The organism is Pseudomonas sp. NBRC 111139, from assembly GCF_001753955.1.
Lineage (GTDB): Bacteria > Pseudomonadota > Gammaproteobacteria > Pseudomonadales > Pseudomonadaceae > Aquipseudomonas > Aquipseudomonas alloputida.
In genome coordinates this window covers 1-56096 of record NZ_BCBP01000047.1, presented here as the reverse complement: position 1 = coordinate 56096, position 56096 = coordinate 1, and the positions used below count along the sequence as shown (strand labels likewise).

The 56096-nt window shown below is 61.8% G+C and carries 51 protein-coding genes and 1 pseudogene (1 of these 52 running past the window's edge); 25 read left to right on the top strand and 27 right to left on the bottom strand.

The window, feature by feature from the left end:
- Together fadD2 and fadD1 are read left to right on the top strand one after the other, a co-directional pair.
- On the top strand, nt 1-709 hold the final stretch of the coding sequence (fadD2, locus tag BJQ17_RS18935) for a long-chain-fatty-acid--CoA ligase FadD2 (RefSeq protein ID WP_070096457.1). The gene continues 980 nt to the left of window position 1, outside the view; the window shows 709 of its 1689 coding nt (coding positions 981-1689); its start codon lies off the left edge, out of view; it ends in the stop codon at nt 707-709.
- 331 nt (nt 710-1040) lie between these two features.
- Nucleotides 1041-2738, top strand: a complete 1698-nt coding sequence (gene fadD1 / locus BJQ17_RS18930) for a long-chain-fatty-acid--CoA ligase FadD1 (RefSeq protein WP_003254620.1) — start codon at nt 1041-1043, stop codon at nt 2736-2738.
- 286 nt (nt 2739-3024) lie between these two features.
- On the opposite strand, the gene BJQ17_RS18925 is transcribed toward fadD1, so the two are convergent.
- Nucleotides 3025-4332 (bottom strand): FAD-binding oxidoreductase, encoded by a 1308-nt coding sequence (locus BJQ17_RS18925; RefSeq protein WP_003254619.1) that lies wholly within the window; start codon nt 4330-4332, stop codon nt 3025-3027.
- Between the two features lie 24 nt (nt 4333-4356).
- Complete coding sequence (locus BJQ17_RS18920) at nt 4357-5721, bottom strand: glutamine synthetase family protein (RefSeq protein ID WP_003254618.1); 1365 nt, start codon at nt 5719-5721, stop codon at nt 4357-4359.
- 571 nt (nt 5722-6292) lie between these two features.
- Here BJQ17_RS18920 and hrpA point away from each other — a divergent pair.
- Nucleotides 6293-10198: an ATP-dependent RNA helicase HrpA gene (gene hrpA, locus BJQ17_RS18915; RefSeq protein WP_003254617.1), complete on the top strand. Its 3906-nt coding sequence runs from the start codon at nt 6293-6295 to the stop codon at nt 10196-10198.
- Between the two features lie 174 nt (nt 10199-10372).
- Nucleotides 10373-11494 (top strand): beta-ketoacyl-ACP synthase III, encoded by a 1122-nt coding sequence (locus tag BJQ17_RS18910; protein WP_003254616.1) that lies wholly within the window; start codon nt 10373-10375, stop codon nt 11492-11494.
- Nucleotides 11495-11694: 200 nt separating this feature from the next.
- Here BJQ17_RS18910 and BJQ17_RS18905 read toward each other — a convergent pair whose 3' ends face one another.
- Entirely contained in the window at nt 11695-12939 is a 1245-nt protein-coding gene (locus BJQ17_RS18905) for a putative porin (protein WP_003254615.1), read from the bottom strand.
- Nucleotides 12940-13201: 262 nt separating this feature from the next.
- On the opposite strand from BJQ17_RS18905, the gene BJQ17_RS18900 reads away from it, so the two are divergent.
- Nucleotides 13202-14329: a GNAT family N-acetyltransferase gene (locus BJQ17_RS18900; protein WP_041168339.1), complete on the top strand. Its 1128-nt coding sequence runs from the start codon at nt 13202-13204 to the stop codon at nt 14327-14329.
- Between the two features lie 105 nt (nt 14330-14434).
- Here BJQ17_RS18900 and BJQ17_RS18895 read toward each other — a convergent pair whose 3' ends face one another.
- From BJQ17_RS18895 to BJQ17_RS18880, 4 genes are all read right to left on the bottom strand, one after another.
- Nucleotides 14435-16267 (bottom strand): ABC transporter ATP-binding protein, encoded by a 1833-nt coding sequence (locus BJQ17_RS18895; RefSeq protein WP_012051527.1) that lies wholly within the window; start codon nt 16265-16267, stop codon nt 14435-14437.
- 62 nt (nt 16268-16329) lie between these two features.
- A complete protein-coding gene (locus BJQ17_RS18890) occupies nt 16330-16887 on the bottom strand; it encodes a peptidylprolyl isomerase (RefSeq protein ID WP_070096456.1) in 558 nt (185 codons plus the stop codon).
- Entirely contained in the window at nt 16881-17693 is an 813-nt protein-coding gene (locus tag BJQ17_RS18885; RefSeq protein ID WP_060538492.1) for an alpha/beta fold hydrolase, read from the bottom strand. Before BJQ17_RS18885 ends, BJQ17_RS18890 begins: the two co-directional genes overlap by 7 nt.
- A gap of 13 nt (nt 17694-17706) precedes the next feature.
- Nucleotides 17707-18630, bottom strand: a complete 924-nt coding sequence (locus tag BJQ17_RS18880) for a LysR family transcriptional regulator (protein ID WP_003254610.1) — start codon at nt 18628-18630, stop codon at nt 17707-17709.
- A gap of 48 nt (nt 18631-18678) precedes the next feature.
- On the opposite strand from BJQ17_RS18880, the gene BJQ17_RS18875 reads away from it, so the two are divergent.
- From BJQ17_RS18875 to BJQ17_RS18865, 3 genes are all read left to right on the top strand, one after another.
- Complete coding sequence (locus tag BJQ17_RS18875) at nt 18679-18993, top strand: hypothetical protein (RefSeq protein ID WP_012051530.1); 315 nt, start codon at nt 18679-18681, stop codon at nt 18991-18993.
- A gap of 109 nt (nt 18994-19102) precedes the next feature.
- On the top strand, nt 19103-19702 hold the full coding sequence (locus tag BJQ17_RS18870) for an FMN-dependent NADH-azoreductase (RefSeq protein ID WP_070096455.1): 600 nt from the start codon (nt 19103-19105) through the stop codon (nt 19700-19702).
- A 267-nt stretch (nt 19703-19969) separates the two neighbouring features.
- Complete coding sequence (locus BJQ17_RS18865) at nt 19970-20845, top strand: carboxylate/amino acid/amine transporter (protein WP_003254607.1); 876 nt, start codon at nt 19970-19972, stop codon at nt 20843-20845.
- A gap of 42 nt (nt 20846-20887) precedes the next feature.
- On the opposite strand, the pseudogene BJQ17_RS18860 reads toward BJQ17_RS18865, so the two are convergent.
- The 4 genes and pseudogenes from BJQ17_RS18860 to BJQ17_RS31250 all read right to left on the bottom strand — a co-directional run.
- Nucleotides 20888-21088, bottom strand: a pseudogene (locus BJQ17_RS18860) (mechanosensitive ion channel family protein); the annotation flags it as partial.
- A gap of 83 nt (nt 21089-21171) precedes the next feature.
- The gene (locus BJQ17_RS18855; protein WP_070096454.1) at nt 21172-22497 is read right to left on the bottom strand and encodes an ABC transporter ATP-binding protein; all 1326 of its coding nucleotides are present in this window, start codon (nt 22495-22497) and stop codon (nt 21172-21174) included.
- A 2-nt stretch (nt 22498-22499) separates the two neighbouring features.
- A complete protein-coding gene (locus BJQ17_RS18850; protein ID WP_003254604.1) occupies nt 22500-23216 on the bottom strand; it encodes a DUF6875 domain-containing protein in 717 nt (238 codons plus the stop codon).
- A 123-nt stretch (nt 23217-23339) separates the two neighbouring features.
- The gene (locus BJQ17_RS31250) at nt 23340-23525 is read right to left on the bottom strand and encodes a hypothetical protein (protein ID WP_139139796.1); all 186 of its coding nucleotides are present in this window, start codon (nt 23523-23525) and stop codon (nt 23340-23342) included.
- A 572-nt stretch (nt 23526-24097) separates the two neighbouring features.
- Here BJQ17_RS31250 and BJQ17_RS32155 point away from each other — a divergent pair.
- On the top strand, nt 24098-24304 hold the full coding sequence (locus tag BJQ17_RS32155) for a hypothetical protein (protein ID WP_232732571.1): 207 nt from the start codon (nt 24098-24100) through the stop codon (nt 24302-24304).
- Nucleotides 24305-24421: 117 nt separating this feature from the next.
- On the opposite strand, the gene BJQ17_RS18840 is transcribed toward BJQ17_RS32155, so the two are convergent.
- Nucleotides 24422-25723 carry a mechanosensitive ion channel family protein gene (locus BJQ17_RS18840; protein WP_003254602.1) on the bottom strand — a complete coding sequence of 434 codons (1302 nt, stop codon included), beginning with the start codon at nt 25721-25723 and terminating at the stop codon, nt 24422-24424.
- Nucleotides 25724-25826: 103 nt separating this feature from the next.
- On the opposite strand from BJQ17_RS18840, the gene BJQ17_RS18835 reads away from it, so the two are divergent.
- Nucleotides 25827-27188: a DEAD/DEAH box helicase gene (locus BJQ17_RS18835; RefSeq protein ID WP_012051553.1), complete on the top strand. Its 1362-nt coding sequence runs from the start codon at nt 25827-25829 to the stop codon at nt 27186-27188.
- Between the two features lie 71 nt (nt 27189-27259).
- On the opposite strand, the gene BJQ17_RS18830 is transcribed toward BJQ17_RS18835, so the two are convergent.
- Complete coding sequence (locus BJQ17_RS18830) at nt 27260-27532, bottom strand: hypothetical protein (RefSeq protein WP_003254599.1); 273 nt, start codon at nt 27530-27532, stop codon at nt 27260-27262.
- A gap of 215 nt (nt 27533-27747) precedes the next feature.
- Between BJQ17_RS18830 and BJQ17_RS18825 the strand changes: the two genes are divergently transcribed.
- From BJQ17_RS18825 to BJQ17_RS18810, 4 genes are all read left to right on the top strand, one after another.
- Nucleotides 27748-28026: a BrnT family toxin gene (locus tag BJQ17_RS18825; RefSeq protein WP_070096453.1), complete on the top strand. Its 279-nt coding sequence runs from the start codon at nt 27748-27750 to the stop codon at nt 28024-28026.
- Complete coding sequence (locus BJQ17_RS18820; protein WP_004576871.1) at nt 28004-28258, top strand: BrnA antitoxin family protein; 255 nt, start codon at nt 28004-28006, stop codon at nt 28256-28258. Before BJQ17_RS18825 ends, BJQ17_RS18820 begins: the two co-directional genes overlap by 23 nt.
- Before the next feature lie 76 nt (nt 28259-28334).
- Nucleotides 28335-28730: a hypothetical protein gene (locus tag BJQ17_RS18815; RefSeq protein ID WP_003254595.1), complete on the top strand. Its 396-nt coding sequence runs from the start codon at nt 28335-28337 to the stop codon at nt 28728-28730.
- A gap of 105 nt (nt 28731-28835) precedes the next feature.
- Nucleotides 28836-29762: a DMT family transporter gene (locus tag BJQ17_RS18810; RefSeq protein ID WP_070096452.1), complete on the top strand. Its 927-nt coding sequence runs from the start codon at nt 28836-28838 to the stop codon at nt 29760-29762.
- Between the two features lie 52 nt (nt 29763-29814).
- On the opposite strand, the gene BJQ17_RS18805 is transcribed toward BJQ17_RS18810, so the two are convergent.
- Nucleotides 29815-30987 (bottom strand): MFS transporter, encoded by a 1173-nt coding sequence (locus BJQ17_RS18805; protein WP_054888696.1) that lies wholly within the window; start codon nt 30985-30987, stop codon nt 29815-29817.
- Nucleotides 30988-31093: 106 nt separating this feature from the next.
- Between BJQ17_RS18805 and BJQ17_RS18800 the strand changes: the two genes are divergently transcribed.
- Both BJQ17_RS18800 and BJQ17_RS32150 read left to right on the top strand, forming a co-directional pair.
- Nucleotides 31094-31987 (top strand): LysR family transcriptional regulator, encoded by an 894-nt coding sequence (locus BJQ17_RS18800; RefSeq protein WP_003254589.1) that lies wholly within the window; start codon nt 31094-31096, stop codon nt 31985-31987.
- A gap of 124 nt (nt 31988-32111) precedes the next feature.
- Nucleotides 32112-32240 carry a PA1414 family protein gene (locus tag BJQ17_RS32150; RefSeq protein ID WP_009683677.1) on the top strand — a complete coding sequence of 43 codons (129 nt, stop codon included), beginning with the start codon at nt 32112-32114 and terminating at the stop codon, nt 32238-32240.
- A 127-nt stretch (nt 32241-32367) separates the two neighbouring features.
- Here BJQ17_RS32150 and BJQ17_RS18795 read toward each other — a convergent pair whose 3' ends face one another.
- Together BJQ17_RS18795 and speB are read right to left on the bottom strand one after the other, a co-directional pair.
- On the bottom strand, nt 32368-33747 hold the full coding sequence (locus BJQ17_RS18795) for a sodium:solute symporter (RefSeq protein WP_003254587.1): 1380 nt from the start codon (nt 33745-33747) through the stop codon (nt 32368-32370).
- A gap of 132 nt (nt 33748-33879) precedes the next feature.
- Entirely contained in the window at nt 33880-34830 is a 951-nt protein-coding gene (gene speB, locus BJQ17_RS18790; protein WP_003254586.1) for an agmatinase, read from the bottom strand.
- A 224-nt stretch (nt 34831-35054) separates the two neighbouring features.
- On the opposite strand from speB, the gene BJQ17_RS18785 reads away from it, so the two are divergent.
- The 3 genes from BJQ17_RS18785 (at nt 35055) to BJQ17_RS18775 (ending at nt 38315) form a co-directional block, all read left to right on the top strand.
- A complete protein-coding gene (locus BJQ17_RS18785; RefSeq protein ID WP_003254585.1) occupies nt 35055-35948 on the top strand; it encodes a LysR family transcriptional regulator in 894 nt (297 codons plus the stop codon).
- Between the two features lie 137 nt (nt 35949-36085).
- Nucleotides 36086-37651 carry a PAS domain-containing methyl-accepting chemotaxis protein gene (locus BJQ17_RS18780; protein WP_070096451.1) on the top strand — a complete coding sequence of 522 codons (1566 nt, stop codon included), beginning with the start codon at nt 36086-36088 and terminating at the stop codon, nt 37649-37651.
- A gap of 64 nt (nt 37652-37715) precedes the next feature.
- Nucleotides 37716-38315 carry a tRNA-uridine aminocarboxypropyltransferase gene (locus BJQ17_RS18775; RefSeq protein WP_003254580.1) on the top strand — a complete coding sequence of 200 codons (600 nt, stop codon included), beginning with the start codon at nt 37716-37718 and terminating at the stop codon, nt 38313-38315.
- Nucleotides 38316-38377: 62 nt separating this feature from the next.
- Here BJQ17_RS18775 and BJQ17_RS18770 read toward each other — a convergent pair whose 3' ends face one another.
- From BJQ17_RS18770 to BJQ17_RS18760, 3 genes are all read right to left on the bottom strand, one after another.
- Nucleotides 38378-39736: a TolC family outer membrane protein gene (locus tag BJQ17_RS18770; protein WP_019750698.1), complete on the bottom strand. Its 1359-nt coding sequence runs from the start codon at nt 39734-39736 to the stop codon at nt 38378-38380.
- 311 nt (nt 39737-40047) lie between these two features.
- A complete protein-coding gene (locus tag BJQ17_RS18765) occupies nt 40048-40413 on the bottom strand; it encodes a YbaN family protein (RefSeq protein ID WP_003254578.1) in 366 nt (121 codons plus the stop codon).
- A 7-nt stretch (nt 40414-40420) separates the two neighbouring features.
- Nucleotides 40421-41008: a YecA family protein gene (locus BJQ17_RS18760; RefSeq protein WP_003254577.1), complete on the bottom strand. Its 588-nt coding sequence runs from the start codon at nt 41006-41008 to the stop codon at nt 40421-40423.
- Between the two features lie 243 nt (nt 41009-41251).
- Between BJQ17_RS18760 and recQ the strand changes: the two genes are divergently transcribed.
- Together recQ and BJQ17_RS18750 are read left to right on the top strand one after the other, a co-directional pair.
- A complete protein-coding gene (gene recQ, locus BJQ17_RS18755; RefSeq protein ID WP_003254576.1) occupies nt 41252-43399 on the top strand; it encodes a DNA helicase RecQ in 2148 nt (715 codons plus the stop codon).
- 151 nt (nt 43400-43550) lie between these two features.
- Nucleotides 43551-43988: a MarR family transcriptional regulator gene (locus BJQ17_RS18750; RefSeq protein ID WP_003254575.1), complete on the top strand. Its 438-nt coding sequence runs from the start codon at nt 43551-43553 to the stop codon at nt 43986-43988.
- Between the two features lie 33 nt (nt 43989-44021).
- On the opposite strand, the gene BJQ17_RS18745 is transcribed toward BJQ17_RS18750, so the two are convergent.
- On the bottom strand, nt 44022-46208 hold the full coding sequence (locus tag BJQ17_RS18745) for a patatin-like phospholipase family protein (RefSeq protein WP_070096450.1): 2187 nt from the start codon (nt 46206-46208) through the stop codon (nt 44022-44024).
- A 67-nt stretch (nt 46209-46275) separates the two neighbouring features.
- On the opposite strand from BJQ17_RS18745, the gene BJQ17_RS18740 reads away from it, so the two are divergent.
- On the top strand, nt 46276-46557 hold the full coding sequence (locus BJQ17_RS18740) for a SelT/SelW/SelH family protein (protein WP_003254571.1): 282 nt from the start codon (nt 46276-46278) through the stop codon (nt 46555-46557).
- Here the strand turns inward: BJQ17_RS18740 and BJQ17_RS18735 are convergent, their stop codons facing one another.
- Nucleotides 46558-47448: a DMT family transporter gene (locus BJQ17_RS18735; protein WP_070096449.1), complete on the bottom strand. Its 891-nt coding sequence runs from the start codon at nt 47446-47448 to the stop codon at nt 46558-46560.
- A gap of 220 nt (nt 47449-47668) precedes the next feature.
- Nucleotides 47669-48436 (bottom strand): AraC family transcriptional regulator, encoded by a 768-nt coding sequence (locus tag BJQ17_RS18730; protein ID WP_003254568.1) that lies wholly within the window; start codon nt 48434-48436, stop codon nt 47669-47671.
- A gap of 127 nt (nt 48437-48563) precedes the next feature.
- Here BJQ17_RS18730 and BJQ17_RS18725 point away from each other — a divergent pair, with 127 nt between their 5' ends.
- Nucleotides 48564-49361 (top strand): UDP-2,3-diacylglucosamine diphosphatase, encoded by a 798-nt coding sequence (locus BJQ17_RS18725; protein WP_003254566.1) that lies wholly within the window; start codon nt 48564-48566, stop codon nt 49359-49361.
- 38 nt (nt 49362-49399) lie between these two features.
- Here the strand turns inward: BJQ17_RS18725 and BJQ17_RS18720 are convergent, their stop codons facing one another.
- Complete coding sequence (locus BJQ17_RS18720; RefSeq protein WP_003254563.1) at nt 49400-49711, bottom strand: DUF962 domain-containing protein; 312 nt, start codon at nt 49709-49711, stop codon at nt 49400-49402.
- Between the two features lie 153 nt (nt 49712-49864).
- On the opposite strand from BJQ17_RS18720, the gene BJQ17_RS18715 reads away from it, so the two are divergent.
- Complete coding sequence (locus tag BJQ17_RS18715) at nt 49865-50926, top strand: AraC family transcriptional regulator (RefSeq protein WP_003254561.1); 1062 nt, start codon at nt 49865-49867, stop codon at nt 50924-50926.
- Here the strand turns inward: BJQ17_RS18715 and BJQ17_RS18710 are convergent.
- Complete coding sequence (locus BJQ17_RS18710; RefSeq protein WP_004576878.1) at nt 50883-52337, bottom strand: TrkH family potassium uptake protein; 1455 nt, start codon at nt 52335-52337, stop codon at nt 50883-50885. The two genes, BJQ17_RS18715 and BJQ17_RS18710, sit on opposite strands and share 44 nt — an antisense overlap.
- A gap of 102 nt (nt 52338-52439) precedes the next feature.
- Here BJQ17_RS18710 and BJQ17_RS18705 point away from each other — a divergent pair, with 102 nt between their 5' ends.
- Nucleotides 52440-52997, top strand: coding sequence for an NAD(P)H nitroreductase (locus BJQ17_RS18705; protein ID WP_003254557.1), 558 nt, complete (start codon nt 52440-52442; stop codon nt 52995-52997).
- 130 nt (nt 52998-53127) lie between these two features.
- Here the strand turns inward: BJQ17_RS18705 and BJQ17_RS18700 are convergent, their stop codons facing one another.
- The 3 genes from BJQ17_RS18700 to BJQ17_RS18690 form a co-directional block, all read right to left on the bottom strand.
- A complete protein-coding gene (locus tag BJQ17_RS18700) occupies nt 53128-54468 on the bottom strand; it encodes a HAMP domain-containing sensor histidine kinase (RefSeq protein WP_003254555.1) in 1341 nt (446 codons plus the stop codon).
- Between the two features lie 58 nt (nt 54469-54526).
- Nucleotides 54527-54943 (bottom strand): Spy/CpxP family protein refolding chaperone, encoded by a 417-nt coding sequence (locus BJQ17_RS18695; RefSeq protein WP_003254553.1) that lies wholly within the window; start codon nt 54941-54943, stop codon nt 54527-54529.
- Nucleotides 54944-55103: 160 nt separating this feature from the next.
- Nucleotides 55104-55781: a response regulator transcription factor gene (locus tag BJQ17_RS18690; RefSeq protein WP_020193052.1), complete on the bottom strand. Its 678-nt coding sequence runs from the start codon at nt 55779-55781 to the stop codon at nt 55104-55106.
- Nucleotides 55782-56096: the final 315 nt, after the last annotated feature.

Genomic DNA, 56096 nt, shown 5'->3' with positions numbered 1-56096 from the left:
CCGTCAGCTGGACTTCTCGGCGCTGAAGGTCACCAACTCTGGTGGCACCGCGCTGGTCAAGGCCACCGCCGAGCGCTGGGAAGACCTTACCGGGTGCCGCATCGTTGAAGGCTACGGCCTGACAGAAACCTCGCCGGTGGCCAGCACCAACCCCTACGGCCAGCTGGCGCGTCTGGGTACGGTGGGCATCCCCGTGGCGGGTACTGCGTTCAAGGTCATCGATGATGATGGCAACGAACTGCCGCTGGGCGAGCGGGGCGAGCTTTGCATCAAAGGCCCGCAGGTCATGAAGGGTTACTGGCAGCAGCCCGAGGCAACGGCCCAGGCACTGGATGCAGAAGGCTGGTTCAAGACCGGTGATATCGCGGTGATCGACCCGGACGGCTTCACCCGCATCGTCGACCGCAAGAAGGACATGATCATCGTCTCGGGCTTCAACGTGTACCCCAACGAAATCGAGGATGTGGTGATGGGGCATCCCAAGGTCGCCAACTGTGCGGCTATCGGCGTGCCGGACGAGCGTTCCGGCGAGGCGGTCAAGCTGTTCGTGGTGCCGCGCGAGGGGGGGCTGAGCGTTGATGAGCTGAAGGCCTACTGCAAGGCCAACTTCACCGGCTACAAAGTACCCAAGCACATCGTGCTGCGCGAATCGTTGCCCATGACGCCGGTGGGCAAGATTCTGCGGCGGGAGTTGCGCGATATAGCGTGATACCGGGATGGCTTCTTCGCGGGTAAACCCGCTCCTACACCGCCAATGTAGGAGCGGGTTTACCCGCGAATGCCTCTAAACCGCTCTAACAGGCCATATACAGCCTTATCTGCGACATTTTGGATAATTACTCTAAAAATGACCTGTATTGTTCATTGAGTCATTTTTGTGACCGTAAGGCCTGTTTTGGCCTCTAGGCGACCCCAGACAAAGCTGTTACTCTCGGCCCGCTTCCAGATGATCCGGTTTGCAACGAACCGTCATCTCATATCAATAATAAGCGCATCGACGCGTGAATCGAACTTCGCTGTTGCTGAAGGAGTGGGCTTCCATGATCGAAAATTTTTGGAAGGATAAGTACCCAGCCGGGATTACGGCGGAAATCAATCCTGACGAATTCCCCAATATCCAGGCAGTACTCAAGCAATCCTGCCAACGCTTTGCCGACAAACCGGCCTTTAGCAACCTGGGCAAGACTATCACTTATGGCGAGTTGTATGCGTTGTCGGGGGCGTTTGCCGCCTGGCTGCAGCAGCATACCGACCTCAAGCCGGGTGACCGCATTGCCGTGCAACTGCCCAATGTCCTGCAATACCCGGTCGCGGTCTTCGGTGCCATGCGTGCCGGGCTGATCGTGGTCAATACCAACCCGCTGTACACCGCGCGGGAGATGGAACACCAGTTCAACGACTCGGGTGCCAAGGCCTTGGTGTGCCTGGCCAACATGGCCCACCTGGCCGAAAAAGTGGTGCCCAAAACCCAGGTCAGGCACGTTATCGTCACTGAAGTTGCCGACCTGCTGCCGCCACTCAAGCGCCTGCTGATCAACAGCGTGATCAAGTACGTGAAGAAGATGGTGCCGGCCTACAACCTGCCGCAGGCCGTGCGTTTCAATGACGCCCTGGCGCTGGGCAAGGGCCAGCCAGTGACCGAAGCCAACCCGCAGGCCAACGACGTGGCGGTGCTGCAGTACACCGGCGGTACCACCGGCGTGGCCAAAGGCGCCATGCTGACCCACCGCAACCTGGTGGCCAACATGCTGCAGTGCCGCGCACTGATGGGCGCCAACCTGCACGAAGGCTGCGAAATCCTCATCACCCCCCTGCCGCTGTACCACATCTATGCGTTTACCTTCCATTGCATGGCGATGATGCTGATCGGCAACCACAACGTGCTGATCAGCAACCCGCGAGACTTGCCGGCGATGGTCAAGGAACTGGGCAAGTGGAAGTTCAGCGGCTTTGTGGGCCTCAACACCCTGTTCGTTGCCCTGTGCAATAACGAGGCGTTCCGAGCCCTGGATTTCTCGGCGCTGAAAATCACCCTGTCGGGCGGTATGGCCTTGCAGCTAAGCGTGGCCGAGCGCTGGAAGGCCGTTACCGGTTGCGCCATCTGCGAAGGCTACGGCATGACCGAAACCAGCCCGGTGGCGGCGGTGAACCCGTCGGAAGCGAACCAGGTGGGCACCATCGGTATTCCGGTGCCGTCGACCTTGTGCAAGGTCATCGACGACGCCGGCAATGAGTTGCCGCTTGGCGAAGTGGGCGAGCTGTGTGTCAAGGGCCCGCAGGTGATGAAGGGCTACTGGCAGCGTGAAGATGCCACGGCCGAGATTCTCGACAGCGAAGGCTGGCTGAAGACCGGCGACATCGCCGTGATCCAGGCGGACGGCTACATGCGCATCGTCGACCGCAAGAAAGACATGATCCTGGTCTCGGGCTTCAACGTGTACCCCAACGAGCTGGAAGACGTGTTGGCGGCCTTGCCGGGCGTGCTGCAGTGCGCAGCCATCGGTGTGCCGGACGAGAAGTCGGGTGAAGTGATCAAGGTCTTCATCGTGGTCAAGCCGGGCATGACCGTGACCAAGGAGCAGGTGATGGAGCACATGCGTGCCAACGTTACCGGCTACAAGGTACCGCGCCACATCGAGTTCCGCGATTCGCTGCCGACCACCAACGTGGGCAAGATCCTGCGCCGCGAACTGCGTGATGAAGAGCTCAAGAAGCAAGGCTTGAAGAAGATCGCCTGACCATAAGCCTGCACGCTCAGTGTGAAAGCGGCCTCGTGTCGCGAAAGGGCCGCGAAGCGGCCCTGGGGTTTCGGCGGCGATGCAACAATGGCTGGGGGCGCTATGCGCCCCTTTCGCGACACAAGGCCCCACAATAAGATGCGGCGCCGTCTTCAGACATTGTGAGCCCCTGTAGGAGCGGGTTTACCCGCGAATACGGTAGTGGCGACAACGGTGAACGGCGGGTGGAAATCGGTCAGCAGGGCCGGCCCTTTCGCGGGTAAACCCGCGCCTACATCCGCGCAACTCAGCGCAGCTTCTCGAGCATCTGGTAGTACCACATCCCCGCCGCCAGCAGCGGGTTCCCCAGCAAGTCCCCCATCGGCACTCGCACATGCTTGCACTGGGCAAAGGTGTCGAACTTCTCCAGCGTGCCGGTCAACGCTTCGGCCATGATCTCGCCCATGATGTGGCTGGTGGCAATGCCGTGCCCCGAGTAACCCTGGCAGTACCACACGTTGTCCGACAGCTTGCCCAGCTGCGGGATGCGGTTGACCACGATGCCCATGGCGCAGCTCCACTGGAACTCGATCGGCACCCCCTTCAATGCCGGGAAGGTGCGTTCGATGCAGGGGCGCAATTCGCCTTCGATGTCGCGTGAATCCTTGCCTGAGTAGTTGGCGCCGCCGCCGAACAGCAGGCGCTTGTCGGCCGTCAGGCGGTAGTAGTCGAGGACGAAGCGGCAGTCATACACCGCCAGGTCCTGCGGGTTGATCTGCTCGGCCAGCTCACCCAGCGGCGCGGTGGTGACGATACCGCCCATGGCTGGGAAGATCTTGCCCTTGAGCTGGCGCTTTTCGAGCTTGTGATACACATCGCCGGCCAACATCACCTGGCGTGCCTCCACCCGGCCGTGGGCGGTAACCACCGCCGGGCGCGGGCCATGGACGATGTCCAGCACTTCGGAATTTTCGAATATCAGTGCACCCAGGCCATGCGCGGCACGGGCTTCGCCCAGGCACAGGTTGAGTGGGTGCAGGTGCAGGTTGCGCAGGTTCTTCAACGCACCCAGATAAAGCGGGCTTTGCAGATGCTCCGCCACTGCAGCGCGATCGAGCAGTTGCACCTGCTCGCCCATGCCGCGGCGCTGTGCTTCGGCCTCGAACGCACGCAGTTCGTTCATGTGCGAAGGTTTCATCGCGGCATGCAAATGGCCACGCTTGAGGTCGCAATCGATGCCATAGCGCGCCACGCGCTGCTCGATCACCTGGTGCCCGCGCCAGCGCAAGTGCCAGATGAAATCGTCCACTTCGGCGCCCAGGTGGTTGCGCATCTGCGAGCGCATGGCCTCGTCGCCCGACAGGCTGCCGGTGACCTGGCCGCCGTTGCGACCGCTGGCGCCCCAGCCGATACGGTTGGTTTCGACGATGGCGACCTTCAGGCCGCGCTCGGCCAGTTCAACCGCCGTGGCCACGCCCGTAAAGCCACCGCCGATGATCGCCACATCCACCTGCACCGTGCCTTTGAGTTGCGGGTACTCGCTGTGGTCGTTGAGGGTGGCGCTGTAATAGGACGGCGCGCGCTGCGCCGGGCCGTTGTTCAATGCTGCGTTCATGGGTGTTCCTTGTTTTGTAGGGGCTCAGGCCTGGTGCAGGTACCAGCGCCAGTCCTGTTCGCTGACTTCAGCCATGAACTGGCGGTACTCGGCGCGCTTGACCTTCAGGTACACGCCAAGGAAGTCTTCGCCCAGTGCTTCACGGGCCCATTCGGAATGTTGCAGGGCGTCGAGGGTGGTCAGCCAGTCGGTGGGCAGGTGTTCGGTGGCCTGAGCGTAACCGTTGCCTTCAACGGGGGCACCTGGGTCAAGCTGTTCGCGGATGCCGCGGTGGCTGGCAGCGAGGATCGCCGCTGCAGCCAGGTAAGGGTTGGCATCCGCGCCACAGATGCGGTGCTCCACATGGCGACTGTTGGCAGGGCCTCCTGGCACACGCAGGCTCACGGTGCGGTTGTCCACGCCCCAGGTTGGCGCCAGGGGCGCATAGCTGTTGGCCTGAAAACGTCGGTACGAGTTGGCGTTGGGGCAGAACAGCAGCAGCGAGTCGCGCAGGTGGCGCAGCATGCCGGCCACGGCCTGGCGCAGCAGCGGGGTACCGGCCTTGTCTTCGCTGGCGAACAGGTTGTTGCCGGCGCTGTCGGCCAGGCTCAGGTGCATGTGCATGCCGGTGCCGGCCAGTTGGGCAAATGGCTTGGCCATGAAGCAGGCCTGCATGCCGTGGGCATGGGCCACACCTTTTACCAGGCGCTTGTAGCGCACCGCCTGGTCCATCGCCTGCAGCGCATCGCCATGCTCCAGGGTGATTTCCACCTGGCCGGGGGCGTACTCGGAAATGGCCGTGCGCGCCGGGATGCCTTGGGCCTTGCAGGCAGCGTACAGGTCGGCGAGGAACGGTTCGATCTGCTCCAGTTCGCGCAGGCCATAGACCTGGGTGCTGCGTGGGCGACCGCCATCGTTGTCCAGTGCCGGTTGTGGGCGGCCCTGGGCATCACGCTGCTGGTCAAGCAGGTAGAACTCCAGCTCGCAGGCCATCACCGGGTGGTAACCATCGGCCTTCAACGCTTCGATGGTGCGCAGCAGCACATGGCGTGGGTCAGCGATGCTGGCCGGCAGCCCCTCGCTGGGGTGCATGCTCACCTGCACTGCAGCGGTGGGCACCCGGCGCCAGGGCAGCCGCACCAGGCTGCCGTCAAGCGGGTAGGCACGGCAGTCGATATCGCCTACGTCCCACACCAGGCCGGAGTTTTCCACGTCGTCGCCATTGAGGGTCAGGCCAAGGATGGTGCTGGGCAGTGGCCGGCCTGTCTGGTACACGGCCAGCAGTTCCTCGCGGTGCAACAGCTTGCCGCGTGGCACACCGTTGGCGTCGAGGATGAACAGTTCGAACAGCTCGATATCGGGGTTGTCGGCCAGAAAACGGGTAGCCTGCTCTACAGGGGCAAAGTGCATGATCAATTCGCTCATAGGCGCGCAGGGCCACCGCGCAAGCAGGCGGCCCAGTTGAGTCAAACGGCCAGACGGTGGCCGGGTTTGGTCACAATGGCGTGAGCGAGGTGTCCGGTGGGCGCGCGTGACGGCAGTGCCACAAGGCCCAGAAGGCGAGGATGATGTGGACCAGCGGATTTTCCCCGGCACGGCTCCGGGCCTTCGGCAGCGAAGGGCGGGACGACGGTGGGGCGATAGGCTGGGCGGGAGTCATGCCTTTGATACTCACATGCGGCGTAAGGTTGATTAAAGCAGTGAATGGCAACCTTTACATCGCACTTGGCTAAACATTCTGGTGAAAGCATCACGGTCAAAGTGGGAGCGGGCTTGCGTCGCGAAAGGGCCGCGTAGCGGGCTCCGGCCATCAGCGACCATTCAGAAGTTGCTGGGGCCGCTTTGCAGCCCTATCGCGACACAAGGCGGCTCTCACAGGGCGCGTGCAAGCAGCAGAGAATCCGCAAATCTGCGACAATCGCCCGACTTTCCGAATGCCGATCATGAAAAAGCAGGCTCACCTGCATCACTAAAAAGCCCCATGACTGACCACGCCATCGACAAACTGCTGCAAAACCTCGACCACGCCATGATTGCCGACCGCCATCGCCTGCGCCGGCAACTGCACGAACTGCGCAAGCGCCCCGACGAGGCGAAGCTGGCGCAGTGGGTGGAGAAGGTCCAGGCCTCCTGCGCTCAGGTCACCGCGCGTCAGCAGAGCGTGCCGACCGTACGCTACGACGACAACCTGCCCATCGCCGCCAAGCGTGACGAAATCAAGAAGGCCCTGGCCGAAAACCAGGTGTTGGTGATCGCCGGCGAGACCGGCTCTGGCAAGACGACCCAGTTGCCGAAAATCTGCCTGGAACTTGGCCGTGGCAGCCATGGGTTGATCGCCCATACCCAGCCACGCAGGATCGCAGCGCGTAGCGTGGCCGCGCGAGTCGCCGAAGAGCTGGGCACGCCCTTGGGCGCGCTGGTCGGCTACCAGGTGCGTTTTGAAGACCAGAGCGATTCCAATACCTTGGTCAAGCTGATGACCGACGGCATCCTCCTGGCCGAAACCCAGCACGACCGTTTCCTTGAACGCTACGACACGATCATCGTCGACGAAGCGCACGAGCGCAGCCTGAACATCGACTTCCTGCTCGGCTACCTGAAAACGTTGCTGCATCGTCGACCGGACCTGAAGCTGATCATCACCTCGGCCACCATCGACCTGGAGCGCTTCTCCAGGCACTTCGACGGTGCGCCGATCATCGAGGTGTCCGGGCGCACCTTCCCGGTGGACACCTGGTACCGCCCGCTGACCAGCGAACAGGACGAGGAAGGCAACCAGATCGAGGATGACCTCACCGTCGATCAGGCCATCCTTGCCACCCTCGACGAGCTGGCGCAGCACGAGCGTAGCGAGGGCAAGGGGCCGGGCGATGTGCTGATCTTCCTGCCGGGCGAGCGGGAAATCCGTGATGCCGCCGAGATCCTGCGCAAGGCGCAACTGCGCCATACCGAGATTTTGCCGCTGTACGCGCGCCTGTCGCCGGCCGAGCAGCAGCGTATCTTCCAACCGCACACCGGGCGCCGCGTGGTGCTGGCCACCAACGTCGCCGAAACCTCGCTGACCGTGCCTGGCATCCGCTATGTGATCGACACCGGTACCGCGCGCATCAGCCGCTACAGCTACCGCGCCAAGGTCCAGCGCCTGCCGATCGAGGCGGTGTCACAGGCCAGTGCCAACCAGCGTAAAGGCCGTTGCGGCCGGGTCGAGCCGGGCATTTGCGTGCGTCTCTACAGCGAAGAGGACTTCAACAGCCGGCCAGCGTTTACCGACCCGGAGATTCTGCGCACCAACCTGGCGGCGGTGATCCTGCAGATGTTGCACCTGCGCCTGGGCGCAATCGATGCCTTCCCGTTCATCGAGCCGCCGGATGGCAAAGCCATCAGCGACGGCTTCAACCTGTTGCAGGAGCTTTCGGCGGTTAACCGCGAGAACCAGCTGACGCCAATTGGCCGCCAGCTGGCGCGCTTGCCGATCGACCCGCGGCTGGGCCGCATGCTGCTTGAAGGCGCGCGCCTGGGCAGCCTGCAGGAAGTGCTGATTGTCACCAGTGCGCTGTCGGTGCAGGACCCGCGTGAACGCCCTCCAGAACGCCAGCAGGCCGCCGACCAGGCGCACGCACAGTGGAAGGACGTGGACTCGGACTTCGCTGCGCTGGTCAACCTGTGGCGCGGCTTCGAGGAACAACGCCAGGCGCTGACTGCCAACCCGCTGCGCAACTGGTGCCGCAAGCAGTTCCTGAACTACTTGCGGCTGCGCGAGTGGCGCGATGCTCATCGTCAGTTGGCGCTGATTTGCCGTGACCTGCAGCTGACGGTGAACAAGGAACCGACTGATTACCAGAAGATGCACAAGGCAATCCTCAGCGGGCTGCTCAGCCAGATTGGCCAGAAGACCGAAGAGGGCGACTACCAGGGCGCCCGCCAGCGGCGCTTCTGGGTGCATCCATCGTCGGGCCTGGGACGCAAGCGCCCGCAGTGGGTCATGGCTGCCGAGCTGGTCGAAACCACCAAGCTGTATGCGCGCATGGTGGCCAAGATCGAGCCGGACTGGATCGAGCCGCTGGCCGGCCACCTGATCAAGAAAAACCATTTCGAGCCGCACTGGGAGAAGAAGCGCGGGCAGGTGGTGGCCTACGAGCAGATCACGCTCTACGGGCTGATTCTGGTCGGCCGTCGGCCGGTGCACTACGGCCCGATCGACCCGGCGACCTCGCGCGAGCTGTTCATCCGTGAAGGCCTGGTGGGTGGCGAAATCCAGTCGCGGGCCAAGTGCCTGGCGGCCAACAAACGCCTGCTTGAAGCGCTGGACGAGCTGGAAGCCAAGGCTCGCCGGCGTGACATTCTGGCTGACGAAGAAACGCTGTACGCTTTCTACGAAGCGCGCCTGCCGGCGGAAATCCACCAGACGGCGACCTTCGACAGTTGGTACCGCATGGGCAGCCAGAAGGACGCCAACCTGCTGATCATGCGCGAGGAGGACGTGCTGGCCCGCGAGGCCAGCGAAGTGACCGCCGCACAGTACCCCGACAGTATGCAGGTGGGCGATTTGCGCCTGCCGCTGAGCTACCACTTCGAGCCCGGCCACCCCCGCGATGGTGTGACGGTGCGGGTGCCGGCGCCGCTGTTGCCGAGCCTGCCGGGCGAGCGCCTGGAGTGGCTGGTGCCGGGCCTGCTGGAGGCCAAATGCGTGGCGCTGGTGCGCAACCTGCCCAAGGCCCTGCGCAAGAACTTTGTCCCGGTACCTGACTTCGTCAAGGCTTCGCTGGCGCGCATGACCTTCGGCCAAGGGGCGCTCCCGCAGGCCCTGGGCCAGGAGCTGCTGCGCATGACCGGTGCACGTGTGTCGGACGAGGCCTGGGACGAGTCGGTCAACCAGGTCGAAGGCCACCTGCGCATGAACATCGAAGTGGTCGATGGCCAGGGCAAGTTCCTTGGCGAAGGCCGCGACCTGGCGGAACTGACCGCGCGCTTTGCTGCCGCCAGCCAGGCTGCCCTGGCCGTGCCGCGTGACGCCAAGGGTGAGCAGCCGGTGCAGGCCAAGGCCTTCAGCGAAGTGAAGCAGACCGCCCAGCAGAAGATCGCCGGCCTGTCGATGACCGTGTACCCGGCGCTGGTGGAAGACAACGGCACTGTGCGTGAGGGGCGTTTCTCGACCCAGGCCGAAGCCGAGTTTCAGCACCGCCGCGCCTTGCAACGGCTGTTGCTGCAGCAACTGGCCGAGCCGGCCAAGTTCCTGCGCGGCAAGCTGCCGGGGCTGACCGAGCTGGGCCTGCTGTACCGTGAAATGGGGCGGGTCGAGGCGCTGGTCGAAGACATTCTGCTGGCCAGCCTGGACAGTTGCATCCTTGAAGGCGAACAACCGTTGCCACGTGATGGCGCGGCCTTGGCCGCGCTGGCTGAACGCAAGCGCGGCAGCTGGGCCGAGCATGCCGAGCGCCTGGCAAGGCAGACCCTGGAAGTGCTGAAGCTGTGGCATGGGCTGCAGAAGCGCTTCAAGGGCAAGATCGACCTGAGCCAAGCGGTGGCGCTGAACGACATCAAGCAGCAGCTGGGCAACCTGGTGTACCCGGGCTTCGTGCGCGAAACGCCTGGGGTGTGGTTCAAGGAGTTGCCGCGTTACCTCAAGGCGGTTGAGTTGCGCCTCGAGAAACTCGGCTCGCAAGTACAGAAGGACCGGGTGTGGAGCGGCGAGCTGGCCAATTTGTGGGCGCAGTACAAGGCCCGTGCCGACAAGCATGCCCAGGAAGGCAAGCGCGATGAGCAATTGACTGTGTACCGTTGGTGGCTGGAAGAATATCGCGTGTCGCTGTTTGCCCAGCAGTTGGGGACCAAGGTGCCGATTTCTGACAAGCGATTGAGCAAACAATGGAGTCAGGTGGAAGGCTAACCTCTATTATTTGTGGCAAACTTTGGGGCGTTTGGGGCCGCTTTGCGGCCCTTGGCGGGTGAGCCCGCCTTGCGGGGGTAAACGTAGGCCCCTGAATTGGCACTAAAGTGCCATTAACCTGTCATGTTTCCAGCCAGCGCCCTGTGGCGGTGGCCTTTGACCAGAGGAACGACCGTGCATAACGTCGTGATCAGCGGCACCGGCCTGTACACCCCGGCCCAGAGCATTTCCAACGAAGAGCTGGTGGCTTCCTTCAACGCCTGGTCGCAGCAGTTCAACCAGGACAACGCTGCCGCCATCGAGCGCGGTGAAGTCGAGGCGGCGCCGCTCTCCGACGCGGCGTTTATCGAAAAGGCCTCGGGCATCAAGAGCCGCTTTGTCATGGACAAGGCCGGTATCCTCGACCCGCAGCGCATGAAGCCGCGCTTGCCCGAGCGCAGCAACGATGAACCGTCGGTGCTGTGTGAAATGGCCGTGGCCGCTGCCCGCCAGGCCCTGGAGCGCGCAGGCCGAACGGCGGCCGATGTCGACGGGGTGATCGTCGCCTGCTCCAACTTGCAGCGCCCGTACCCGGCCATCGCCATCGAAGTGCAACAGGCACTGGGTGTCCAGGGCTTTGCCTTCGACATGAACGTGGCCTGCTCGTCGGCCACCTTCGGTATCCAGACCGCCGCCAACAGCGTAGCGCTGGGCCAGGCGCGGGCGGTGCTGATGGTCAACCCCGAAGTGTGCACCGGCCACCTCAACTTCCGTGACCGCGACAGCCATTTCATTTTTGGCGATGCCGCCACCGCCGTGTTGCTGGAGCGTGCCGACCAGGCCACTTCGGCGCACCAGTTCGACATCGTCAGCAGCAAGCTCTGGACTGAGTTCTCCAACAACATCCGCAACAACTTCGGCTTCCTCAACCGTGCGGCGGAAGAGGGTGAAGGCGCTGCGGACAAGCTGTTCATCCAGGAAGGCCGCAAGGTGTTCCGCGAGGTGTGCCCGAAGGTGGCCGAGCTGATCGGGGAACACCTGCAGGAGAATGGGCTGCAACCGGGCGACGTGAAGCGCTTCTGGCTGCACCAGGCCAACCTCAGCATGAACCAGTTGATCGTCAAGAAACTGGTGGGGCGTGAAGTGTCCGAGGAAGAGGCACCGGTGATTCTGGACCGTTACGCCAATACCAGCTCGGCGGGGTCGGTGATTGCCTTCCACCTGTACCAGGATGACCTGGCCAAAGGCTCGTTGGGCGTGTTGAGCTCGTTTGGTGCGGGGTATTCGATTGGTAGCGTGATTCTGCGCAAGCGCTGATTCATCAGGCGCCTGTTACGGCCTCTTCGCGGGCTTGCCCGCTCCCACAGGTACAGCACAGTTCTCAAGGTCTGTGGTGATTCTGTGGGAGCGGGCAAGCCCGCGAAGGGGCCGGCGCATTTCACACAGGCAAAAAGAAGCGGGAAACGCCGGATGGGGTCGGCGTTTCCCGCTTCAGGTGAAGCAGAGCAGGGTGTTGCTTAGAACTTGGCTTCCAGGTCTACCTGCAGGGTGTCGACGTCAGCATTGCTGTTCGGCAGCTGCGACAGGTCGGTCTTGGCCATCAGGTAGGCAGCACCCAGGGAGAAGTTCTTGTCGATTTCATAACCGACCTTGAACTTATGACCGCGCGAACCGGTGTAGCCGTTGCCGAAGTCCGAATCGGTGAACAGGCTGACCACCGCGTTACGCTGCACATCGCGGTAGTTGTAGTCCAGGCTCCAGGCACCCATTTTGGTTTTCAGGCCAGCCAGCCAGGCCTGATCTTCGCCGTCGGTGCTGTCGGTGTTCTTCACGTACTGGCCATAGGCCGACAGCGGAATCGCCAACCCAGTGAAGTCGATCTGGCCAAAGCCTTCCACCAGATTGAACTCGTTGGTGGTGTTGCCGAACGACTGCAGGATGGCTGCTTCCTTGTCGTTGTCGTAACCATAGATGCTGGCACCCACGGTGAGCTTGAGCACGTCGGCCGGCGCGAACTTGGCGCCCAACTGGCCGTGGTAGACCTGTGCATCGTGCTTGTACTGGACGCCGTCACCATCGACGTTGTCCTTCAAGGTGTACTGACCGGCGCTGGCAAACACTTCGGCCCCGCCCAGGTCAGCCTTGTAGGTGGCCGCCACACCTTCCGGGTTGATGTCGCTATCCCAGATGATGTCGCCCATGCTCACCCAAGGCTGTTGCATCTTGCCGCCAATCAGGTGCAGGTTAGGGACTGCAGTCGGGTGCCAGTCGAGGTAGGCCAGGTCGACCCACAGCGACTTCTTGTCGAAGTAGTTGTCGAAGCTCTGGTTGGTCGAACGTCGGTCAGCGCTGCTGCCAGTGGCGATACGAACCCCAGCGTCAACCTGCGGGTTGATCTCGCTGTAGAAGCCGACACGGGCACGTACTCGCTGGCGGTCCTGATTGCCGCTGCTGCTGTTCGGATCGTCGACGTTGACGTCTTCGTAACGCAGGCGCACGTCACCCTTGATCTGGGTCTTGGCGGCCCATGCCACTTTTTGTTCAAAGGAGCTCATACGTTCGGACTGAGCTTTCTGGTCGGCCTTTTCCTTGGTTTCTTTTGCCAGGTCGCCCTGCAGTTCGTTGTACTGCGCCTGGTTGATCGAGCCATTGGCGCGGAGCATTTCGAGCAGCTTGGCGTCGACAGCAGCACTGGCCGGGGCACTCAGGGCCAGCATCATGCCGGTGAGGCTTACTCCGGTAAGTGTGGAAACAAGACGCATAAGGTTCTCCCTACTGAAAAAAATGGGGGAGGCTCAAGCGCCTGCCCCTGCGTTGGCATGTCTTCGGAAAGGGCCTGAATAGACAGGTTCTAGGGTTCCGGAAAACAGGCGCAAGTATTGCGGGGGCCAATGACAGATTAATGTCTGATTAGTGGCACTGTTGTTAAGTAATTGAGAATTAAAGGGCCCACCCGGCGTTCGTCATTTGAGCGACGGGCCTTCCTTGGGGATACTGACGGTCTTCAGAGAGCGAGCCGAAAACGTGACCAGCCTGTACAGCCTTGCCCACCTGCGTGATCTGCCGACGGCCACCTGGGATGCCCTTGTGCCAGCCGGCCAACCCTTCCTGCGCCATGCTTTTCTCAGTGCAATGGAGGACAGCGGCAGCGTGGCGCGCAACACTGGCTGGGCCGCCGAGCACCTGGTGCTGGAGCGTGACGGACAGGTACGGGCGCTGTTGCCCGCGTACCGCAAATGGCACTCGTTTGGCGAGTATGTGTTCGATCATGGTTGGGCCGATGCGTGTGAGCGGGCCGGTATCGCCTACTACCCAAAACTGCTTGGCGCTGTGCCGTTCAGTCCGGTCAGCGGCCCACGGCTGCTGGCGGCCGATCCGGCTGACGGCTTGTTGATGCTGCAGGCCCTGCCGGAGTATCTGGGCAAGGGTGGGCTGTCCGGAGCGCACATCAACTTCACCGACCCGGCGCTGGACGCGCAGTTGGCGGGCCTGCCTGGGTGGATGGAACGCCTGGGTTGCCAGTTTCACTGGCAAAACCGGGGGTATCGCGACTTCCAGGACTTTCTCGACAGCCTCAGCTCGCGCAAGCGCAAGCAGATGCGCAAGGAGCGCGAGCAGGTGGCGGGGCAGGGTATCGACTTCCGCTGGTACCGCGGTGATGAACTGGACGAGGCACAGTGGGATTTCGTCTTTCTGTGCTATGCCAACACCTATGCGGTGCGCCGTCGTGCCCCCTACCTGACGCGCGATTTTTTCAGCCTGCTGGCCGAGCGCATGCCCGAGGCGGTGCGCGTGGTGATGGCCCGCCAGGGTGGTCGAGATGTGGCCATGGCCTTGAGCCTGGTGGGGGGCGATAGCCTGTTTGGCCGCTACTGGGGCTGCCTGGATGAGTTCGACCGGCTGCATTTCGAGACGTGTTTCTACCAGGGCATGGACTTTGCCATTGCCGAGGGTTACCAGCGTTTCGATGCCGGGGCACAGGGCGAGCACAAATTGATACGCGGGTTCGAGCCGGTGTTGACGCGGTCGTGGCATTACCTGCTGCACCCAGGGTTGCGGCGGGCGGTGGAGGATTTTCTGCTGCAGGAACGGGAAGGGGTCAAGGGGTATGCCGAGGAGGCGCGGGGGATGTTGCCCTACCGCCGGGACTGAGAGATCTGTGTTGCCTGTGCCGGCCTTTTCGCGGGTAAACCCGCTCCTACAACGATAGCGAACCTGTGTAGGAGCGGGTTTACCCGCGAAAAGGCCGCGCAGGTGTCAATCGACCCCGACAAAACCTCCGGTCTGGTGGTGCCACAACCGGGCATACAGCCCTTGCTGCTCCAGCAACTCACTGTGGCTGCCACTTTCGACAATCCGCCCCTTGTCCAGCACCACCAGCCGGTCCATACGGGCAATGGTGGAAAGCCGGTGGGCAATGGCGATTACCGTCTTGCCCTGCATCAGCGTCTCCAGGCTTTCCTGGATCGCCGCTTCCACTTCCGAATCCAGCGCCGAGGTGGCCTCGTCCATGATCAGGATTGGTGCGTTCTTCAGCAGCACCCGTGCAATGGCGATACGCTGGCGCTGGCCACCCGACAGCTTGACCCCGCGTTCGCCCACATGGGCATCGAAACCGGTGCGGCCCTGGGCATCCGAAAGCTGTGGGATGAACTCGTCAGCCCGCGCGCGGCGCACAGCTTCGTGCAGTTCTGCATCGCTGGCACCGGGCCGGCCGTACAGCAGGTTTTCGCGGATCGAACGGTGCAGCAGCGACGTATCCTGGGTGATCATGCCGATCTGTGCACGCAGGCTGGCCTGGCTCACCTTGGCAATGTCCTGGCCGTCGATGAGGATGCGCCCACCCTGCACGTCGTACAGGCGCAACAGCAGGTTGACCAGGGTCGACTTGCCTGCCCCGGACGGGCCAATCAAACCGATTTTCTCGCCCGGGCGGATGTCCAGGTTGAGCCCTTCTATGACATTGGTGGCCTTGCCGTAATGGAAGTCGACGTCATCGAAACGCACCGCGCCGCGGCTGACCTTCAGTGCCGGCGCATTGGGCAGGTCGGTGACGGTGACTGGCTGGGCGATGGTCTGCAGGCCGTCCTGCACCATGCCGATGTTCTCGAAAATGCCGTTGACCACCCACATGATCCAACCCGACATGTTGACGATGCGGATCACCAGGCCAGTGGCCAGGGCGATGGCACCCACGGTGATCAGCGATTGGCTCCACAGCCACAGAGCAAGGCCGGTGGTGGCGACCACCAGCAAGCCATTGAGGGTGGTGATGACCACGTCCATGCTGGTGATCACCCGGGAGGCCAGCTGGGTTTTCTCGGTCTGCTCGCGGATTGCCTCACGCGCATACTGCTGTTCGTAGTCGGTATGGGCAAACAGCTTCAGCGTTGCGATGTTGGTGTAGCCGTCGACGATACGCCCCATCAGCTTGGAACGTGCGTCCGAAGACACCACCGAGCGCTCCTTGACCCGTGGCACGAAGTAGAACAGCGCGGCAATGTAGCTGACGATCCACGCCAGCAGCGGCAGCATCAGGCGCCAGTCGGCCTCGGCGAACAACACCAGCGAGGTGATGGCGTAGATCAGCACATGCCATAGCGCGTCCACCGCCTGCACGGCGGAATCGCGCAGCGAGTTGCCGGTCTGCATGATGCGCTGGGCAATACGCCCGGCGAAGTCGCTCTGAAAGAAGTTCAGGCTCTGCTTGAGCACATAGGTATGGTTTTGCCAGCGGATCAGGCTGGTCATGCCGGGGTTGATGGTCTGGTGCACCAGCAGGTCGTGCAGGCCGAAGAACAATGGCCGCAGCAGCAGAATCACCACCAGCATCCAGATCAGCTCGCCGCTGTGCTCGCTGAAGAAGTTGGCATTGGGCGTACCCTGGGCCAGGTCGATGATCCGGCTGAGGTAGCTGAACATCGCCACCTCGATCAGCGAGGCGACCAGGCCGACCACCAGCAGGGCCACGAAGCTGGGCCACACCTGGCGCAGGTAATACAGGTAGAACGGCCACACCGTGCTCGGGGGGGCTTCGCTCGGTGCCTCGCGGAAAATATCGATCAGTCTTTCGAAACGGCGGTACAGCATGGGCGACAACACTCCTGTTCGTCCGACCTTCAGGCGGTTTCACATCCTTGTGAAGCCTGCGGTCAGTCGATACGTTTGGCGGACTTGATATAGACCGGATCGGCCGGTACGTCGCGCATGCCTTTTTTGATGGTGGTCGGCGAGTTGACGATCTGATCGACCACTTCCATGCCTTTGGTCACCTTGCCGAATACGGCATAACCGGCGTCGCGGCCTGGGTTGAGGAAGTCGTTGTCGGCGACGTTGATGAAGAACTGGCTGGTGGCCGAGTTCGGGTTGGACGTGCGCGCCATCGACAGGGTGCCGCGGGTGTTCTGCAGGCCGTTGCTGGCCTCGTTCTTGATCGGGGCCTTGGTATCTTTTTGCACCATCTGGTCAGTGAACCCACCGCCCTGGACCATGAACCCCGGGATCACGCGGTGGAAGATGGTGTTGTTGTAGAAGCCGCTGTCGACGTACTCCAGGAAGTTCTTGGTACTGAGCGGTGCCTTCTCGGCGTTCAGCTCGATTTCGACCTGGCCGAAGCTGGTGTCCAGCATGACGTGCGGGGTCTTGTCGGACGCCATGACACTGGTGGCAAAGGCGACCGAGCAGGCGGTGAGCAGGAGTTTTTTCAGCATGGGCTCAAAGATCCTTGAGAGGTGGAAGCGGCTGCGAGGAACTGCAGCAGGGTCTGGTTGAAGACCTCGGGTTGATCGAGGGGTGTAGCGTGCCGGGAATCGTCGACGACGACCAGCCTGGCGTTGGGTATGAGGGCGACGTAGCGCTGTTTCAGTTGTATCGGCGTGTAATCGTGGTCGGCGGCGATCACCAGGGTAGGACAGTGAATCTGCCCGATGCGTTCCTGCACGCCCCAGTCGACGATGGCGTCGAAGCTTTTCAGGTAGGCGCGCTTGTCGTTGCGCGCCCAGCGCTGGGCCATCTTCTGTCGCAGGTCTGCTTGTTGTGGTTTGGGGAACAGCCGCTCGGCCAGCCCCTTGCCGACGGTTTCGACACTGAGGATGCGCGCCAGGCTCCAGCGCTTGAGCCACCACGCCCAGTCACTGCGGGTGCGGCGCTTGACCTCAGGGGCGCTGTTGACGATGCACAGGCTGCGCAACCATTGAGGGTGGTCGACGGCAAACTGGAAGCCGACCATGCCGCCCATGGACAAGCCGACGAAGTGCACCGGGCCTGTGTGCAAGTGTTCGAGCAGGGCCAGCAGGTCGGCACTAAAGGTGGCGATCTGGTAACCGTCAGCGGGTTTGTCGGAGCGACCGTGGCCGCGGATGTCCATGAGTATCACCCGGTAGTGGCGGCTGAGCAGCGGCACCTGCAACTCCCAATCCTGGCAGCTGGAGCCCAGGCCGTGCAGCAACACCAGGGGTTCGCCCTGGCCATATTCCTCGTAATGCAGTGTGCATCCTTCGTGTTCGAAATAGGCCATGGGCGCGGTCCTCTCAGGCTTGTGGGGGGGCTGCGAAGGGCACGTCCAGTGGCGCGGTGTCGAAATTGCGCAGCAGGTCGATGAGAATCTGCGTGGCCGGGCCCAGGGTCTTCTCTTTGCTCGAATAAAGGTAGAACAGTGGATGGCGGCTGCCACCCTGATCCAGCGGCAATGGCTTGAGCACGCCTTCGCGCAGTTCGCGCTCGATCATGTGACGGGGCAGCCAGGCAAAACCCAGGCCGCTGCTGACGAAGGTGGCGGCGGTGCCCAAGCTGCCGACGGTCCAGCGCTGCTCGGCGCCCAGCCAGCCGACGTCGCGCGGTTGGGCGCGGCCAGAGTCGCGGATCACCACCTGCAGCTGGCTTTCCAGGTCCTGGAAGGTCAGTTCGCGTCCCAGGCGGTGCAGGCTGTGCTCGGGGTGGGCGACGGCGATGAACTCCACTGCGCTCAATTCGGCGCCCAGGTAGCCGCCGATGCTGTAGCTGCTGATGGCCAGGTCGGCGATGCCTTCGTGCATCACTTCCTCCACGCCAGACAGCACTTCTTCACGCAGGCGTACCCGGCAGCCGCGGCTTTGTGGCATGAATGCAGCCAGCGCGCGTACCAGACGGGCGCTGGGGTAGGCGGCATCGACCACCAGGCGCACCTCGGCTTCCCAGCCTTGTTCCATGTGGTGGGCCAGGTCTTCGAGCTGGCTGGCCTGCTTGACCAGGTGGCGCGAGCGGCGCAGCAGCACATTGCCGGCCTCGGTCAGCACCGCCTTGCGGCCATCGATGCGCAACAGCGGGACGCCCAGTTGCTCCTGCATGCGGGCCACGGTGTAGCTGACCGATGACTGCGAGCGGTGCAAGGCCTCGGCGGCCTGGGCAAACCCGCCGTGATCGACCACTGCTTGCAGGGTTCGCCACTGGTCAAGGGTTACGCGCGGCGCTTTCATCTTTCGCTCCTGTTGTCCTAAGCTGCGCTCTTTCAAGGAGAGCGGCCCATGAAGAAATGTTGTGCGGCAATACTGATGTGCCTGCCCCTCGGGGCCATGGCTTATCCCATCGATGTGGAGAAGGAGCTGACCGGGGTCAAGCTCGACTACACCGCCTATGACACGGCCTATGACATTGGCGCCATCACCCTCAACAACTATGGGCAGGTCCCGGCGGCGTGCAAGGTGACCTTCCGCAATGGCCCGGAGGCACCGCGGGTACGCCGTGTGAACGTACCGGCAGGTAAAAGCGTCGATGTCACTGCCAAATTCAATCGGCAAATCATCAAACTGCGGATCGCCTTGAACTGCAGTGCGGAATAAACTGATTAATCGATAGATTGGACCCACTTTTTACGCTTTTTTATCGATAGGTCAAGCCTTAATCTCACCTCCATCGAATCGCACCCTTTTTTGCCGATGGAGGCACCCCATGTCCCGCGTACTGATCATCGAAAGCAGCGCCCGCCAGCAGGATTCCGTTTCCCGTCAGCTGACCAAGGACTTCATCCAGCAATGGCAGGCTGCCCACCCGGCCGATCAGATCACTGTGCGCGACCTGGCAGTAAGCCCGGTACCCCACCTGGACACGAACCTGCTGGGCGGCTGGATGAAGCCCGAAGAACAGCGCAGCGCCGCCGAACTGGAGGCCCTGGCCCGTTCCAACGAACTGACGGATGAGTTGTTGGCTGCCGACGTACTGGTGATGGCTGCGCCCATGTACAACTTCACCATCCCCAGCACCCTGAAAGCCTGGCTGGACCATGTGCTGCGTGCCGGCATCACCTTCAAATACACCCCGACCGGCCCGCAAGGCCTGCTGACCGGCAAGCGCGCCATCGTCCTGACTGCCCGCGGCGGCATCCATGCGGGTGCCAGCAGTGACCATCAGGAACCGTACTTGCGCCAGGTCATGGCTTTCATCGGCATCCACGATGTCGACTTCATCCATGCCGAAGGCCTGAACATGAGCGGCGAGTTCCACGAGAAGGGCGTCAACCAGGCCAAGGCCAAGCTGGCGGCGGTGGCCTGAGGGTTCACGAATTCCCAAACCTGACACCTGTTTTTGCTCCTTTGGGTGTACCTGCCCGGCTTGTATGGCCGGGCTTTTTTTATGCCTGGGGTTTTTAGGTCGCCAGTGCCGGCCTTTTCGCGGGTAAACCCGCTCCTACAAAGGCCATTGCAGATAACTGCGCGCAGGCGAGCCGCGAAGAGGCCGGTACAGCCCCTACATTCCTCATGGTTGAACTCATTCGCTGCAACCCGCTAAGGTCGCGGCCTTGATTCACGAGAGGCAACCATGGGCTACCTGATAATCGTCGCGCTGATCCAGGCGTTTTCCTTCAGCTTGATCGGCGAGTACCTGGCCGGGCACGTCGACAGCTATTTCGCAGTGCTCGCCAGGGTGCTGCTGGCCGGCCTGGTGTTCCTGCCGCTGACCCGCTGGCGCCAGGTCGAGCCACGCTTCATGCGTTCCATGCTGCTGATTGGCGCGCTGCAGTACGGCATCACCTATGTCTGCCTGTACCTGAGCTTCCGCGTGCTTACCGTACCGGAGGTGCTGCTGTTCACGATCCTCACGCCGCTACACGTGACCTTGATCGAAGATGCCCTGAACCGGCGCTTCAACGCTTGGGCGCTAGTGGCCGCGCTGGTCGCCGTGGCCGGTGCTGCCGTGATCCGCTTCGACAGCATCAGCGGCGAGTTTTTCATCGGCTTCCTGCTGCTGCAACTGGCCAACTTCACCTACGCTGCCGGCCAGGTGCTGTACCGTCACCTGGTCGCTCGCCACCCCAGCGACCTGCCACACTACGCCCGCTTCGGTTACTTCTACCTCGGTGCCTTGCTGGTGGTGCTGCCGGCCTTCCTGCTGTTCGGCAATACCCAGCACTTGCCGAGCACTGACGTGCAATGGCTGGTGCTGTTGTTCCTGGGGCTGTGTCCGACGGCGCTGGGGCTGTACTGGTGGAACAAAGGTGCATGCCTGGTTTCTGGCGGTACGCTGGCGGTGATGAACAACCTGCATGTGCCGGTGGGGCTGCTGCTGAACCTGTTGATCTGGAACCAGCACGAGCCGCTGGGGCGGCTGTTCATCGGCGGGGGGATCATCCTGGCGTCGGTGTGGCTGAGCCGCCTGGGTGGGCGCGCACAGGCGCCGCTGGCCGGCAAGGCCTGACTCGCCCTTTGATCCGGGGGCTGCAAGGCAGCCCCGGCAATCTCAAGCCTCGCTCATATCTTCAATGCGACGCGGCATCGGCTCTGCCGCCGTGCGCCCGGCCAACCCCACGCGCATGTCATTGCCACTCGGCTGCTGATACAGGCTCAAGCCGAACTCCGGCAACACCGCCAGCAGGTAGTCGAAGATATCCCCCTGGATCCGTTCGTAATCCGCCCATACCGTCGTGGTAGTGAAGCAGTAGAAACATTGCTGTGAACACGCTGAAAAAAGCGCGCTGGCTTTACACATTTGTTTTTGAATGCAATCTCCATGGGAGCTGAAGTTTAGCGTCTATGCCTGGCCTCAATAACCACAATGTTTTTTGCCGCCGAATCTAGAATAGCATTGAAGCGGCTAATGTTATCTAAATCTAAGTTGGCATCCCATTCGTCTAACATTACGATTGGCGGTGGTGCGGACAAAACTTTCTCAATTTGTAACAGCCTTCGCTCACCCGTGGAGAGGTTGTTTTCCAGCTTAATAAATTGCGCCTCGGGCGTCATCAGGAGAGCGTCATGCACAGCAGCTTTAATTCGTTTAAGGTAGGAGGATTTTCCTGATCCATTATTTCCGCTAAGTAGATAACGACCCACTGTTGTTGAACCGTTTTTTAGTTGGTCTAACAGTTCGGAAGGCGTAATGCTCTGAGAGGAGATGCATTCTTCAATCTTGATGTTGCTCAAGTTCATGGAGGAAAGTTTTTCATGCTTTTCAAGTTCGGAAACGAAACGGTAAAGATTTCTCATTTTAGTGCGAATCAAGAGGAGTTGACTAAAATAAATACTCAAGGAGTGAATGTTCCCGAATACCTGCAGGCTTCTTGGTAGCATTGCCACCAAAGCGCCTACGTTTGCAGCAGTAATGATGTTTGGAGTCTGAATGGTCGCGGCTATAATAATGGTTGCAAGAGCAATAGGCAAACATGCAATGAACTGTTCTAGTAAAACGTATCTATTTACTTCGCCAAAATACGAGCGCGCTTTTTTTTCTAAAGACTCAAAGCTATCTGCTTTCATTTTTCGGCTGCCTAAGGTCGCTGAGTCCCAAGTGAGTTCAATGGACAATAGCGCATCAAGTCGCTTTCGCTGCATGTTTCCGGCAGTATGCTTGATTCTGTTTTTTAAGATGCTCACTAATGCGGCAGATATTAAAAGTGAGATCGAAATGGCTATCGTAATCTCTAGGCCGGTCGTGAAATAAAACACAGCTAGCGTCATGATCACATTCAGGCATGTCGATATTAACCCAACGTAAAAACCACAAGCATGTGTAATAGTAGAAGACGCCTCCCCGCTGATCCACTGCGCTAGACTTTTTTTGTTTTTATCTGATGCGTATCGCATGTCACTAGAGGCTTCACGTAGCACAGACTTCGTGTATTTAAGCCATGTGGCGTTTGCCGCTTTAGTAACATAGATTGAAGACATGGAGCTCACAATATACGCAGCAAGCGCAAATCCAAAAAAAAGAGAAATGTAGCGTAAAATCAGCGTTAAATTACCATCGGCTAGCGTAGCCCCGGCCTTGGCAATGAAGTACGTGGAAAACGCAAGTAAGGTTTGCTGTGCAACAGCAAAAAAAATAGCAAGAACAAAGCTTCTATCTTTCATGCTCAATTAATTCCTAATGCGAGCAAGGCACATAAAGCAACCGAGGCGCTCAACATGACTAAGGCTACAGTATTTTTCATTCTGGTTTTTGCGTAAGCGTTCCTCAAAGCTTTTGCTTGAGCGAGCTGCTTGCCTGTGAAGCCCTTGCCATCATGGGGGCTGAATTTATTTATGAACGAGTCCAAAAACCCTATCTTTTGTTTGATGTTATAGTGATCAGGATTGAGAAATAATAAATCCTGGGACGTGAGATCTCTAAGCACCAACGTGGGGGTGGTAGTTCTAAGGGGGAAATAGCTATTGGAATGCAAGCTTGGAGCTGGGCTGTCTTTGTATAGTGCGCCTATCATTAACTCGCTTTTTATACAAATCGGCTTCGCCTCGATGTGTATGCGAAGAAGGCGGCTAATATCTAGATCTGGCTCAAAGAGAATTATAATGGCGCCCGGGGTTTTTCTTGCTCGCGCCTTATAGAATGTGATGCAGTTCTCAATCAGTGAGATAATTTCTTGATCTGATCGGCGCTTTTCAATGCAAGAAAAATAAATCTCATTTGACAGTAAAGCCTTTGGCATGAACGGGCACATTACCCCCTTTCTATAAGGATGGCGCCCAGGTAGAAAGGTTTCTAAATAAGGCTTGATATTGTTATAGGCTTCAATTACGAATTCGGGTGCCTCAGCGGGAGGTGGCTGCTGGATCGTCCATAAAAATGTCATATCTTCTTCCTTGAAGCAATGAAACCCCTTTCAACTTGGAAAGGGGTCTACTGTAGCCGATCAGTATCCTGACTCAAATTCAGTGAATTTGAGTTACAGGTAATCTAACTGCTTAGAGCTTGTTTACCAATTCCAGCCACCACTACCGCAGATATGAGCCCAACCTGGGGAGCATGGCGGATTAGCAAGGTTAAAAAGAGCAGATTTGAGTTTCTTGAGTAGGGTCTTTGGGCTTGCGTCGGCAAGCGTCATCCCCTTGTGCTCCGTTGTAAAAGCTTTAGACAAGGGATTTGAATAGTCGATTTTCATAAACACTCCATGTGAATGATAACTGAGTGCATTACGTAATGATGCGCATTCAGCATATAGGTGTTCAATCCGGTTTTTGGATCTTAAATTTCGATATATTTTTAATATTAAACATTTAAAGCATCAGAAAAATCGATATATAGTGGGGTGAGAGGTATTTTCTTGAAGCAAGCACGTTAGGAATAGTTGTAAGAATGCAGATGGATGAGCATCAACATGGGTTGCAATCAAGACGAATACGCCAATGACGTCACGTTCGATTCACGGCACTCAATTTCGGGGCAAGCGCTTGCTGAGAATGGCTGCGCGGGAGGAACTTTTTTATTCCTGGATTTTGTGGGAGCAGCCGAGCCCGCGAACACACCGGCCCAGCCCTGACATTCCTCATGAACCCGCTGGCCATTTCGGTGCTGGCGGGGGCTGGCTGAGCTGTGAGCGGGCTGGGGCTGGCCGAGCCGGTGCTGCATTTTCTTGACATGCTGGTGCTTGCCACCACGCCGTGCGGCCTTGGTATTGCAGGGTGCATTCCTGGCAGAAAGCGTGCGGGTGCGCAAGCCAGCTCGTGACCACTGGTGGGCTTGAAGCTGGTGGGGCAGCCGGCGCTGACCTGGGTGCTGGCATACAAGGTATTCAGCCTGCCGACCGGCACCGGGCCGTTCATGCTGGCGGAGAATTCCAACCTTGAGGCGGGGTTGATTTCGCGGATGATTCTGTTGTCCCCCATGGCCTCGCTGGTGACCTTGACGGGGTTGTTGTACCTGCTGGGTTATGCGGAGTAGCTGCCGGCCCATTCGCGGGTCAACCCGCTCCCACAGGATGGCAGCACGGCTGGTGCTGTAAGGTCCCTGTAGGAGCGGGTTGACCCGCGAACGGGCTGCAGGGCAGCCCCGGCAATCTCAAGCCTCGCTCATTTCTTCCAGGCGACGAGGCAATGGCTCTTGGGCTGAACGCCCCGCCAAACCCACGCGCATATCATTGCCACTCGGCTGCTGATACAGGCTCAAGCCGAACTCCGGCAACACCGCCAGCAGGTAGTCGAAGATATCCCCCTGGATGCGCTCGTAATCCGCCCACACCGTGGTGGTGGTGAAGCAGTAGATCTCCAGCGGCACGCCTTCGGCGGTGGTCTGCATCTGCCGCACCATGCAGGTCATGTTCGGGTGCACGTTGGGATGGTTCTTCAGATAGGCCAGGGCAAACGCGCGGAAGGTGCCGATGTTGGTCAGCTTGCGGCGGTTGGCCGACAGGTCCGCCACCGGCCCCAGCGCCTCGTTCCAGTTTTGCAGTTCCTGGCGCTTGCCCGCCAGGTAGTCACTCAGTAGCTGCACCTGGCTCAGGCGATGTTCTTCTTCGCGGGTGAGGAAGCGCACGCCGGCGGCGTCGATGAACAGGCTGCGCTTGATGCGCCGGCCACCGGACTGCTGCATGCCGCGGTAATTGCGGAATGACTCGCTCATCAGGCGCCAGGTGGGGATGGAAACGAGGGTCTTGTCGAAGTTCTGCACTTTCACCGTGTGCAAGGTGATGTCCACCACGTCGCCATCGGCGCCTACCTGCGGCATTTCGATCCAGTCCCCGACATGCAGCATGTCGTTGCTGGTCAGTTGCACGCTGGCGACGAATGACAGCAGGGTGTCCTTGTACACCAACAGCAGTACCGCCGACATCGCACCCAAGCCGGACAGCAGCAACAGCGGCGAGCGGTCGATCAGGGTGGCGACGATAATGATCGAGGCGAAGATCCACAACATCATCTTGGCCAGTTGCACGTAGCCCTTGATCGAGCGGGTGCGGGCGTGTTCGGTGCGGGCATAGATGTCGAGCAGGGCATCCAGCAGGCATGACAGCGCCATGGTCATGAACAACAGGGTAAAGGCCAGGGCGACATTGCCAAGAAAGTGCTGAGCGGTGTCGGACAGCTCAGGCACTAGCTTCAGGCCGAACTGCAGCACCAGGGACGGGGTCGTTTGTGCCAGGCGGTGGAACACCTTGTTGTGGCGCAGGTCGTCCAGCCACTTCAGTGCAGGCTGGCGGGCCAGCAGGCGCGCGCCGTGCAGTATCAGGAAGCGCGCCAGGCGGCCGACTGCCAGGGAGATGAGCAGCAGTACTGCCAGACCGATGGCAGCGTGCAGCATGGGATGTTGGTCGAGGGTGCCCCACAGGTCGAGGGAGTCACGCCAGATTCGTTGGATATCCATGGGCTTGCATACAGTCTTGTTGCGAAACGAAGCCGTATTAGAGCGCGGATAGCGACAAAGTTGCCAAAAGAAATTCGGCTAAGGCTGCAGAAAACGTTACCCTATGCAACTGAATTTCCCGCACTTGTCTGAGGTTACCTCCGTGTTCTCCCAATTCGCCCTGCATGAACGCCTGCTTAAAGCCGTGGCCGAGCTTAAATTTGTCGAGCCAACCCCGGTGCAGGCCGCGGCCATCCCCCTGGCCCTGCAAGGGCGGGATCTGCGTGTGACTGCGCAGACCGGCAGCGGCAAGACGGCGGCCTTCGTACTGCCACTGCTCAACCGTCTGGTCGACCTCAGCGGTCCGCGTGTCGAGATTCGCGCGTTGATCCTGCTGCCGACTCGTGAACTGGCCCAGCAAACCCTCAAGCAGGTGCAGCTGTTCTCGCAGTTCACCTACATCAAGTCGGGCCTGGTGACTGGCGGCGAAGACTTCAAGGAACAGGCCGCCATGCTGCGCAAGGTGCCCGACGTGCTGATCGGCACCCCGGGTCGCCTGCTCGAGCAGCTCAATGCCGGCAACCTCGACCTGTCCCACGTGCAGGTCCTGATCCTGGACGAAGCCGACCGCATGCTCGACATGGGCTTTGCCGAAGACATGGAGCGCCTGTGCAAAGAGTGCGAGAACCGCGAGCAGACCTTGCTGTTCTCGGCTACCACCGGTGGCGCGGCCCTGCGCGACATCATCGGCAAGGTGCTGAAAGACCCTGAGCACCTGATGCTCAACAGTGTCTCGCAACTGGCTGAAGGCACCCGCCAGCAGATCATCACCGCCGACCACGACCAGCATAAAGAGCAGATCGCGCAGTGGTTGCTGGCCAACGAAACCTTCGACAAGGCGATCATCTTCACCAACACCCGCGCCATGGCCGACCGCATCTACGGTCACCTGGTGGCCAAGGACGTGAAGGCTTTCGTGCTGCATGGCGAAAAGGACCAGAAGGACCGCAAGCTGGCCATCGAGCGCTTCAAGCAGGGCAGCTCCAAAGTGCTGGTGGCGACCGACGTGGCAGCCCGTGGCCTGGATATCGACGGCCTGGACCTGGTGATCAACTTCGACATGCCACGCAGCGGTGACGAGTACGTACACCGTGTGGGCCGTACCGGCCGTGCCGGTGGCGAAGGTCTGGCGATCTCGCTGATCACCCACAACGACTGGAACCTGATGTCGAGCATCGAGCGCTACCTCAAGCAGCAGTTCGAGCGCCGGGTCATCAAGGAAGTGAAGGGCACCTACAACGGGCCGAAGAAGGTCAAGGCCTCGGGCAAGGCGGCCGGCAGCAAGAAGAAAAAGGTCGAGAAGAAGACCGGCGACAAGAAAGCTGCCGCCAAGCGCAAGCCTACTGCCAAGCCGAAGGCCAACGCGCCTCTGGCCAGTGCAGATGGCCTGGCGCCACTGAAGAAGCGCAAGCCTGCTGCTGAATAAGACTCACGCAGGCCCTTTGCAGAAGCGACGCAAGTTCGCATCTGCGAAGGGCGTGCGCAGGCGACGAACGATCACTCCGCCTTTTTCTCTGCCTGCTTCAACTCCTTGATCCGCTGGTCGATCAGCTGACACTTGTCGGGCAAGTCCTTGCTCGCCGTCCCCAGATCCATCCCCTGAAGCTCATCATTGATCTCCTTGGCCTTTTGCGGGTTCTGCTCAGTCAACTGAGTGACCAGCCCGGCCAGCTCCTCACGTTTTTGCGTTGCTTCTTCAGGTGTGCAGGCCCAAGCGGGCAGGGCGCAAAGCAGGGCAGCGGCACAGGCTATGGGCAGTAGCGGTTTCATCCTTCCAACCTCCGGCGGTGGTGATGCCCGGTGGAGGGCTGTGGGGGCAGGGAAGTTCAGGGCTTGCGACCGATGGAAGATTTCTTTGGTGGCGGTAGTCCGTTTCTGAAACGCTCCCGTATCCCTCCAGCGCCGTTGAGCAGCACGCTACATCGCTCTAGTCTCGAAGGAAAAGAGGGGGTATTGTATGTACAGCTGTAAATACAGGTCGTCCCATGTTCTTTGAATGGGACGAAGGGAAAAACCAGAGCAATATCCGCAAGCACGGCATCGACTTTGCCGACGTTCCTGACATGTTCAACCATCCCATGCTGATCCGGCGTGATGAGGATGTGGAATGTTCTGAAGAACGTTGGGTCAGCCTAGGATGGCTAAAGGCGCTGATAGGTGTCGTCGTGTACACGGAGAGGCGGGGTGAGGTGATACGCATCATTTCTGCAAGAAAAGCCACCAAACGGGAGGCCAGGTACTATGACCAAATCATCGAGAACTGACTGGAGCCGCCTGGCCCGACAGGACGACAAGGATATCGACACATCAGATATCCCTGAACTGGACCAGGACTTTTTCCGCCAGGCCGAGCTGCGCGTTCCCGCCAAGCAGACGGTGACCATTCGACTGGACTCAGATGTCCTCGCCTGGTTCAAGGAGCAGGGCAGCGGCTACCAGACCCGCATCAATCAGTTGCTGCGCCAATACATGCAAGCGCAACAACGCCAGCGCTAAGCGCTTCGGAACGCTTGGCAACCTTGGCGGGTCCCAACCTGTGTACCCCTTTCGTCCACAGCAGGAGCCCGTAGCCATGAGCATCGCCTACGACTGGGACCTGATCGAACGCTTGCTGCACGAAGTGCAGAATGGCGCCGGTCACAGCTTCACACCCCGCCCATATGCCGAACAGCATGCTGCTGCACTGGCCGCCAAGGGTGAGCCGGTGGGTGACGTGGATCACCTGAAAACCCGTGCATGCGAGTATGAAAAGCTGCTATTTGAGCGCGGATTCATTGAATGCCGGCCTGAAGAGGACGGCGGCAATGGCGAAAACTTCGTCCTGACCGAACGCGGCTCGCGCTTGATGAGCCTGATCGACAGCAGCATCCCCGGCTTCGAGCACCCGCGCCAGGTGCTGGATGAGCAGGAAGATGCGCTGGACGAAACGACGTTCGAACAGGTATCTGCGAAGGCACAGATTGCTTGAGGTCGTTTTAAGGCTGGCAAGTGCAGCGTTCAAAACCCGATAATCGGTAGCTTCTGAACGCTGCCGAGCCTTGCCCATGCCTACGACCACCCCAGAGGCCCGCTTATGAGCGCGGTCCGCAAGAACCCTGACGCCTTTGCCTTCCAGGTAATGCTGGGCCTTTGCCTGATCTGGGGCTGCCAGCAGGTACTGATCAAGACCGCCGCCGTCGACATCGCGCCGGTGATGCAGGCAGCACTGCGCAATGGCATTGCCGCTGTGCTGGTAGGCCTGATGCTGTGCTGGCGGGGTGGCTGGGAGCAGGTCGGCACCACCTGGCGCGCAGGGTTGGTGGCGGGCGGGCTGTTCGGGGTGGAGTTTCTGTTCATTGCCGAAGGGCTGAAACTGACCTCGGCGGCGCACATGTCGGTGTTCCTCTATACCGCGCCGGTATTTACCGCCTTGGGCCTGCATTTTCGTCTACCCAGTGAACGCTTGCGGCTGCTGCAGTGGCTGGGCATTCTGCTGGCCTTCGGCGGCATTGCCATGGCCTTTGCCGGTGGCACTTCGTTCGAGCACATGGACAGCCGCACCTTGCTGGGAGATGCCTTTGGCGTGATCGCCGGGCTGGCCTGGGGCGCGACCACGGTGGTGGTGCGTTGTTCACGGCTATCGGAGGCGCCGGCGACCTTGACCCTGTTCTATCAGCTGGCGGTCGGTTTTGCCGGGCTGCTGCTGATCGCCCTGCTCAGCGGGCAGATCAGCGCGGTGTCGCTGACGCCGCTGGCGATGGGCAGTGTATTGTTCCAGGGGATTGTGGTGTCGTTCATCAGCTACCTCACCTGGTTCTGGTTGCTGCGCAAATACCTGGCGTCGAACCTCGCGGTGTTTTCCTTCATTACCCCATTGTTTGGGGTGACCTTTGGCGTTTTGCTGCTGGATGAGCCGCTCAGTGCGAATTTCGTGGTGGGCGCGTTGATGGTGTTGCTGGGTGTGATCCTGGTAAGTGCCGAGCCTTGGGTGAAACAACAATTGCGGCGGTTGGTAGGGTGATGGATAGTCTGTACCGGCCCCTTCGCGGGCGGCCGGAACAGGCTACATCGACTCAGGATGCAGCCTTGGCCTGACAGGCGCTTCCCTGCTGTGCGTTACCCGGCAACTGGACCAGTACGCCCGCCACCGCCAACCCGCCCGCCGCCAGCATCAATGCCGGTTGCAGCCCGCCACTGTAATGGCTGCTGAGCGCCGCCAGCAGCGGCCCACTCAACTGCCCCAAGGCAAAGCACGCGGTCAGCAGCCCGGCATTGCGCTGTGTGGCATGTGGCGCCAACTCGCGCGAGCGCTGCATGACCAGTTGCATGCAGGCCAGGAACGGCCCGCCACACAGCGCAACACCCAGCACCAGCCCGATACCCCCACCCATCAGACAGGCCAGCACACCCAGCCCTTGCAACCACAGGGTGGTGGTCAACCAGGTCGAGGTGCGGCCACCACGGCGCACGCTCACCAGCAAAACACCCAGCGCCGCCGCCAGGCCAAACGCCGGCCAGAACAGGTCAGCCAGCCACTGCCCGCGAAACTGCTGATTGGCCATCTGTGACAGAAAGGTGGCTGGCAGGATGTAGCCCATGCCATACAAGCCATACACCAACCCCAGGCGGCCAATGCCGACACTGTGCGTCGGGCCTTGTCGCACTGGCGGCCGAGCCGGTGCCGCTTGCAGTGCCCGTGGCAACCACGGCCGTACGGCCAGCAGCATCACCAAGGCAGCCACGGCATAGATCAGCCACAGTGCAGCCGAGCCCAACCCCTGCACATGCGCGGCCAGTGCCAGTAGCCCGGTCACGGCAATACCCAGGCCGGGTCCGGCGAAAACCAGCGCTCCCAGGCGCTGGCGGTTGTGGGCAGTGGCTACTTGCTGGCTGAGGCTGGTGATCATCACCAGCACCCAGGCGCTGGCTACGCCTGTGCCGAAGCGCAGCAGCAGGTGGCCCCAAAAGCCGTTGGCAGCCCAGGAGGCCAGGGTCAGCAGCACACACAGCCACAGCCCCCCGTGCAGGCGCAGCCGTACCTGGCCTGGCGAGCGGGCGAACATGGCGTCCACCGCACCCACGAAATAGCCCAGGTAATTGGCCGCCGCGACCAGCCCGGCGACTGTCAGGTCGAACTGGCCTTCGGCAATCAGTTGTGGCAGTTGCGGGGTGAGGGCGAAACGACCGATGCCCATGGCCATCATCAGCGCCACGGCGCTGGCGAGCAGTTGAATGAGTGGCGACATGACAGGTCTCCTGCGCGGATGTAAGTGATGGCTGGCAGGTTAGGGTGCTTTTATTTTCAATAAAATTGAATAATGATGATCAAGTTGTTCTGTTTTGGAGAATGCCGTGGAATTCAGCCAACTGCGTATCTTTCAGGCCGTGGCCGAGGAAGGCTCGGTTACCCGCGCCGCAGAGCGCCTGCACCGGGTGCCATCAAACCTCTCCACGCGCCTGCGCCAACTCGAGGAGCAACTGGGCGTCGAACTGTTCCTGCGCGAACGTCAGCGCCTGCAACTGTCGCCCGCAGGCAAGGTGCTGCTGGACTATGCCAACCGTATGTCCGCCTTGCGCGACGAAGCGCTGGGCGCCGTGCGTGGCGGTCAGCCGGCTGGGGACTTCGTGCTGGGGACCATGTACAGCACGGCGGCGACCCACTTGCCGGCGTTGCTGGCGCGCTATCACCAGGCTTACCCACAGGTGAACCTGCAAGTGCGTGCAGCACCCAGCGGCGAGTTGCTTGAAGGACTGTTGAACCACTCCCTGGATGCTGCTCTTGTGGACGGGCCACCGAGCCTTGCCGGGCTGGATGGCGTGCCGCTGTGCGATGAGCAACTGGTACTGATCACCAGCCCCGAGCACCCGGCGGTCCTCACCGCCAAGGACGTGGCGGGCAAGGCGGTGTTCACCTTCCGCCAGGGCTGCTCGTACCGCATGCGCCTGGAGGCCTGGTATGCCCATGCCCATACGCCGATGGGGCGGGTGATGGAGATCGAGTCGTACCAGAGCATGCTGGCCTGTGTGATCGCGGGTGCGGGTGTGGCGATGATGGCCCAGTCGATGCTCGACAGCCTGCCTGGACGTGATCGGGTGAGGGTGCACCCGCTGCAGGCACCTTTCGATCAGGCGGTCACCTGGCTGATGTGGCGCCAGGGTATGCGCGGGGCTAATCTGCAGGCATGGATCGACCTGCAACAAAGCGAAACGATTAACCAGTCGTCGGAATGCGCCGCCACGGCTTGATCCGAGTCAAAATCGCCCTTATCTGTAGGAACAGAGGCATGCGTAATACAGGACATAGGGCTATGATCTGTATGAAACATTGCAGGATTGATTTGCCGTGAGGCTGACCCGTCAAGGGGGCATTATGAATAAACCACTGTCAAACTGGCTCCACGACCTGGCCGTCGCCTTGGGGCTGATTCCACCACCCTTGCAGCCGGTGCCGATCCCGACTGATGAAGAGCAGCGCAAACGTCAACCGCGTCGGCGCTGATTAACGACAAAGGCCGCTTCACCCAAGTGGGTGCAGCGGCCTTTTTGTGTCTGCTGATTGTCTAATGCCTGTACTGGCCCTTTCGCGGGCAAGCCCGCTGCTACAAGCGAAAGGGCCGGTACAGCAGTCAGGCCAGCTTCACCGCCGCCACCGACTTGCGCGACACCAGGCTCACGCCCACAAAGCTCACCAGCCCTACTGCCAGGCTGTAGTAGATCGGGGTATTGGCCTCCAGCCCGTCCAGGAACATGAACAGCAGGGCGGTGGCAAAGCCCAGCGACATGCTGGCAATCGCGCCTGCGGTGGTCGCACGCTTCCAGAAGATCGCCCCGATCAACGGGATCAGCATGCCGCCGACCAGCAGGTTATAAGCCAGGGTCAGGGCGTTGATCACATCATTCACCACCAGCGCGATGCCCAGCACCACCAGGCCGGTGAGCAGGGTGAACAGGCGGCTGGTGCCCAGGCTCGACTGCTTGCCGCCACGCAGCTTGGGCAGCAGGTCTTCGGTCACGGTGGTCGAGGCAGCCAGCAGACCGGCGCTGGCGGTGGACATCATGGCCGCCAGGGCCGCGGCCATCAGCAGGCCACGAATGCCATCGGGCAGGGTGGTCTTGATCATCTCGGCAAAGGCGTTGTTCGGGTTGGCCAGGTCGGGCATCAGCACGTGCGCAGCCATGCCGATCGCCGCACAGGCCAGGCCATACAGCACGCAATACACACCGGCGGTGGTGCCGGCTCGCTGACAGACCTTTTCGTCACGGGCGGTGAACACTCGCTGCCAGATGTCCTGGCCGATGAGGATGCCGAAGAAGTAGATCAGGAAGTAAGTGATGATGGTGTCCCAGCCAATGGTAGTCAGCTGGAAGCTGGCCGCTGGCAGTTTGGCCACCAGGGTGTCCCAACCACCGGCCTTGTACAGGCACACTGGCAGCAGGATGAACATCAGGCCGACGGTCTTGATCACGAACTGGACGATATCGGTCAGGGTCAGCGACCACATGCCGCCGATGGTCGAGTACAGCACTACCACGCCGCCGCCGAGCATCAGCGAAGCCCAGAACGGCAGGTCCAGCAGCACCTGCAGGACGGTGGCCATGGCCAGGGTCGAGGTGACCCCGATCATCAGCGCGTAAGCCAGCATGATGACGGCGCTGGCCTGGCGTGCGGTGGGGTTGTAGCGCTGTTCCAGTACCTGGGTCACGGTGAAGATGCGCAGGCGCAGCAGCGGTTTGGCGAGGAACAGGTTGATGGCGATGATGCCCAGGCCCAGGGCTGCGCACAGCCAGAAGCCGGAAATGCCGTGGACGTAGCCCAGGCGCACGGTGCCGACGGTGGAAGCGCCACCGAGTACGGTGGTGGCCATGGTGCCCATGTACAGCACCGGGCCGAGGTTGCGCCCGGCTACCAGGTAGTCTTCATGGGTTTTCGCGCGGCGCATGCCATACCAGCCAAGCCCGAGCATGCCGGCGGTGTAGATCATTACAACAATGATGTCCAAGGCCATTGGGGGTCTCCCGATTATCTTTATTATGGCGAGATCGACCGCACGGGCGTTTGCACGGCGCCCGGCGGTCTTTTCTTGTGTTGGCGGGCCTCAGTGGCCCTCCCTCATGGCTCCTGCCGGGGTAGAGCGGTATTAGCGACGCACCACGCCCGGTAGCACGCAGAGCATCTCGAACAGCAGGTTGGCACCGAGCAGCGAGGTGTTGCCGGTGGTGTCGTAAGGCGGGGAGACTTCGACAAGGTCACAGCCGATCAGGTCCAGGCCGTGGCAGCCGCGAATGATCTCCATCGCCTGGATGGTGGTCAAGCCGCCGATCTCCGGGGTTCCGGTACCGGGTGCCCAGGCCGGGTCGATGCCATCGATGTCGAAAGACAGGTAAACCGGGCCACCGCCGACTTTTTCCCGCACTTCGGCCATCAGTGGCTCCAGTGACTTGTGCCAGCACTCTTCGGCCTGGACCACGCGGAAGCCCTGGCGACGGCTCCAGTTGAAGTCATCGGCGGTGTAGCCCTGGGCGCGCAGGCCGATCTGCACCACGCGGTCACAGTCGAGCAGGCCTTCTTCCACGGCGCGGCGGAAGGTGGTGCCGTGGGCGATCTTCTCGCCGAACATGTGGTCGTTGACGTCGGCGTGGGCATCGATGTGTACCAGGCCGATCTTGCCGTGTTTCTTGTGCAGCGCACGCAGGATCGGCAGGGTGATGGTGTGATCGCCCCCCAGGGTCATGGGGATGACGTTGTGCTCGACGATCTCGTCATACGCTTCTTCGATGATGCGCACGGCGTCCAGCAGATTGAAGGTGTTGATTGCCACATCGCCGATATCGGCGACCGACAGCGAGTCGAACGGGGCGGCACCGGTCGCCATGTTGTACGGGCGGATCATCACCGATTCGGCGCGGATCTGCCGCGGGCCGAAGCGGGTGCCGGAGCGTAGCGAGGTACCGATATCCAGCGGTACGCCAATGAAGGCAGCATCCAGGCCTTCGGCGCTTTGCAGGTGGGGGAGGCGGAGCATGGTGGCGATGCCGCCGAAACGCGGCATTTCGTTGCCGCCCAGTGGTTGGTGGAGAGTCTTGTCCACGGTGGGCCTCATCAGTCGGTCGATTGTTGTGTTTGTTCGAACCTGTGCCGCCGCGCGCCATTCACGTGTGGTTTGCCGGCGGGCAGGGACATTTCGGCCAAGTCTGCTCAAGGGAGTACCGGGGAAGAATCGCTACCGACAAAAACTTAGTTCAGGATTTTCTAAACTAAAGGCGGGTAGAGCAGTTAGACTGCGCGCACATACCCTTGTGGAACCGTTGCACCATGGCCTCGACCTTGCCCGACCTGAAACTGCTGCGCATCTTCATCAGCGTGGTGCGCCACCAGGGCTTTGCCAACGCCCAGCGCGAGCTGAACCTGTCGACCTCGGCCATCAGTACCTACATGAGCCAGCTGGAGGGCGCGTTGGGTATCGTGCTGTGCCACCGGGGTCGGGGTGGCTTCAGCCTGACCAGCAAGGGCGAGCTGTTCCATCAGGAAACCCTGCGCCTGCTGGCCGAGCTGGACGGTTTCGAGCAGTATGCCGCCGCCCTCAAGGGCGAACTGCGTGGCACCCTCAACCTTGGCGTGATCGACTCCACGGTCGGTGACCGCGCCTTGCCGCTGGCCGAAGCCATCGGTGCCTACAGCCAGGAGCACCCGGCGGTGCACCTGCACCTGTCGGTGTCCAGCCCCTACGAGCTGCAATTAGGTGTGCAGGACAACCGCCTGGACCTGGCCATCGGTGCGTTTTCTTCGCGGATGAGCGGCCTGCTCTACCAGCCGTTGTACCGCGAACAGCACTGGCTGTATTGCAGCAGCCGCCACCCGTTGTATGCCGAGCGGCGCATTCCCGAGCAGGTGGTGACCCAACAACGCATGGTCGGCCGTGGTTATTGGAGCCAGGCCGAACTGGCCCGGCATGGCTTCAAGCACAGTGCGGCGACGGTTGAAAGCATGGAGGCGCAGCTGATCCTGATCCTTTCCGGGGCCTATATCGGCTACTTGCCTGAACACTACGCCCAGGCCTGGGTCGACAAAGGTGACTTGCGTGTACTGTCGCCGTCGACCTTTGGTTACCAGGCCCCGTTCTCGCTGATCATTCGCCGCGGGCGCAGCCGCGAACCGCTGATCCAGACCTTCCGTGACCTGCTGAAAAGCCAGCTCAACGTGGGCTGAGATGCGACGCATTCATGCATTCCGTCGGGAGCGGGTTAAATTCCGGTAAACGCTGGCCGCTAACCTGATAGCGCTCTGCTACATATCAACTTGCGCTGATGATTTCCCCTTATTTCATCCTGCAAGGATCGCCCAAGATGCGCATGAATTTGCCCGTCACTGAGCACGAAAGAACCTTCCCCGGCGATCAACGCCTTATTTCCACGACTGACCTCGGCAGCCGAATCACCTACTGCAACGACGCCTTTGTGGCAATCAGCGGCTTTACCTACGACGAGCTGGTCGGCCAACCGCACAACCTGGTGCGCCACCCGGACATGCCGCCTGCGGTGTTTGGCCACATGTGGGAGACCATCAAGCAGGGCAAACCTTGGATGGGCATCGTCAAGAACCGGGCGAAGAACGGCGATTACTATTGGGTAAGCGCCTATGTCACGGCGATATACGAACAAGGCCGGATCAGTGGCTACGAGTCGGTGCGCTCGGTGCCCACGCGCGAGCAGATCCGCCGTGCCGAGGCACTGTATGCGCGTTTGCGTGATGGTCGCGGCCCAGTGCCGTGGGCTGCTCGCCTGGGGCACGGCCTGGGCCATGGCTGGCCACTGATCGGCGCAGGCCTGCTGTCGGCGGCGGGTTACCTTTGGTTGCCCCCCTATGCGGCGCTCGCGGTGCTGATGGCAAGTCTGCTGCTGGCTTGGTACTGGGTCGAGCACCGGCAGAACCAGGCCATTCGCCGCACGTTGGCTGAGCATCCCAAGGCCTTTACCAGTCCGTTGGTGGCGCTGACCTACAGTGACAACCCAGGCCTGCAGGGCCAGCTCGACCTGGCCATCATCAGCGAAGAAGCCCGCCTGCAAACGGCCCTGACCCGGCTGGTGGATGCCGGTGTCGGGGTAAAGTCGCGGGCGGCGCAGTCTTCCGACCTGTCCGATGCCCAGGCGCAGATGCTCGACCGGCAGCGCAGCGAGACCGACCAGTCCGCCACGGCGATCGCGCAGATGGCGGCAACCATCCAGCAGGTCACCCACAACGTGCAGAGCACGGCACACGCGGCAGGTGATGCCGACCAACTGGCGCAGCAGGGCAGCGAGCTGGCCCTGAAGAGCCTGCAAGCCATGGGCAGCATGAGCGACGCGGTCAATGACATTGGTCAGGCGGTCAACGCCTTGGCCGAGCAGACCCAGTCGATTGGCAGCGTGGTCGACGTGATCACTTCGATTGCCGAGCAGACCAACCTGCTGGCGCTTAACGCCGCCATTGAAGCGGCGCGCGCCGGTGAGCAAGGGCGGGGGTTCGCCGTGGTGGCTGATGAGGTGCGGTCGTTGGCGCAGCGTACCCGCGCGTCGACCGAAGAGATCCACCATATCATCGCCTCGTTGAGGGCCGGGGCGGAGCGAGCGGTGAGCACTGCCAGCCGGGGCGAGCAGATTTCCCGGGACAGTGTGCACAGTGTCGAGGCGGTGCAGGCGGCACTGAGCGGGATTGCCCTGGCGGTCAGCCGCATCACTGGCATGAGCCAGCAGATGGCCACGGCATCGGAGCAACAGAGCCATGTGGCTGAAGACATCAACCAGCAGATCGTGAGAATTGCCCAGCTGTGCGACCAGAGTGCCGGGCAAGCCAGGCAAGGCGCGGAAATCAGCCAGGACCTCGAGCGCATGGCGGAGTACCTGCATAGCCTGGCGGAAAGGTTCAACCGTTGATATCGCGGGGCCCGCAAAGCGGGCCCCGGTTATGTGGCAAACTGTCCCCGCCAAGGAGACCGCCATGCCCAGACCCCGCTGCGAGCGCTGCCAGCGCCCGCTCGACCATTGCCTATGCCCACTGATCCCCGCGCTCGACAGCCGCACCCGTGTGATCCTGCTGCAGCACCCCAGTGAAACTGCTCATGCCCTGAACACGGCGCGCCTGGCTGCCCTTGGCCTGAACAATGCCGAGTTGCGGATTGGAGAGGTGTTCGATGACCTGCATGACTTGCTCGCCACCCCCGGATACCACCCGGTGCTGCTGTTCCCGGGTGATGACGCCCAGGTGCTCACAGCTTATGGCGAGGCGGGCGACAAACCTTTGCTGCTGATCGTGCCCGACGGTACCTGGCGCAAGGCGCGCAAGCTGCTGTACCTGAACCCGTTGCTGGGGGGGCTGCCACGGGTGACGCTGGGGCAGGTGGCCGCTTCACGCTATCGGTTGCGCAAAGCGCCGGAGGCGGGTGCATTGTCGACGATCGAGGCGGTGGTCGGGGCATTGAACACGCTGGAGCAACCGGCCTGTTTCGATGCACTGCTGGCGCCGTTCGAGGCGTTGATCGAGGGGCAGATCAGGGCCATGGGCGTAGAGACTTTTCAGCGTAATCATGGCCGCGAATGAGGGTTGGGGGCTGCTGTGCAGCCCATTCGCAGCACAAAGCAGCCCCGCTACCTAAAACCCGCTCAACGCATCTCAGGCAGACGCGCCTCGGTGCGGACTTCGGTGGTCGCCAGCGCCTCTGGTGGCAACGAAATATGCTGTTTGCTCAGCAATTCACCCATGGTCGCCAGTACGCGGTAGCGCGAGAACTCTTCGGTATAACGCACCTCGGTGTAGCGACGGTCTGCGTTGTACAGCTCGTTCTCACTGTCGAGGACGTCCAGCAGGGTGCGCTGGCCCAGGCCGAACTGGTCCTGGTAGGCCGCGCGCACACGTTTGGTGGTCTCGGCGTATTCGCGCGCGGTTGGCAGCTGCTTGCTGGCGTTGTTCATGGCGTTCCACGCCAGGCTCAGGTTTTCGGTCAACTCACGCAGGGCGTTGTTGCGAATGTCCAGCGCCTGGTTGATCTTGTGCGCGTCGGACTGCAGGCGAGCCTTGTCGCTGCCACCGCGGAACAGGTTGTAGTTCATCTCCACGCCAGCTTGCCAGTCGTTGTTGTTGTGGCCTTTCTCGCCGCCGGTGTTGTTGTTGGCACCGGTTGCCAGAATGGCGTCGAAGCGCGGGTAGAAGGTCGACTTGCCCACTTCGTACTGCCGCTCGGCGGCGTTGACGTCAGCCTGGGCAGACTTGATGTACGGGTTGTTCTGGCGCATGCCGTCGCGGGCTTCGTCGAGGGTGCCTGGCACCTCGCCCCTGATGCTCTGCGGGCTTTCCAGCTCGTCCGGGGCGCGACCGATCACGCTGAAGAAGTTGGCCTCGGCATCGGCCAGGTCGACTTCGGCGGTGTCCAGGTTGTTTTCCGCCAGGGCGCGACGGGCGCGGGACTGGTCGAGGTCGGCGGTGCTGCCGACGCCGCGCTCGTTGCGCAGGCCAATCTGGTCGTTGACGCGCAGGTGAGCTTGCAGGTTGTTCTTGGCCAGCGTCACCAGTTCACGGCGTTTGAGCACTTCCAGGTAGACCTCGACTGCACGCAGGGCGACATCCTGGGCAACGGCCTGGGTGTAATAGGCGCGGGAGGTAGAGACCGCCTCGGTGCGGCCCACTTCATTCGCGGTGTTGAAGCCGTCGAAGATCATCTGCCGCAGGCGCAGTTCGGACTGGGTGTAGTTGAGGGTTTCCTTGTTGTGATTACCCGCTGCACGGGTCGTGGCGTTGTCCGAGCGCTGGCGGCCATAACCGGCAACCAGGTCCACGGAAGGGTAGTAGCCACCACGCGCGAACTTCACGTCTTCATCGGCCGACAGCTTGCTGTTACGGTTGGAGCTGACTTGTGGGTGGTAGTCCACGGCGCTTTGGACAGCCTCGGTAATCGACATCGCCTGTACGTTGGCACTCGCCAGGGCCAACAGTAAAGCACTGGTGATGGGGTTCAAAACGCGCATGGTACATCTCCCTGATCCTGGAATTGATCCTGCTGTTCGCCAAAAAAATGACGATAAACGTATCGCGTATAGTGTTGCAGGTTTTTAACAACACAGCTAAGTACATTCAACGCGATAGATAAGAAGATTTATTCATATCAAATTGCCATATAAGATCGTTGTTGTCTAATAAGTGTGTATTCAAGGGCACGGAACGAAGGCGGGAAATGCCTCGAAAACCCATGGATACAAGGTCTACACGCGGTTCCAGAACTAATTCGGATAAAGAAGGTGTTGATTAGGCGAAAGCGATATTTGGCGACAAAATATTGTCACTTTGGCTTGTGCAGGGTTTTCAGCCTGAGCAGGTACAGGGTAACCAGCACGGCACTGGTCAGCATGAAGGTACGTGCCCAGAACAGCGGGACCAGGTAGCACGACAGGCCAATGCTGGCCCACATCAGGCCGATGGCGTAGACCTTGCCCTTGAGGGGGATGCCTTCACCACTGAGGTAGTCACGGATCCATGGTCCCAGCTTGGGATGATGGACCAGCCAGTGGTGAAAGCGCGGCGAGCTGCGGGCAAAGCAGGCCGCCGCCAAAAGCAGGAATGGGGTGGTGGGCAAGACCGGCAGGAATATCCCCAGCACCCCCAGCGCGACGCTGAGCCAGCCAGTGGCCAGCAGCAGGTAGCGCACAGGTTGCTCAGTGGTGGCGTGGCTTGAGCAGCGCCGGTTTTTCGTCAGGGGCGTGCAGCAGCAGGAACAGTGCGCTCAGTGCCTCAGGGATCTGCACGATCATGTCATCCTGCAGGTTGGCGTTGCTGGCGATATCGGCGAACTCTGGCTGTTCGTCAAACAACCCCGAACCCACCATGATCGGCAGCAGCATTTCGCTGACTTCTTCCTCGGCGTTTTCGAACCACGCCTCTTCCCGCAGGAACACGCCTTCCATGAAGCCGATGCACCAGCCGCGCAGGTCGGAATCGTCCGGCTCATCGGTCAAGTCGAGCTCGCAGGGCAGGTCGAATTCTTCGTCGCTGGCCAGCTGGCGGGCAATGTGCGCCTTGAGCGCCACCAGGGTGGCCTCGATCTCGGTGCGCTGGGCTTCGCTGGCGTAGTGCGGCTCCTCGGCGAACAGGGCGTCGATCCACTCGCGCTCGGGCACGTCCTCGGCGTTGATCGAAAGAGCGGTGAGGTAGCCGTGTGCGGCGACATAGTCCAGCGCTTCTTCGTGCAGCTCGTCGGCGTCGAGGAAGGCTTGCAGGCGGGTCAGTTGCTCGGCGAAGGACATTACAGGGCTACCTTGGGGAATAAACGATAACGAATTCTAGCACCTTGCAGCGGCAGCGGGGCAAAGGGAACGTCTATCGCCGCGGTGCATGTGCAGCGCGGTGCTGCGGTATACTCCGCGATTTTTCATCCAGGGGCAGGTTTTAACGGCTGCCTGGCAAAAACCGCTTACGCATTTGGCGTGTGCGGGGCGGGTTTTTCGTCCAGCCTTTATCCAGGATGGTACGGCGATTTGGAGTTGCACATGCTCGAACAGGCTCAGCGCGTTCTCAAGGACATCTTCGGCTACGACAGTTTCCGTGGGCGCCAGGCAGCGATCATCGAATGCGTGGCCAATGGCGGCGATGCCTTGGTACTGATGCCCACCGGTGGCGGCAAATCGCTGTGTTTCCAGGTGCCGGGGCTGCTGCGCCCGGGCTTGACGGTGGTGGTATCGCCACTGATCGCGCTGATGGACGACCAGGTCGCCACCCTTGACGAGCTGGGTGTGTCTGCGGCCGCCCTGAACTCTACCCTGACGGCGGAGCAGCAGCGTGAACTGGCCGGGCGCCTGCGCCGTGGTGAAGTCAAGATGCTGTACCTGGCGCCGGAGCGCCTGGTGCAGCCGCGCATGCTCGACTTCCTGCGCGATCTGGATATCTCGCTGTTCGCCATTGACGAGGCCCACTGCGTTTCGCAATGGGGTCACGATTTCCGCCCCGAGTACCTGCAGCTGGGTCAGCTGGCCGAACTGTTTCCGCATGTGCCGCGCATTGCGCTTACCGCTACGGCCGACATGCGAACCCGCGAGGAGATCGTTCAGCGCCTGCACCTGCAGGGCGCCGAGCGCTTCCTGTCGAGTTTCGACCGGCCCAACATCTTCTACCGCATCGTGCCCAAGGAGGCACCGCGCAAGCAGTTGATGGCCTTTCTCGGCGAGCGTCGTGGCAACGCTGGCATCGTCTACTGCCTGTCGCGCAAGAAGGTCGACGAAACCGCCGCCTTCCTCTGCAGTCAGGGGTTCCCTGCGCTGCCGTATCACGCCGGCCTTGCCGCCGAGACACGTGCGGCCAACCAGCACCGCTTTCTCAACGAGGAAGGGCTGATCATGGTCGCTACCATTGCTTTCGGCATGGGTATCGACAAGCCCAACGTGCGCTTCGTTGCTCACCTCGACCTGCCCAAATCGCTTGAGGCCTACTACCAGGAAACCGGCCGGGCCGGCCGTGACGGCCTGCCCTCCGATGCCTGGATGGCCTACGGGCTGCAGGACATGGTGATGCTCAAGCAGATGCTGCAGAACTCTGAAGGCGACGAGCGCCACAAGCGCATCGAGCAGCACAAGCTGGACGCCATGCTGGCGCTGTGCGAAGAAACGCGCTGCCGCCGCCAGTCGCTGCTGGCCTACTTCGACGAAACCCTCGAACAACCGTGCGGGCACTGCGACAACTGTGTCGACAACATCCAGACCTGGGACGCCACCGAACCGGCCCGCCAGGCGCTGTCGGCGGTGTTCCGCACCGGCCAGCGCTATGGTGTTGGCCACCTGGTCGATGTGCTGTTGGGCAAGGACACCGAGAAGGTGCGCAATTTCGGCCACGAGAAGCTGTCGGTATTCGGCGTTGGCAAAGGCTTGGCCGAGGTCGAGTGGCGTTCACTGTTCCGTCAGCTGGTGGCGCGCGGCCTGGTCGATATCGACCTGGAAGGCTACGGCGGTCTGCGCCTGTCCGACAGCTGCCGGCCGCTGCTGCGCGGCGAGGTGACCTTGCAACTGCGCCGTGATCTCAAACCGCAGACCACGGCCAAAACCTCGTCGTCCAGCGGCGGCAGCCCGGCCAGCCAGCTGGTGCGTGCCGAAGAGCGCGATCTGTGGGAAGCGCTGCGTACCCTGCGCCGCAAGCTGGCCGAAGAACACAGTGTGCCACCCTACGTCATCTTCCCCGACTCGACACTGCTGGAGATGCTGCGCAGCCAGCCGGTCAGCCTCAGCGACATGGCCCAGGTCAGCGGTGTGGGGGCGCGCAAGCTGGAGCGCTACGGCCAGGCGTTCCTCGAAGTGCTGAACAGCAGCGGTGGCACCGACGAGGCACCGAAAGTGGTGCTCGACCTGCGCCACGAACTGGTCAGCCTGGCCCGTGCCGGCATGACCCCGGCGCAGATCGCCGGGCAGCTCAACTGCAGCGAGAAGAATGTGTATAGCCTGCTGGCCGAGGCGCTGGGCCGCCAGGAGCTGAGTCTGGACCAGGCCATCGACTTGCCGGAAGACCTGATGATGGAGGTGCAGGACGCCTTTCTTGATGGCGAGGGTGAGCTGCCACCGGTGTCGGCCATTGCCCCGCAGTTCGGGGCGCGGGTGCCGGAGGGCGTACTTTATTGCGTGCGCGCAGCGCTGGCGGCGGAATTCGAATTGTAAACGCATGCAGGATCGAAGGCAGAAGCGCCATCTGCTGACCTTTGTCATGCTTTTTGACGATTATCGAACGCGTAACCATGGCCGAGCCTTGCCTCGTGGGGCAGGGCATGGTTAGCTGCCTAATAATTAGATCTACTCCAATGAGTTCCTTATGCCCCTGAACGACAACCAACACCGCTTTGGCATGCAACTGGCCCAGATGTCCCGAGGTTGGCGTGCCGAGCTGGACCGCCGCCTGGCCGGGCTCAACCTGTCCCAGGCGCGCTGGCTGGTGTTGCTGCACCTGGCGCGCTTCGAAGACGCCCCGACCCAGCGTGAGCTGGCCCAGAGCGTAGGTGTCGAGGGCCCGACCCTGGCGCGTCTGCTCGACAGCCTGGAAGCGCAAGGGCTGGTGCGCCGGCAGGCGGTGCTGGAGGATCGGCGGGCGAAGAAGATCGTGCTGTGCCCGCCGGCCAAGCCGTTGATCGATCAGATCGAGACCATCGCCAACCAACTGCGGGTAGAGCTGTTTACCGGCGTGGACGAGGCGGACTTGCAGGTCTGCATGCGCGTGCATGCCAAGATCCTGGCCAACCTCGAAAAGTCCTGAGCTCCCCCCATCGTTGCAGGTGCAGTGCAAGCCTCAGAAGGTGTGCCCAAGGTTCAGGTACACCGCCTGCTCATGCGCACTGTTGGCGCCGTAGCTGAAGTTCAGCGGCCCTAGAGGCGTCTCCAGCCCCAGGAAGATGCTCGCCGCATTGATGTACCCACTGTCAAATTCGTTGTCGTTGTTCCACGCCCGCCCTCGCTCCAGCGAGCCGCCGATGTACAGCGGGAAGTCCAGCGGCACATAGGCCCGTGGCGTCAGCCGGCGGTAATAGACCATGCGCAGCAGGCTCACGTTCTGCCCCGATACCGAGTCCTGGCGGAAGCCTGACAGCTCTCGCGCCCCGCCCATCACAAAGCTCGACGTCACCACTTCGGTGTCGTCCAGCGTGCGCCCGTAGCGCCCACCCAGTACGAACGTGTTCGGCCCGCTGCTGATGGCCTTGTCCAGGGTGAACAGCCACTGCCGGTAATCCTGGTCGGAGTCCAGCGACTTGTCGTATTTGCGCAAGGTCAGGCCGATATCCTCGCCATGGTGCGGGAAGTACACGTTATCGAGGGTGTCGAACGAGTACTTCAGCTCGTAGAAACCTTCGTTGAAACTGACTTTGGGCAGGTCCTGGTCGCCGATGCGCACCTCGGCTTCGCCCCAGGCCTTGCCCACGCCCAGGCGCACTTCACCGCTGTTGCCGATCTGCCGGCCTACGTTCAGGCCAAAGCCATAGCGTTCCAGGCGATACTCGGCGACCGGGTCGTTGTCCAGGGTGGCTTCGATGTTCTGCGAGCCCAGGTCCAGGTACGGCGCGATGAAGTAGCGTGAGCCCACATCCAGGGGTTGGTAGAACTCGCTGTACAGCGCTTGCTGGTCACCGATCTGGCCGCGGGTCAGCCATTCGGCGCCAAGGCTGTTGATGCCGTTGACCCGGTAGCTGGCGCCCAGGTTGAAAGCGCTGTCGCCGCGCAGGTCATCGGACAGGTTCAGGCCCAGGCGCAGGTAGTCCGTGCCGCCGCGTCGGCCCCGGGCGTTGATCACCAGGGTATTGTCGTTGCCCCTGTGCACCACGCGGTACTGCACCCTGTCGAAGTAGTCCAGGCCATACAGCGTACCCATGTCGGTCTGCAGGCGGCCCAGTTCCAGCGGTGCGTCGATCGGCTGGCGGATGTACGAGCGGATTACATCATCGCTGACCTTGGAGTCGTTTTCGATCCGGATTGCGGTAATTACCGGCGTGCGCTGGCGCGGCGAGCGGGCCACGGCCAGGCTGGCGTCGCCCTCGAGCTGGCGCAGGGTGGCCAGGCGTGGGTCAAGCAGGCGAGTGGCGCGGTAACCGGCGTCGATCATGTCGCGGGCACGGCCGAAGTCAGTCACGCCGAAGGCGGTCAGCGATGGCTGGATGAGGATGTCGTCGCGGTGCAGACTGGCCAGTTGTTCTTCGGAGTTGCGCCGGGTCATCAAAGTGATCGACTGATTCAGCACGTCGACCACTGTCAGTAATTGCTTGCGATCGCGCAGCGGGGTGCCGATGTCGACCACGATGGCCAGGTCCACGCCCATTTCGCGGGCCACATCCACCGGAATGTTGTCGACCATCCCGCCGTCCACCAGCAAGCGGCCGTCCAGTTCGACCGGGGCGAACACGGCGGGGATCGACATGCTGGCGCGGATTACCTGGGGCAGGTGACCCCGGCGGAACACGACTTTTTCGCCACTGGCGATGTCGGTAGCCACGGCGCGGAAAGGAATGGGCAGCTTATCGAAGTCGCGGGTGTCGGCGGTATGCGCCAGTTTGCTTTCCAGTAGCAGTGACAAGTTCTGGCCCTGAATCACACCCAGCGGCAGGCCCATGCTGCCGTCGTCGCGAAAGCTGAGCTTCTGCTTGACCAGGAAGTCACGGTCATCCTGCTTGCGCCGGAACGGCACATCCTTGCGCGGCGGGGCATCGGAGAGCGCCTGTTGCCAGTCAAGGGTGGTCGCAAGTTTTTCCAGCTCTTCGACACTGTAGCCTGAGGCGTACAGGCCGCCGACCACCGCGCCCATGCTGGTGCCGGCGATGGCGTCGATGCGCACACCCTGTTCCTCCAGTGCTTTGAGCACGCCGATGTGGGCCAGGCCACGGGCAGCACCGCCAGACAACACCAGGCCGACCTTGGGCCTGGCGGGTTCCGCAGCGATTGCCGTAAGCGAGGTGAGTGCGAGCAGAAAACAGAACAGCAGACGGCGCATCGTGACTCTCAAACCGTGGGCTAAAGACCGCTAGTATAAGCGGCCCCTTACCTGGAGATGTTTCACCATGGCTGACAACAAGCCGGAAATCGTCATCACCTATTGCACCCAGTGCCAGTGGCTGCTGCGTGCGGCCTGGCTGGCTCAGGAACTGCTCAGCACCTTTGCCGACGACCTTGGCCGGGTTGCGTTGGAGCCGGGCACCGGGGGTGTCTTCCGCATCACCTGCAATGGCGTGCAGATCTGGGAGCGCAAGGCCGACGGCGGTTTCCCCGAGGCGAAGGCACTGAAGCAGCGGGTGCGCGACCTGGTCGACCCGCAGCGTGACCTTGGTCACAACGACCGCTGATCAGGCGCCCTCGGTCAGTGGCCGCTGCCTGGGCGGCTGCTCGGCAGCCAGGCGGCTGGACAGCACGATGGCGAAGATGATCAGCGCGCCGCCCAGCAGCATGCGCACGGTAGGCGTTTCGGCGAACACTGCCCAGGCCACGGCAATGCCGTAGACCGGCTCCATGCCGAACACGACCGCAGCGGTGCGCGCCTTGATCACTGCCAGGCTGGCGACGAACAGGCTGTGCGCCACCCCCGTGCAGAAAATGCCGAGCAGGGCGATCCACAGCCAGTCCAGGGTCGCAACGTCGGCCAGGCCGGGCGCCGCGAACGGTAGCAGGCACAGGCCCACCACCAGGTTTTGCCACAGTGCGGCCTGCACTGCAGGCAAACGTCCGGAGCCGGCCCGGTTGGTCAGTGACAGCAGCGAGAACAGCAGGCCCGAGAGCAGTGCCCAGAGCAGGCCGCCGGTGGCTTCGCTGGCCAGGTCGAATGCCGGTGTGACCAGTATCAGGCCAATGCTGACCAGCACGACCAAGACGGCTTCGTTACGGTGGATACGCTCGCGGAACAGCAGGCTTTCGAGGACCACCGTAAAGGCCGGGAAGCTGGCGAAGCCGAGGGTGGCGATGGCTACGCCGCCCACTTTGACGGCGATGAAGAAGCTGACCCAGTGGCCGGCCAGCAGCACACCACCGAGCAGCAGGCGGCGCGTATCCTGGCGGCTCACGCGTTGCCAGCCCGGGCCGGCCAGGCTGGCGAACAGGGCCAGGGCGAGTACGGCGAAGGCGGCGCGACCGAAGACAATGATCGCCGGGCTGGCGCTGGCGGCCAGTTTGCCGAAGACGCCGGTAAGGCCGAAGAACAGCGCGCCAATGTGCAGTGCGCCGAGGGCGGTGCGGTGGTTCATGATGGGTCCTTGATGAAGATCTCTACAGGCAGTGCCGGCCCTTTCGCGGGTAAACCCGCTCCTACAGGTTGTGCCGGCCCTTTCGCGGGTAAACCCGCTCCTACAGGTTTTGCACAACCTTCAGGCGGGGGCATCCTGTAGGAGCGGGTTTACCCGCGAAAGGGCCGGTAAAGGCAAAGTCTAAAGCCTCAGGCGAACACGTTCTGTCGCAAGACTGCTGTCAGTTATCGCCAGACTCTCGCCGCAAAGCCAAAGGTGTACACCCGAACGCCCGTAGCATCGCCGCTGAAAAGGCACTTTGCGAGCTATACCCCACCTGCGCCGCAATTTCGCCCATCGGCAGCACGGTCTGCACGATTAGCCGCCGCGCCTTGAGCAAACGCCGCTGGCGAATGTAGTCCATCGGAGTCATCCCGCACTCAGTGGTAAAGCGCGCATGCAGCCGGGCACTGGACAGACCGGCGATGCGCGCCAGGTCAGCTACCTGCAGCGGGTAAGCCGCATGTTGCTCGATATGCGCATCGAAGGCGCTGTAGGGCAGGCGCTGGCTGGCGTGCACGCTGGCTGCCGCCGTGGCGTTGAGGCTGGCCAGCAGCAGTGCCGCGCCTTGACGGGCAATCAGTGGGTCGTGCACGGGGCTGGTCGCCAGCCAGTCCACCAGTTGCTGCTGGCGCTCATCCAGGCTCACGGCGGCGGGGCGGTCGAGCAGGCGGCGGCTGGCATCGGCATGCTCGCCCAGGTGCTCGCGCAGCCAAGGCTCCCCTGGCACATCAAGCACCAGGCAATCACTGCCGGCATCGCTGGCGCACGTGTGATGAGCACCCGCCGGGACCACGATCAGCCCCTGGCGATCGATGCCGGCGCCATGCCCCTGGACCTCGAACTCCAGGCGGCCGCGCAGGCCGAACACCAGTTGCGGGTGTTCGTGGCTATGGGCGATCAGGCTGTCGCGGTAATGGCGCAGCGAGAGGATCGGGCCGGCGGTCATGGGGGCTTCCTCGCAGGGCAGGCGCCCATTGTGCCTCAATCCCTGCACGCCATCACTCGTCACTGTTTTGCCATGGCGCTGTCATGCACGCCTGCCAGTCTCCAGCAAACTGCGCCGGAGCCTGCCCATGAGCCATGCCGAACTGTCCCGCCCCTCGCGCAAGCAACGCGTGCGTACCCTGTGGATCTCCGACGTGCACCTGGGTACCCGCGACTGCCAGGCCGAACACCTGTCGCAATTCCTCAAGGGCTACCAGGCTGACCGCGTCTACCTGGTGGGCGATATCATCGATGGCTGGAAACTGCGCGGCGGGATCTATTGGCCGCAAGCTCACACCAACGTGATCCGCCGGCTGCTGACCATGAGCAAGCGCGGTACCGAGGTGATCTACGTCACCGGCAACCATGACGAATTCCTGCGCCGCTACTCAAAGTTGATTCTGGGCAACATTCAGCTGGTAGACGAGGCCGAGCACCTGACAGCCGATGGCCGCCGACTGCTGGTGGTCCATGGCGATCAGTTCGATGTGATTACCCGTTACCACCGCTGGCTGGCGTTTCTGGGTGATCGCGCCTACGAATTCACCTTGGTGCTCAACCGCTGGCTCAACCACTGGCGAGCGCGGTATGGCTATGGTTACTGGTCGCTGTCGGCGTACCTCAAGCACAAGGTGAAAGGCGCGGTGAACTTCATCAGCGACTTCGAGAATGCCATTGCCCATGAATGCACCCGTCGTGGGTTTCATGGAGTGGTGTGCGGGCATATCCATCATGCCGAGATACGCAAGGTGGGTGAGGTGGACTACCTCAATTGCGGGGACTGGGTGGAGTCGTGCACGGCCCTGATCGAGCATTGGGATGGCAGCGTCGAACTGTATCGGCTGGCCGAAGCGCAGGCCGTGGCGGCGTTGCGCGAGCCGGCTTAGGGGCCGAGGGCAGAGTGCCGCCAAGCGGCCTCGGACGCTTACAGCCTGAGCTTGCCCAGCAGGATATCCCGGAACATCACGAAATCCCCGGCCAGGCTGTACAGCGGATAGGTAAAGGTCGCTGGCCGATTCTTCTCGAAAAAGAAGTGCCCGACCCAGGCAAAGCCATAGCCGAACACCGGCACGGCCAGCAGCAGCAACCATTTGCCACTGCCAATGGTGTAGGCCAGCAGCGCTATCACCAGGCTGGTGCCGACGAAGTGCAGGCGGCGGCAGGTGGGGTTGCTGTGCTCCCCCAGATAGTACGGATAGAACTCGGCAAAACTGCGAAACTGCGCTGTGCTGTTCATGGCAGTGCTCCGGGATTAATACTTCTGGACAAGATACACGGCGTGGAGCCTGATTCGAGTCTAGAGTGACTGACGGGGCCTCCCAGTGACAATAGGCGCCAAATGAGTATCCTTGGGGTTCACCGCAGGAGCGGTTGGTAAAAGAAGCCTGTCATGAGCGAAAGAACAACGTCAGCCAGTTGGGCATCAGGGATCGTGAAGGCACTTGAACTGGAAGGGCTGGATTGCAGAGCCATGTTCAAGCAATTGGGGTTGGACTTTGCCGCCCTCGACGACCCCGATGCACGTTTTCCGCAAGACTCCATGACCCGCCTCTGGCTGCTGGCGGTGGAGCTGTCGGGCAATGAGGCCATCGGCCTGAACATGGCACGGGTGGTCCGCCCGGCGTCGTTCCATGTGGTGGGCTATGCGTTGATGTCCAGCCGCACCCTGGCCGAGGGCTTCGAGCGCCTGGTGCGCTACCAGCGCATCATCGCCGAAAGCTCCGACCTCAGTTTTGTCCTCGGTCCCGAGGGTTATTCGCTGATTCTGACCGTGCACGGTGACCACCTGCCGCCAACCCGGCACAGCGCCGAAGCGTCGCTGGCCTGTGCGTTGGCGCTGTGCAAATGGCTCAGTGGCCGGCCGGTCCAGCCGCGGCGGGTACTGGTGCAGGGGCCGCAGCCGAAGAATGTCGAGCCTTACAAGGTGGCGTTCCATTCGCCGCTGGTGTTCGGCGCCCCACATGATGCACTGGTGTTCGAGCGGGCCGACATGGAGGCGCCGCTGCCGACCGCGAACGAGGCCATGGCGGTGCTGCACGACCGGTTTGCCGGCGAGTACCTGGCACGCTTCTCCGAAAGCCGGGTTAGCCACCGCGTACGCCAGGTGTTGTGCCGCATCCTGCCGCAGGGTGAGCCCAAGCGCGAAACCCTGGCCCAGGCCCTGCACCTGTCGCAGCGCACCTTGCAACGGCGGCTGCAGGAGGAAGGCACCAGCTTCCAGACCTTGCTTGACGACACCCGCCGCGAACTGGCCGAACAATACCTGGCCCAGCCGGGCATGACCTTGCTGGAAACCGCCTACCTGCTGGGCTTTGCCGACCCCAGCAACTTCTATCGGGCGTTCCGCCGCTGGTTCGATGCCACGCCCAGCGAGTACCGCGCCCGCCTGGGCGCGGAAGGCGAAGTGCTCAGTGACGCCAGAACGCCGGCATGCACAACACCAACACCGTGATGATTTCCAGGCGACCCAGCAGCATGCCGGCCGCCAGAATCCATTTGGCCGCGTCAGGCAGCGTGGCGTAGTTGCCCGACGGGCCGATCACTTCACCCAGGCCTGGGCCTACACCCGAAACCGTGCCGGCGGCACCGGTCAGCGCAGTCATCCAGTCCACGCCCAGAAGCGACAGCAGCAGCGCCAAGACACAAATGGTGATGGCGAAGAAGAACGAGAACGTCAGGATCGAACGCACGATGTCTTCATCGAGGCGATGACCGTTGTATTTTTGCTTGATCACCGCGCGCGGGTGAATCAGCTGGTTGAGGCTGGCCTTCAGCAGGATGTAGGCCACCTGGAAGCGGAAAATCTTGATACCGCCGGCGGTCGAGCCAGAGCAGCCGCCAACGAAGCCCAGGTAGAAGAACAGCATCAGCGAGAAGTTGCCCCACAGGCTGTAGTCCCCCAGGGCGAAACCGGTGGTGGTGACCACAGAGGTCACATTCAGCGCCACGTGGCGCAGGGCGTCGAGCCAGTGCAGGTTGGTGCTGTACCAGTACCAGGTGCCCAGTACCAGCCAGGTGACCACCAGCATGCCCAGCAAGCCTTGTACCTGCTGGTCACGAATCAGCGCCTTGCGGTTGCCGCGCAGGGTGGCTACGTAAAGGGTGAACGGCAGGCTGCCCATGATCATCACCACCACCGCCACCCAGTGCACGGCCGGGATATCCCATTTTGCCAACGACTGGTCGGAGGTGGAGAACCCACCCGTAGAGATAGCCGACATGGCGTGGTTGATCGCATCGAACGGGCTCATGCCTGCCCACCAGAAGGCCAACGCACCAAGGATGGAGAAACCGACGTAAACCGCCACGATCGACTTGGCGACCATGTGCGAGCGCGGCATGACTTTTTCCGAGCGGTCGGACGATTCGGTCTGGAACAGGCGCATGCCGCCGATGCGCAGCAGCGGCAGGATCGCCACCGCCATGGCGATGAAGCCGATACCGCCGAGCCAGTGCAGCATCGAGCGCCACATGAGGATGCCCGGTGACATGTTATCGAGCCCGCTGAGTACGGTAGCGCCAGTGGCGGTGATGCCTGACATGCTTTCGAAGAAGGCGTCGGTGTAGCTGATGTGCTGGGTCAGCAGGAACGGTAGCGCGGCGAATACGCACACCACCAGCCAGCTGCTGACGGTCAGCAGGTACATGTCGCGTGGGCGCAGGTGTACATGCTCCGGGCGCCCCTGCACCACCAGGGCCAGGCCGGCGATGAAGGTGATCAGGCTCGACCAGAGAAACGACGGCATGTCACCGGTGCGCTCGAAGATCACCAGGGTCGCCATGGGCACGGCCATGCCGACGGCCAGGGTAATCAGGAAGATGCCGATGATGAAACCAATGATCCTTAAGGTCGGCAACGCCATGTGATCTGCTCAGACTCGAAACGGAAGGGCGCCATTCTACCTATGGGTCTGGTGATGTAAACGCTAGAATGGCCGCACATTCAACTGCCAGGAGGGTAGCCGATGGAGGCTCTCGACGCATTGCTCAACCGTGTTTCCGTGCCACGCCTGACCGACCCGGCGCCCAATGCCGCCCAGCGCGAGGCGCTGTTCCAGGCTGCCCTGCGCGCCCCGGATCACGGCCAGCTGCGGCCGTGGCGTTTTCTTACCATCGAAGGCCAGGGCCGCGAGAAGCTGGGTGAGCTGTTCGCCGAAGCCGTGCAGCACAAGGGCGATGCCAGCCAGGCTGCACTGGACAAGGCCCGTGCGATGCCGCTGCGGGCGCCGTTGCTGATCGTGGTGGTCGCCAGGTTGCAGGACCACTTCAAGGTGCCCAAGTCCGAGCAGCGCCTGGCGGCGGGCTGTGCGGCGCACGGTATTCTGATTGCTGCGCACGCGCAGGGGATCGGCGCGGTGTGGCGTACCGGTGACATGGCCTTCGATGCCCATGTGCACAAGGGGTTGGGGTTGGCCGAGAACGAGGAGCTGATCGGCTACCTGTACGTCGGCACGCCGCTGACCGAGCCGCGGACAGCGCCGGTGCTGGAAACGGCTGATTTCGTCAGTGGCTGGGGTGAGTAACCTGGCCTTGGGCTGATTCAGGTATCAAGGCTTCCGGCCTTTTCGCGGGTGAACCCGCTCCTACAACGGCATCCACATCCCCTGTAGGAGCGGGTTTACCCGCGAAGAGGCCAGGTACCTTTACACCCCATCAACTGCCTGTCGCTTCAGCCAGGGGCAACTCCAGCCTGGCCACAAACCCACCCTGTGGATGATTCTCCAGCACCAGGCTACCGCCATGGCGCTCCGCGGCCTTGCGCGCAATCGCCAGGCCCAGGCCATGCCCCGGTGCTTCCTGCCCTGGCGCGCGGAAGAACGGCTCACCCAGTTGCGCCAGGTGCTCCGCTGCCGCCCCAGGCCCATGGTCACGCACGCTGATCACGATGCGGTCCTGCTCGCGTGCGGCGCTGACCTCGACCGGCTGGCCCGCCGGGTTGAAGCGCAGGGCATTGCGCAGCAGGTTGTCCACGGCACGCTCGATCAGCGTTGGCCAACCCTGCAAGTTCAACCCCGGCTGCGCCTCCAGGCGCACATCCTGCTCCGGTGCGCTCAGCAGGGCGTCCTTGCGTACGCTGCCGAGCAAGGCATTGATGTCGACGGGTTCGGCATGAGCCTGTTCGGCATCCACTCGGGCCAGGGCGAGGATTTCGCTGATCAGGTCTTCCAGGCGGTCGCACTCGCGGGTCAGGCGTGGCCACAGCGCTTGCCGCTGCTCAGGCTCGGCGCGTTCGGCCAGGGCCAGGGCAATACGCAGCCTGGCCAGCGGCGAGCGCAGTTCGTGGGACACATCGCGTAGCAGCTGGCGCTGGCTGCCAATGGTGCTTTGCAGGCGCGCGCCCATCTTGTTGAAGTCCTTGGCCAGCACGCCAAACTCGTCGCGCCGCGCTGCCAGCCGTGCCAGGCTGTTCTGCTGATAGGTGGTCTGGCCCAGATCGTGTACGGCGCTGCGCAGGCGGCTTAACGGGCGGGTGATGGACAGCGTCACCAGCAGGCTGAACAGGGTCAGCACGACCAAGGCAATGCCCAGGGCGCTGAGTGGCCACAGCAGGCTTTCACGGTGCCAGGCATCCAGCGCCGGGTGGGGGATGCGGTAGATCAGCAAGTAGGTTTCGCCGGTGTCGGGGCTGGTGTATTCCTCGGTCAGCCGGCGCCATGGCAAGCGCCGCTGGTCATTGTGCTGGCGCGCTTCGAAGGCTGCCGCACGGCGTGGAAAGGTACCGGGCACCACGGCCTCACCGCTATCGTCGAGCACCTGCACGTCGATCTTGTAGCGGTCCTTGCGTCGTTCCAGAAAGTGCTGGGCCGCCTCCAGGCCTTCCTGCTCATAGTGCTTGGCCCACTTGCTGGCCAGGGTATTCAGGCCCGGGTGGCGGCTGAGGATCCAGGCGTCCTGGTTGAGCATGTGCCCCAGCAGGATCGACAGGCCTGCGACCAGGGTGATGGCCAGCCAGAAACTGGCCAGGATGCGCCAGAACAGTGAACGCAAGTGCACCTCCTAAACGGGAAAAGCCCGGCCCGCAGTGATGCGGGCCGGGCACGGGGCGGACAGCTTACTGGGCCTTGGCGCCTTTTTCAGCTTTCCAGGCCTGGAACTCCTGCCACTCGGCTTTCTTGGCGGCGCGTTCTTTTTGCAGTTCATCGAACTTCTTCTGCTGGTCAGCCGTGAGCAACTTGCGCACTGCGCTGTCGGTCTTGTCGCGGTTGGCTTGCAGTTCATCCTTCATGGCTTTCTGGTCGGCGGCCGGCAGCTTGGACAGGTAGCGCTCGGTAATGTCGCGGCGCTGCTGCATTTGCTCGCCCATCAGCTTGCCGATCTGCTGGCGCTGATCGCGGCTCAGGTCCAGTTGGTGGAAAGGCGCATCACCGCGATGATGCGGGCCGTCGTGGCGCGGGCCGCCGTCAGGCATGGCCATGGCTACGGTCGGCAAAGCGGCAGCGAACATCAGGGCGATAAGGGTCTTGCGCATGGTGTCTCTCCTTTCATAGGCCGGTGATTACCGGATGAGCACAGTCTAGGGAGATCACCGTCAAGCGCAGTCAGGGGAGGGTAAAGGCAAAGTAAAGATGATTGGCCCGTGCAGGCCCTGCCTTGTGCCGCCAATGGGGCGCGCAGCGGCCCCGGCGTTTTTACAGGCAGTAGTAATAGCCACGGCTACGCAACGCCACAATGCGTGGCCGGCCATCGGCGTGGGGGCCGATCTTCTTGCGCAGGTTGCTGACATGCATGTCCAGGCTGCGGTCGTACAGGGTCAGCTTGCGGCCCAGGCCGATCTGCGCCAGTTCCTGTTTGTCCAGCGGCTCGCCGGGCTGGCGCAGCAGCGCTTCAAGAATACGGCTTTCGGACAGGGTCAGGGTCATTTCGCGGCCATCGATGCTGGCCACGCCCCGCGCAGGGCTGTAGACCAGGTCACCCAGCTCCATCTGGCTGGTTGTGGCGGTGGGGTGGCTGCGGCGCAGCACCGCGCGCAGGCGGGCAGTGAGCTCGCGCGGGTCGCAGGGTTTGGCCAGGTAGTCGTCGGCACCCAGTTCCAGGCCGAGAATGCGGTCCAGCGGCTCGCCGCGGGCTGACAGCATCAGCACCGGTAGCTCGGCATGCTCGCTGCGCAGCTGCTTGAGAAGCTCCAGGCCACTGCCGTCGGGCAACATCACATCCAGTACCACAGCAGCAGGGGCATGCTCGGCCAGGGCCTGGCGTGCGCTCTGGCCATCGTGGCAAGCACGCACGGAAAACCCTTCCTGGGTCAGCCAGCTGCCGAGCAGCTCGCACAGTTCCTGGTCATCATCAATCAGTAACAGCTCGCTCATGACTCACTCAATTCAACCATTGACGGCGGTTATTCGGCCCGCCAGTGGCAAAGATACCGCAGACTGATGGCCTGAGTATAACTGCTGGTGCCGCGTGGCCCTCTTCGCGGGTAAACCCGCTCCTACAGCGGGCTGTGTCCAACCACCGAGATGTGTCCACCACCAATCTGTGTAGGAGCGGGTTTACCCGCGAATACGGTAGCGGTGGCAACGGTGAACGGCGGATGGAGATTGGCCAGCAGGCCCGGCCCTTTCGCGGGTGAACCCGCTCCTACAAAGGGCTGTGTCCAACCGCCGACGTGTGTCCACCACCAA

Coding starts and splice junctions, on each gene's coding strand:
- fadD1 (WP_003254620.1), top strand. CDS start 1,041: ATGATCGAAAATTTTTGGAAGGATAAGTACCCAGCCGGGATTACGGCG.
- BJQ17_RS18925 (WP_003254619.1), bottom strand. CDS start 4,332: ATGAACGCAGCATTGAACAACGGCCCGGCGCAGCGCGCGCCGTCCTAT.
- BJQ17_RS18920 (WP_003254618.1), bottom strand. CDS start 5,721: ATGCACTTTGCCCCTGTAGAGCAGGCTACCCGTTTTCTGGCCGACAAC.
- hrpA (WP_003254617.1), top strand. CDS start 6,293: ATGACTGACCACGCCATCGACAAACTGCTGCAAAACCTCGACCACGCC.
- BJQ17_RS18905 (WP_003254615.1), bottom strand. CDS start 12,939: ATGCGTCTTGTTTCCACACTTACCGGAGTAAGCCTCACCGGCATGATG.
- BJQ17_RS18895 (WP_012051527.1), bottom strand. CDS start 16,267: ATGCTGTACCGCCGTTTCGAAAGACTGATCGATATTTTCCGCGAGGCA.
- BJQ17_RS18890 (WP_070096456.1), bottom strand. CDS start 16,887: ATGCTGAAAAAACTCCTGCTCACCGCCTGCTCGGTCGCCTTTGCCACC.
- BJQ17_RS18885 (WP_060538492.1), bottom strand. CDS start 17,693: ATGGCCTATTTCGAACACGAAGGATGCACACTGCATTACGAGGAATAT.
- BJQ17_RS18880 (WP_003254610.1), bottom strand. CDS start 18,630: ATGAAAGCGCCGCGCGTAACCCTTGACCAGTGGCGAACCCTGCAAGCA.
- BJQ17_RS18875 (WP_012051530.1), top strand. CDS start 18,679: ATGAAGAAATGTTGTGCGGCAATACTGATGTGCCTGCCCCTCGGGGCC.
- BJQ17_RS18870 (WP_070096455.1), top strand. CDS start 19,103: ATGTCCCGCGTACTGATCATCGAAAGCAGCGCCCGCCAGCAGGATTCC.
- BJQ17_RS18865 (WP_003254607.1), top strand. CDS start 19,970: ATGGGCTACCTGATAATCGTCGCGCTGATCCAGGCGTTTTCCTTCAGC.
- BJQ17_RS18855 (WP_070096454.1), bottom strand. CDS start 22,497: ATGAAAGATAGAAGCTTTGTTCTTGCTATTTTTTTTGCTGTTGCACAG.
- BJQ17_RS18850 (WP_003254604.1), bottom strand. CDS start 23,216: ATGACATTTTTATGGACGATCCAGCAGCCACCTCCCGCTGAGGCACCC.
- BJQ17_RS31250 (WP_139139796.1), bottom strand. CDS start 23,525: ATGAAAATCGACTATTCAAATCCCTTGTCTAAAGCTTTTACAACGGAG.
- BJQ17_RS18840 (WP_003254602.1), bottom strand. CDS start 25,723: ATGGATATCCAACGAATCTGGCGTGACTCCCTCGACCTGTGGGGCACC.
- BJQ17_RS18835 (WP_012051553.1), top strand. CDS start 25,827: ATGCAACTGAATTTCCCGCACTTGTCTGAGGTTACCTCCGTGTTCTCC.
- BJQ17_RS18830 (WP_003254599.1), bottom strand. CDS start 27,532: ATGAAACCGCTACTGCCCATAGCCTGTGCCGCTGCCCTGCTTTGCGCC.
- BJQ17_RS18825 (WP_070096453.1), top strand. CDS start 27,748: ATGTTCTTTGAATGGGACGAAGGGAAAAACCAGAGCAATATCCGCAAG.
- BJQ17_RS18820 (WP_004576871.1), top strand. CDS start 28,004: ATGACCAAATCATCGAGAACTGACTGGAGCCGCCTGGCCCGACAGGAC.
- BJQ17_RS18815 (WP_003254595.1), top strand. CDS start 28,335: ATGAGCATCGCCTACGACTGGGACCTGATCGAACGCTTGCTGCACGAA.
- BJQ17_RS18810 (WP_070096452.1), top strand. CDS start 28,836: ATGAGCGCGGTCCGCAAGAACCCTGACGCCTTTGCCTTCCAGGTAATG.
- BJQ17_RS18805 (WP_054888696.1), bottom strand. CDS start 30,987: ATGTCGCCACTCATTCAACTGCTCGCCAGCGCCGTGGCGCTGATGATG.
- BJQ17_RS32150 (WP_009683677.1), top strand. CDS start 32,112: ATGAATAAACCACTGTCAAACTGGCTCCACGACCTGGCCGTCGCCTTG.
- BJQ17_RS18795 (WP_003254587.1), bottom strand. CDS start 33,747: ATGGCCTTGGACATCATTGTTGTAATGATCTACACCGCCGGCATGCTC.
- BJQ17_RS18785 (WP_003254585.1), top strand. CDS start 35,055: ATGGCCTCGACCTTGCCCGACCTGAAACTGCTGCGCATCTTCATCAGC.
- BJQ17_RS18780 (WP_070096451.1), top strand. CDS start 36,086: ATGCGCATGAATTTGCCCGTCACTGAGCACGAAAGAACCTTCCCCGGC.
- BJQ17_RS18775 (WP_003254580.1), top strand. CDS start 37,716: ATGCCCAGACCCCGCTGCGAGCGCTGCCAGCGCCCGCTCGACCATTGC.
- BJQ17_RS18770 (WP_019750698.1), bottom strand. CDS start 39,736: ATGCGCGTTTTGAACCCCATCACCAGTGCTTTACTGTTGGCCCTGGCG.
- BJQ17_RS18760 (WP_003254577.1), bottom strand. CDS start 41,008: ATGTCCTTCGCCGAGCAACTGACCCGCCTGCAAGCCTTCCTCGACGCC.
- recQ (WP_003254576.1), top strand. CDS start 41,252: ATGCTCGAACAGGCTCAGCGCGTTCTCAAGGACATCTTCGGCTACGAC.
- BJQ17_RS18750 (WP_003254575.1), top strand. CDS start 43,551: ATGCCCCTGAACGACAACCAACACCGCTTTGGCATGCAACTGGCCCAG.
- BJQ17_RS18745 (WP_070096450.1), bottom strand. CDS start 46,208: ATGCGCCGTCTGCTGTTCTGTTTTCTGCTCGCACTCACCTCGCTTACG.
- BJQ17_RS18740 (WP_003254571.1), top strand. CDS start 46,276: ATGGCTGACAACAAGCCGGAAATCGTCATCACCTATTGCACCCAGTGC.
- BJQ17_RS18735 (WP_070096449.1), bottom strand. CDS start 47,448: ATGAACCACCGCACCGCCCTCGGCGCACTGCACATTGGCGCGCTGTTC.
- BJQ17_RS18730 (WP_003254568.1), bottom strand. CDS start 48,436: ATGACCGCCGGCCCGATCCTCTCGCTGCGCCATTACCGCGACAGCCTG.
- BJQ17_RS18725 (WP_003254566.1), top strand. CDS start 48,564: ATGAGCCATGCCGAACTGTCCCGCCCCTCGCGCAAGCAACGCGTGCGT.
- BJQ17_RS18720 (WP_003254563.1), bottom strand. CDS start 49,711: ATGAACAGCACAGCGCAGTTTCGCAGTTTTGCCGAGTTCTATCCGTAC.
- BJQ17_RS18715 (WP_003254561.1), top strand. CDS start 49,865: ATGAGCGAAAGAACAACGTCAGCCAGTTGGGCATCAGGGATCGTGAAG.
- BJQ17_RS18710 (WP_004576878.1), bottom strand. CDS start 52,337: ATGGCGTTGCCGACCTTAAGGATCATTGGTTTCATCATCGGCATCTTC.
- BJQ17_RS18705 (WP_003254557.1), top strand. CDS start 52,440: ATGGAGGCTCTCGACGCATTGCTCAACCGTGTTTCCGTGCCACGCCTG.
- BJQ17_RS18695 (WP_003254553.1), bottom strand. CDS start 54,943: ATGCGCAAGACCCTTATCGCCCTGATGTTCGCTGCCGCTTTGCCGACC.
- BJQ17_RS18690 (WP_020193052.1), bottom strand. CDS start 55,781: ATGAGCGAGCTGTTACTGATTGATGATGACCAGGAACTGTGCGAGCTG.